The sequence below is a fragment of the Mesorhizobium sp. WSM4806 genome (genome assembly GCF_055811635.1).
The window spans coordinates 1-54,039 of the sequence record NZ_JBVVQZ010000017.1 but is presented as its reverse complement, the minus strand read 5'-3'; the positions used below and the strand labels follow the sequence as shown (position 1 = coordinate 54,039).

The 54,039-nt window shown below is 61.7% G+C and carries 60 protein-coding genes, 4 tRNA genes and 1 pseudogene (1 of these 65 only partly in view); 17 read left to right on the top strand and 48 right to left on the bottom strand.

Annotation, left to right across the window (positions count from 1 at the left end; translation table 11 throughout):
- The 18 genes from rplE to rpsL all read right to left on the bottom strand — a co-directional run.
- Positions 1 to 438 carry the 5' portion of a 50S ribosomal protein L5 gene (gene rplE / locus AC0L2M_RS24130; protein ID WP_023799287.1) on the bottom strand. Its footprint begins 141 nt before the window's first position, so 438 of the gene's 579 nt are visible here — the first part of the coding sequence; it begins with the start codon at positions 436 to 438; its stop codon lies beyond the left edge, outside the window.
- Complete coding sequence (gene rplX / locus AC0L2M_RS24125; RefSeq protein ID WP_013531428.1) at positions 431 to 745, bottom strand: 50S ribosomal protein L24; 315 nt, start codon at positions 743 to 745, stop codon at positions 431 to 433. Before rplX ends, rplE begins: the two co-directional genes overlap by 8 nt.
- Positions 746 to 757: 12 nt before the next feature.
- Positions 758 to 1,126, bottom strand: coding sequence for a 50S ribosomal protein L14 (rplN, locus tag AC0L2M_RS24120; protein ID WP_006205457.1), 369 nt, complete (start codon positions 1,124 to 1,126; stop codon positions 758 to 760).
- A 71-nt stretch (positions 1,127 to 1,197) separates the two neighbouring features.
- Positions 1,198 to 1,437: a 30S ribosomal protein S17 gene (gene rpsQ, locus AC0L2M_RS24115; RefSeq protein WP_023799288.1), complete on the bottom strand. Its 240-nt coding sequence runs from the start codon at positions 1,435 to 1,437 to the stop codon at positions 1,198 to 1,200.
- Between the two features lie 11 nt (positions 1,438 to 1,448).
- A complete protein-coding gene (rpmC, locus tag AC0L2M_RS24110; RefSeq protein WP_023799289.1) occupies positions 1,449 to 1,649 on the bottom strand; it encodes a 50S ribosomal protein L29 in 201 nt (66 codons plus the stop codon).
- Between the two features lie 13 nt (positions 1,650 to 1,662).
- On the bottom strand, positions 1,663 to 2,076 hold the full coding sequence (rplP, locus tag AC0L2M_RS24105) for a 50S ribosomal protein L16 (RefSeq protein ID WP_023799290.1): 414 nt from the start codon (positions 2,074 to 2,076) through the stop codon (positions 1,663 to 1,665).
- Positions 2,077 to 2,103: 27 nt separating this feature from the next.
- Entirely contained in the window at positions 2,104 to 2,829 is a 726-nt protein-coding gene (gene rpsC / locus AC0L2M_RS24100) for a 30S ribosomal protein S3 (RefSeq protein ID WP_023799291.1), read from the bottom strand.
- A complete protein-coding gene (gene rplV / locus AC0L2M_RS24095; protein WP_023799292.1) occupies positions 2,829 to 3,218 on the bottom strand; it encodes a 50S ribosomal protein L22 in 390 nt (129 codons plus the stop codon). The genes rpsC and rplV overlap by 1 nt, the downstream gene beginning before the upstream one ends.
- A gap of 2 nt (positions 3,219 to 3,220) precedes the next feature.
- Complete coding sequence (rpsS, locus tag AC0L2M_RS24090) at positions 3,221 to 3,499, bottom strand: 30S ribosomal protein S19 (protein WP_006205463.1); 279 nt, start codon at positions 3,497 to 3,499, stop codon at positions 3,221 to 3,223.
- 16 nt (positions 3,500 to 3,515) lie between these two features.
- A complete protein-coding gene (rplB, locus tag AC0L2M_RS24085) occupies positions 3,516 to 4,349 on the bottom strand; it encodes a 50S ribosomal protein L2 (RefSeq protein ID WP_027154041.1) in 834 nt (277 codons plus the stop codon).
- 23 nt (positions 4,350 to 4,372) lie between these two features.
- Positions 4,373 to 4,666 carry a 50S ribosomal protein L23 gene (locus tag AC0L2M_RS24080; protein WP_010909275.1) on the bottom strand — a complete coding sequence of 98 codons (294 nt, stop codon included), beginning with the start codon at positions 4,664 to 4,666 and terminating at the stop codon, positions 4,373 to 4,375.
- Entirely contained in the window at positions 4,663 to 5,283 is a 621-nt protein-coding gene (rplD, locus tag AC0L2M_RS24075) for a 50S ribosomal protein L4 (RefSeq protein WP_027154042.1), read from the bottom strand. Before rplD ends, AC0L2M_RS24080 begins: the two co-directional genes overlap by 4 nt.
- A complete protein-coding gene (gene rplC, locus AC0L2M_RS24070; RefSeq protein WP_473536091.1) occupies positions 5,283 to 6,029 on the bottom strand; it encodes a 50S ribosomal protein L3 in 747 nt (248 codons plus the stop codon). The genes rplD and rplC overlap by 1 nt, the downstream gene beginning before the upstream one ends.
- A gap of 140 nt (positions 6,030 to 6,169) precedes the next feature.
- A complete protein-coding gene (rpsJ, locus tag AC0L2M_RS24065) occupies positions 6,170 to 6,478 on the bottom strand; it encodes a 30S ribosomal protein S10 (RefSeq protein ID WP_006205468.1) in 309 nt (102 codons plus the stop codon).
- 63 nt (positions 6,479 to 6,541) lie between these two features.
- Entirely contained in the window at positions 6,542 to 7,717 is a 1,176-nt protein-coding gene (gene tuf, locus AC0L2M_RS24060; protein WP_091591201.1) for an elongation factor Tu, read from the bottom strand.
- A 66-nt stretch (positions 7,718 to 7,783) separates the two neighbouring features.
- Positions 7,784 to 9,874 (bottom strand): elongation factor G, encoded by a 2,091-nt coding sequence (gene fusA, locus AC0L2M_RS24055; RefSeq protein WP_023798114.1) that lies wholly within the window; start codon positions 9,872 to 9,874, stop codon positions 7,784 to 7,786.
- Between the two features lie 30 nt (positions 9,875 to 9,904).
- Complete coding sequence (gene rpsG, locus AC0L2M_RS24050; RefSeq protein ID WP_008875664.1) at positions 9,905 to 10,375, bottom strand: 30S ribosomal protein S7; 471 nt, start codon at positions 10,373 to 10,375, stop codon at positions 9,905 to 9,907.
- 85 nt (positions 10,376 to 10,460) lie between these two features.
- Complete coding sequence (gene rpsL / locus AC0L2M_RS24045) at positions 10,461 to 10,832, bottom strand: 30S ribosomal protein S12 (RefSeq protein WP_006333356.1); 372 nt, start codon at positions 10,830 to 10,832, stop codon at positions 10,461 to 10,463.
- Between the two features lie 462 nt (positions 10,833 to 11,294).
- Here rpsL and AC0L2M_RS24040 point away from each other — a divergent pair, with 462 nt between their 5' ends.
- From AC0L2M_RS24040 to AC0L2M_RS24030, 3 genes are all read left to right on the top strand, one after another.
- Complete coding sequence (locus AC0L2M_RS24040; protein ID WP_023798115.1) at positions 11,295 to 11,576, top strand: hypothetical protein; 282 nt, start codon at positions 11,295 to 11,297, stop codon at positions 11,574 to 11,576.
- Between the two features lie 142 nt (positions 11,577 to 11,718).
- A complete protein-coding gene (locus AC0L2M_RS24035) occupies positions 11,719 to 12,654 on the top strand; it encodes a Gfo/Idh/MocA family protein (protein WP_473536090.1) in 936 nt (311 codons plus the stop codon).
- Complete coding sequence (locus AC0L2M_RS24030) at positions 12,629 to 12,871, top strand: hypothetical protein (protein WP_473536164.1); 243 nt, start codon at positions 12,629 to 12,631, stop codon at positions 12,869 to 12,871. The genes AC0L2M_RS24035 and AC0L2M_RS24030 overlap by 26 nt, the downstream gene beginning before the upstream one ends.
- Positions 12,872 to 13,005: 134 nt before the next feature.
- On the opposite strand, the gene rpoC is transcribed toward AC0L2M_RS24030, so the two are convergent.
- The 13 genes from rpoC to tuf (AC0L2M_RS23965) form a co-directional block, all read right to left on the bottom strand.
- Entirely contained in the window at positions 13,006 to 17,202 is a 4,197-nt protein-coding gene (rpoC, locus tag AC0L2M_RS24025) for a DNA-directed RNA polymerase subunit beta' (protein ID WP_091591775.1), read from the bottom strand.
- 135 nt (positions 17,203 to 17,337) lie between these two features.
- On the bottom strand, positions 17,338 to 21,474 hold the full coding sequence (gene rpoB / locus AC0L2M_RS24020) for a DNA-directed RNA polymerase subunit beta (RefSeq protein ID WP_023798118.1): 4,137 nt from the start codon (positions 21,472 to 21,474) through the stop codon (positions 17,338 to 17,340).
- Between the two features lie 253 nt (positions 21,475 to 21,727).
- Positions 21,728 to 22,105 carry a 50S ribosomal protein L7/L12 gene (gene rplL / locus AC0L2M_RS24015; RefSeq protein WP_023680442.1) on the bottom strand — a complete coding sequence of 126 codons (378 nt, stop codon included), beginning with the start codon at positions 22,103 to 22,105 and terminating at the stop codon, positions 21,728 to 21,730.
- A 54-nt stretch (positions 22,106 to 22,159) separates the two neighbouring features.
- On the bottom strand, positions 22,160 to 22,678 hold the full coding sequence (gene rplJ / locus AC0L2M_RS24010; protein ID WP_023798119.1) for a 50S ribosomal protein L10: 519 nt from the start codon (positions 22,676 to 22,678) through the stop codon (positions 22,160 to 22,162).
- A 413-nt stretch (positions 22,679 to 23,091) separates the two neighbouring features.
- Positions 23,092 to 23,790 (bottom strand): 50S ribosomal protein L1, encoded by a 699-nt coding sequence (rplA, locus tag AC0L2M_RS24005; RefSeq protein ID WP_027155818.1) that lies wholly within the window; start codon positions 23,788 to 23,790, stop codon positions 23,092 to 23,094.
- A gap of 4 nt (positions 23,791 to 23,794) precedes the next feature.
- Positions 23,795 to 24,223 (bottom strand): 50S ribosomal protein L11, encoded by a 429-nt coding sequence (gene rplK / locus AC0L2M_RS24000; RefSeq protein ID WP_023798121.1) that lies wholly within the window; start codon positions 24,221 to 24,223, stop codon positions 23,795 to 23,797.
- Positions 24,224 to 24,393: 170 nt separating this feature from the next.
- Positions 24,394 to 24,921 (bottom strand): transcription termination/antitermination protein NusG, encoded by a 528-nt coding sequence (gene nusG / locus AC0L2M_RS23995; protein WP_006333333.1) that lies wholly within the window; start codon positions 24,919 to 24,921, stop codon positions 24,394 to 24,396.
- Between the two features lie 27 nt (positions 24,922 to 24,948).
- Positions 24,949 to 25,152, bottom strand: coding sequence for a preprotein translocase subunit SecE (secE, locus tag AC0L2M_RS23990; RefSeq protein ID WP_013531408.1), 204 nt, complete (start codon positions 25,150 to 25,152; stop codon positions 24,949 to 24,951).
- A 373-nt stretch (positions 25,153 to 25,525) separates the two neighbouring features.
- Positions 25,526 to 25,601: transfer RNA gene (locus tag AC0L2M_RS23985), tRNA-Trp, on the bottom strand.
- A gap of 35 nt (positions 25,602 to 25,636) precedes the next feature.
- The gene (locus tag AC0L2M_RS23980) at positions 25,637 to 26,146 is read right to left on the bottom strand and encodes a metal-dependent hydrolase (RefSeq protein WP_473536158.1); all 510 of its coding nucleotides are present in this window, start codon (positions 26,144 to 26,146) and stop codon (positions 25,637 to 25,639) included.
- A 112-nt stretch (positions 26,147 to 26,258) separates the two neighbouring features.
- Complete coding sequence (locus AC0L2M_RS23975; protein ID WP_473536089.1) at positions 26,259 to 27,920, bottom strand: COG3904 family protein; 1,662 nt, start codon at positions 27,918 to 27,920, stop codon at positions 26,259 to 26,261.
- A 177-nt stretch (positions 27,921 to 28,097) separates the two neighbouring features.
- Positions 28,098 to 29,747: a COG3904 family protein gene (locus AC0L2M_RS23970; RefSeq protein ID WP_473536088.1), complete on the bottom strand. Its 1,650-nt coding sequence runs from the start codon at positions 29,745 to 29,747 to the stop codon at positions 28,098 to 28,100.
- A 239-nt stretch (positions 29,748 to 29,986) separates the two neighbouring features.
- Positions 29,987 to 31,162, bottom strand: a complete 1,176-nt coding sequence (gene tuf, locus AC0L2M_RS23965) for an elongation factor Tu (protein WP_091591201.1) — start codon at positions 31,160 to 31,162, stop codon at positions 29,987 to 29,989.
- 306 nt (positions 31,163 to 31,468) lie between these two features.
- On the opposite strand from tuf (AC0L2M_RS23965), the gene AC0L2M_RS23960 reads away from it, so the two are divergent.
- Both AC0L2M_RS23960 and AC0L2M_RS23955 read left to right on the top strand, forming a co-directional pair.
- Entirely contained in the window at positions 31,469 to 32,356 is an 888-nt protein-coding gene (locus tag AC0L2M_RS23960; RefSeq protein ID WP_287242518.1) for a DMT family transporter, read from the top strand.
- Positions 32,357 to 32,460: 104 nt separating this feature from the next.
- Positions 32,461 to 32,865, top strand: a complete 405-nt coding sequence (locus tag AC0L2M_RS23955; protein WP_473536157.1) for a GFA family protein — start codon at positions 32,461 to 32,463, stop codon at positions 32,863 to 32,865.
- Between the two features lie 100 nt (positions 32,866 to 32,965).
- Here AC0L2M_RS23955 and AC0L2M_RS23950 read toward each other — a convergent pair.
- A tRNA-Gly gene (locus tag AC0L2M_RS23950) sits at positions 32,966 to 33,039 on the bottom strand.
- Positions 33,040 to 33,109: 70 nt separating this feature from the next.
- Positions 33,110 to 33,194 (bottom strand) — tRNA-Tyr (locus AC0L2M_RS23945).
- A 200-nt stretch (positions 33,195 to 33,394) separates the two neighbouring features.
- Between AC0L2M_RS23945 and AC0L2M_RS23940 the strand changes: the two genes are divergently transcribed.
- Entirely contained in the window at positions 33,395 to 34,246 is an 852-nt protein-coding gene (locus AC0L2M_RS23940; protein ID WP_473525191.1) for a TrmH family RNA methyltransferase, read from the top strand.
- A gap of 132 nt (positions 34,247 to 34,378) precedes the next feature.
- On the opposite strand, the gene AC0L2M_RS23935 is transcribed toward AC0L2M_RS23940, so the two are convergent.
- The 3 genes from AC0L2M_RS23935 to gcl all read right to left on the bottom strand — a co-directional run bounded on the left by AC0L2M_RS23935 (position 34,379) and on the right by gcl (position 38,242).
- Positions 34,379 to 35,266 (bottom strand): 2-hydroxy-3-oxopropionate reductase, encoded by an 888-nt coding sequence (locus AC0L2M_RS23935; protein ID WP_473536087.1) that lies wholly within the window; start codon positions 35,264 to 35,266, stop codon positions 34,379 to 34,381.
- Between the two features lie 232 nt (positions 35,267 to 35,498).
- Positions 35,499 to 36,290: a 2-oxo-tetronate isomerase gene (gene otnI, locus AC0L2M_RS23930; RefSeq protein WP_473536086.1), complete on the bottom strand. Its 792-nt coding sequence runs from the start codon at positions 36,288 to 36,290 to the stop codon at positions 35,499 to 35,501.
- A gap of 170 nt (positions 36,291 to 36,460) precedes the next feature.
- Positions 36,461 to 38,242 (bottom strand): glyoxylate carboligase, encoded by a 1,782-nt coding sequence (gcl, locus tag AC0L2M_RS23925; RefSeq protein WP_287242512.1) that lies wholly within the window; start codon positions 38,240 to 38,242, stop codon positions 36,461 to 36,463.
- Positions 38,243 to 38,444: 202 nt separating this feature from the next.
- Between gcl and bhcR the strand changes: the two genes are divergently transcribed.
- A complete protein-coding gene (bhcR, locus tag AC0L2M_RS23920) occupies positions 38,445 to 39,329 on the top strand; it encodes an HTH-type transcriptional regulator BhcR (protein ID WP_128245082.1) in 885 nt (294 codons plus the stop codon).
- Between the two features lie 61 nt (positions 39,330 to 39,390).
- Positions 39,391 to 39,885: a YbaK/EbsC family protein gene (locus AC0L2M_RS23915; protein ID WP_128245081.1), complete on the top strand. Its 495-nt coding sequence runs from the start codon at positions 39,391 to 39,393 to the stop codon at positions 39,883 to 39,885.
- Here the strand turns inward: AC0L2M_RS23915 and AC0L2M_RS23910 are convergent.
- The 3 genes from AC0L2M_RS23910 to AC0L2M_RS23900 all read right to left on the bottom strand — a co-directional run bounded on the left by AC0L2M_RS23910 (position 39,853) and on the right by AC0L2M_RS23900 (position 41,052).
- The gene (locus AC0L2M_RS23910) at positions 39,853 to 40,209 is read right to left on the bottom strand and encodes a hypothetical protein (protein ID WP_095489666.1); all 357 of its coding nucleotides are present in this window, start codon (positions 40,207 to 40,209) and stop codon (positions 39,853 to 39,855) included. The genes AC0L2M_RS23915 and AC0L2M_RS23910 overlap by 33 nt on opposite strands.
- Before the next feature lie 168 nt (positions 40,210 to 40,377).
- On the bottom strand, positions 40,378 to 40,686 hold the full coding sequence (locus AC0L2M_RS23905; RefSeq protein WP_287242507.1) for a BA14K family protein: 309 nt from the start codon (positions 40,684 to 40,686) through the stop codon (positions 40,378 to 40,380).
- 198 nt (positions 40,687 to 40,884) lie between these two features.
- Positions 40,885 to 41,052, bottom strand: coding sequence for a hypothetical protein (locus AC0L2M_RS23900; protein ID WP_128245079.1), 168 nt, complete (start codon positions 41,050 to 41,052; stop codon positions 40,885 to 40,887).
- 147 nt (positions 41,053 to 41,199) lie between these two features.
- On the opposite strand from AC0L2M_RS23900, the gene AC0L2M_RS23895 reads away from it, so the two are divergent.
- The 3 genes from AC0L2M_RS23895 to AC0L2M_RS23885 all read left to right on the top strand — a co-directional run bounded on the left by AC0L2M_RS23895 (position 41,200) and on the right by AC0L2M_RS23885 (position 43,435).
- Positions 41,200 to 41,275, top strand: a tRNA-Thr gene (locus AC0L2M_RS23895).
- 870 nt (positions 41,276 to 42,145) lie between these two features.
- Positions 42,146 to 42,439, top strand: a complete 294-nt coding sequence (locus tag AC0L2M_RS23890; RefSeq protein ID WP_128245078.1) for a hypothetical protein — start codon at positions 42,146 to 42,148, stop codon at positions 42,437 to 42,439.
- A 513-nt stretch (positions 42,440 to 42,952) separates the two neighbouring features.
- The gene (locus AC0L2M_RS23885; RefSeq protein ID WP_128248468.1) at positions 42,953 to 43,435 is read left to right on the top strand and encodes a DUF992 domain-containing protein; all 483 of its coding nucleotides are present in this window, start codon (positions 42,953 to 42,955) and stop codon (positions 43,433 to 43,435) included.
- 155 nt (positions 43,436 to 43,590) lie between these two features.
- Here AC0L2M_RS23885 and AC0L2M_RS23880 read toward each other — a convergent pair whose 3' ends face one another.
- Positions 43,591 to 43,869, bottom strand: a complete 279-nt coding sequence (locus AC0L2M_RS23880; protein WP_128248469.1) for a hypothetical protein — start codon at positions 43,867 to 43,869, stop codon at positions 43,591 to 43,593.
- Between the two features lie 179 nt (positions 43,870 to 44,048).
- Between AC0L2M_RS23880 and AC0L2M_RS23875 the strand changes: the two genes are divergently transcribed.
- The gene (locus AC0L2M_RS23875) at positions 44,049 to 44,606 is read left to right on the top strand and encodes a hypothetical protein (protein WP_473536085.1); all 558 of its coding nucleotides are present in this window, start codon (positions 44,049 to 44,051) and stop codon (positions 44,604 to 44,606) included.
- On the opposite strand, the gene AC0L2M_RS23870 is transcribed toward AC0L2M_RS23875, so the two are convergent.
- The 6 genes from AC0L2M_RS23870 to AC0L2M_RS23845 form a co-directional block, all read right to left on the bottom strand.
- Complete coding sequence (locus tag AC0L2M_RS23870) at positions 44,521 to 45,081, bottom strand: DUF1003 domain-containing protein (RefSeq protein WP_128248471.1); 561 nt, start codon at positions 45,079 to 45,081, stop codon at positions 44,521 to 44,523. The genes AC0L2M_RS23875 and AC0L2M_RS23870 overlap by 86 nt on opposite strands.
- A gap of 532 nt (positions 45,082 to 45,613) precedes the next feature.
- Entirely contained in the window at positions 45,614 to 46,321 is a 708-nt protein-coding gene (locus AC0L2M_RS23865; RefSeq protein ID WP_287240902.1) for an SGNH/GDSL hydrolase family protein, read from the bottom strand.
- Positions 46,322 to 46,420: 99 nt separating this feature from the next.
- Positions 46,421 to 47,164, bottom strand: a complete 744-nt coding sequence (locus AC0L2M_RS23860) for a hypothetical protein (RefSeq protein WP_128248472.1) — start codon at positions 47,162 to 47,164, stop codon at positions 46,421 to 46,423.
- Positions 47,164 to 48,078, bottom strand: a complete 915-nt coding sequence (locus AC0L2M_RS23855) for a hypothetical protein (RefSeq protein WP_473536084.1) — start codon at positions 48,076 to 48,078, stop codon at positions 47,164 to 47,166. The genes AC0L2M_RS23860 and AC0L2M_RS23855 overlap by 1 nt, the downstream gene beginning before the upstream one ends.
- Positions 48,075 to 48,470: a phage holin family protein gene (locus AC0L2M_RS23850; protein ID WP_023803797.1), complete on the bottom strand. Its 396-nt coding sequence runs from the start codon at positions 48,468 to 48,470 to the stop codon at positions 48,075 to 48,077. The genes AC0L2M_RS23855 and AC0L2M_RS23850 overlap by 4 nt, the downstream gene beginning before the upstream one ends.
- Positions 48,460 to 49,002: a hypothetical protein gene (locus tag AC0L2M_RS23845; protein ID WP_287240907.1), complete on the bottom strand. Its 543-nt coding sequence runs from the start codon at positions 49,000 to 49,002 to the stop codon at positions 48,460 to 48,462. Before AC0L2M_RS23845 ends, AC0L2M_RS23850 begins: the two co-directional genes overlap by 11 nt.
- A 319-nt stretch (positions 49,003 to 49,321) precedes the next feature.
- Here AC0L2M_RS23845 and AC0L2M_RS23840 point away from each other — a divergent pair, with 319 nt between their 5' ends.
- Positions 49,322 to 49,549: a hypothetical protein gene (locus tag AC0L2M_RS23840; protein ID WP_128248475.1), complete on the top strand. Its 228-nt coding sequence runs from the start codon at positions 49,322 to 49,324 to the stop codon at positions 49,547 to 49,549.
- A gap of 398 nt (positions 49,550 to 49,947) precedes the next feature.
- On the opposite strand, the gene AC0L2M_RS23835 is transcribed toward AC0L2M_RS23840, so the two are convergent.
- Together AC0L2M_RS23835 and AC0L2M_RS23830 are read right to left on the bottom strand one after the other, a co-directional pair.
- Positions 49,948 to 50,433, bottom strand: a complete 486-nt coding sequence (locus AC0L2M_RS23835; RefSeq protein WP_128248476.1) for a hypothetical protein — start codon at positions 50,431 to 50,433, stop codon at positions 49,948 to 49,950.
- A 299-nt stretch (positions 50,434 to 50,732) separates the two neighbouring features.
- On the bottom strand, positions 50,733 to 51,098 hold the full coding sequence (locus AC0L2M_RS23830) for a hypothetical protein (protein WP_473536083.1): 366 nt from the start codon (positions 51,096 to 51,098) through the stop codon (positions 50,733 to 50,735).
- A 592-nt stretch (positions 51,099 to 51,690) separates the two neighbouring features.
- Here AC0L2M_RS23830 and AC0L2M_RS23825 point away from each other — a divergent pair.
- From AC0L2M_RS23825 to AC0L2M_RS23810, 4 genes and pseudogenes are all read left to right on the top strand, one after another.
- Entirely contained in the window at positions 51,691 to 51,798 is a 108-nt protein-coding gene (locus AC0L2M_RS23825) for a recombinase family protein (protein ID WP_473536156.1), read from the top strand.
- A 464-nt stretch (positions 51,799 to 52,262) separates the two neighbouring features.
- Positions 52,263 to 52,649 (top strand): recombinase family protein, encoded by a 387-nt coding sequence (locus AC0L2M_RS23820; RefSeq protein WP_473536082.1) that lies wholly within the window; start codon positions 52,263 to 52,265, stop codon positions 52,647 to 52,649.
- Between the two features lie 39 nt (positions 52,650 to 52,688).
- Positions 52,689 to 52,946, top strand: coding sequence for a recombinase family protein (locus AC0L2M_RS23815; RefSeq protein WP_353817448.1), 258 nt, complete (start codon positions 52,689 to 52,691; stop codon positions 52,944 to 52,946).
- 731 nt (positions 52,947 to 53,677) lie between these two features.
- Positions 53,678 to 54,039, top strand: a pseudogene (locus tag AC0L2M_RS23810) (hypothetical protein); the annotation flags it as partial.

The window sequence follows — 54,039 nt, the reverse complement described above, 5'->3', positions numbered from 1 at the left end:
CTTGATGCCCATGGCATAGTTGCCACGGCCATCGAAGCTCTTCGGATTGAGTCCGCGGAAGTCGCGGACGCGCGGCAGCGCGATGTTCACGAGGCGGTCGAGGAACTCGTACATGCGTTCCTTGCGCAGCGTGACCTTGGCGCCGATCGGCATCTTTTCGCGGACCTTGAAGCCGGCGATCGAGTTGCGCGCGTGCGTGACGACGGCCTTCTGGCCGGCGATCAGCGCAAGATCTTCCGCCGCGATCGAAGGCTTCTTCGAATCGCCGGTCGCTTCGCCGACGCCCATGTTCAGCACGATCTTGTCGATGCGCGGAACCTGCATCTCGTTCTCGTAGCCGAACTGCTCCTGCAGCGCCTTGCGGATGGTCTCGTTGTAGACCTGCTTGAGGCGCGGCGTGTTCTGGGCAGTCGCCTGCTTGGTTTGAGCCTTAGCCATTGATGACTTCTCCCGAGCGCTTGGCGACGCGCACCTTCTTGCCGTCCTTCTGGAAGATGAAGCCGACACGGGTCGGCTTGCCATCCTTGGGGTCGGCCAGCGCGATGTTCGACAGCTGGATCGGCGCTTCCTTGGTGATGATCCCGCCCTCTTGGGACTGGGACTGCTTCTGGTGACGACGGATCATGTTGACGCCGCGCACCAGCGCGGTGTCTTCCTTCGGCTGTACCGAGAGGACTTCGCCCGAACGGCCCTTGTCCTTGCCGGCCAGCACGACGACCTTGTCGCCTTTTCTAATCTTCTGCATTGGTCCGGCTCCTTACAGCACTTCAGGCGCGAGCGAGATGATCTTCATGTGGTTCTTGGCGCGGAGTTCGCGCGGAACCGGTCCAAAGATACGCGTGCCGATCGGCTCTTTCTTGTTGTCGACGAGAACGGCCGCGTTCTTGTCGAAACGGATCACGCTGCCGTCCGGGCGGCGGATGTCCTTGGCCGTGCGAACCACGACCGCCTTCATCACATCGCCCTTCTTGACGCGGCCGCGCGGGATGGCTTCCTTGATCGACACCACGATGATGTCGCCGACGGAAGCGTATTTCCGCTTCGAGCCGCCCAGCACCTTGATGCACATGACACGACGGGCGCCGGAATTATCCGCGACGTCGAGGTTTGTTTGCATCTGAATCATGACTGGCCGCCTTCTTCTCTTCTAACGGGACGGGCGCAAAGCCCCTCCCCGGTCTGTCCAAAATTCGTTGTTTACGCCTGGTCCGAAGACACGACGGTCCAGCGCTTGTCCTTGGAAATCGGCTTCGATTCCTGGATGAACACCTGATCGCCGACCTTGTGGGCGTTGTTCTCGTCGTGCGCCTTGTACTTCTTGGTCATGCGCACGGTCTTCTTCATCACGGGATGCGTGAAGCGCCGTTCGACCTTGACGACAACCGTCTTCTCGTTTTTGTCGCTGACGACGGTGCCCTGCAGAATGCGCTTTGGCATGGTTTTCGTCCTTAAGCCTTCTTAGCCGCGGATTTTTCCGCAGCGATGGTCTTGATACGCGCAATGTCCTTGCGGACCTGCCTCACGCGCGCGGTCTTCTCGAGCTGGCCGGTGGCCTTCTGGAAGCGCAGGTTGAACTGCTCCTTCTTCAGGCTGGCCAACTCGTCGGTCAGCTGGTCCTGGGTCTTGGTCCGGATGTCTTCGGCTTTCATGATCAACCCGTCCTTATTCTGCGATGCGCTGTACGAAGCGCGTCCTGACCGAGAGCTTGGCCGCGCCGAGACGCAGCGCCTCACGGGCGGTTTCCTCATTGACGCCGTCGATCTCGAACATGATCCGGCCAGGCTTGACGCGCGCCGCCCAGTAATCGACCGCGCCCTTGCCCTTGCCCATGCGGACTTCGGTCGGCTTCGACGTCACCGGCACGTCCGGGAAGATACGGATCCAGACGCGGCCGGCGCGCTTCATCTCGCGGGTGATCGCGCGGCGGGCCGCCTCGATCTCACGCGCAGTGACGCGGTTCGGCTCAAGCGCCTTCAGCCCGAAACCACCGAAATCCAGATTGGTGCCACCCTTGGCGGCACCGTGGATACGACCCTTGAACTGCTTGCGGAACTTTGTGCGCTTTGGCTGCAGCATCGTTCTAACTCCAAATTCTCAACTGTCTCAGGCGTTTTCGCGACGGCGACCGCGTTCGCGCTCACCACCACCGCCATGCGCATGATCGCCCTCGGTGGCGCGGCGCTCCGAAGCCATCGGGTCGTGCTCGAGGATTTCGCCCTTGAACACCCAGACCTTGACACCGCAGATGCCGTAGGCGGTGTGTGCTTCGGCCGTGCCGTAGTCGACGTCGGCGCGCAGCGTATGCAGCGGCACGCGACCTTCGCGATACCATTCCATGCGCGCGATCTCGGCGCCGCCGAGACGGCCGGCGCAGTTGATGCGGATGCCTTCGGCACCGAGGCGCATCGCCGACTGCACGGCGCGCTTCATGGCGCGGCGGAACGCGATACGGCGCTCGAGCTGCTGGGCGATCGACTGGGCGACCAGCGTCGCGTCGATCTCCGGCTTACGCACTTCGACGATGTTCAAATGCGTCTCGGACTTCGTCATCTCCATCAGCTTCCTACGAAGCTTCTCGATGTCGGCGCCCTTCTTGCCGATGATCAGGCCCGGACGCGCCGCATGGATGGTGACGCGGCACTTCTTGTGCGGACGCTCGATCACGACCTTAGAAATCGCAGCCTGCTTGAGTTCCTTCTCAAGATACTTGCGGATCTTGATGTCCTCGTGCAGCAGCTTGCCGTATTCGCCGGTGTTGGCGAACCAGCGCGAATCCCAGGTGCGGTTGATGCCGAGACGCAGACCGATCGGATTGATTTTCTGGCCCATTATGCGGCCTCCACTTTTTCTTCGACTTCACGAACGACGATCGTGAGGTGCGAGAACGGCTTCTCGATACGGCTGGCGCGGCCACGGCCACGGGCATGGAACCGCTTCATGACGATCGATTTGCCGACATAGGCTTCCGCCACGATCAGCGCATCGACGTCGAGGTCGTGGTTGTTTTCCGCGTTGGCGATCGCCGATTCCAGCGTCTTCTTGACCGTGCCGGAAATCCGCTTGGCCGAGAATTCGAGATCGGAAAGCGCTGTCGCGACCTTCTTGCCGCGGATCAGCGCGGCAACCAGGTTCAGCTTCTGCGGGCTGATACGGATCGTGCGCAACACGGCGCGCGCTTCGTTGTCAGCAAGCCTGCGCGGAGCTTTGGCCTTGCCCATGATTATTTCCTCTTCGCCTTCTTATCCGCGCCGTGACCGTAATAGGTCCGGGTCGGAGCGAATTCACCGAACTTGTGGCCGACCATGTCCTCGTTCACCGAAACGGGAACGTGCTTCTGGCCGTTGTAAACACCGAAGGTGAAGCCGACGAACTGCGGCAGGATGGTGGAGCGACGGCTCCACATCTTGATCACCTCATTGCGACCACCTTCACGAACCTTGTCTACCTTCTTGAGAAGGTAGCCGTCGATGAAGGGGCCTTTCCAAATCGAACGAGTCACTTGGCGTTCCCTCTTCTTAGCTCTTGCGCTGATGGCGCGAGCGCAGGATGAACTTGTCGGTCGCCTTATTGGACCGCGTCTTCTTGCCCTTGGTCGGCTTGCCCCAAGGCGAAACCGGATGGCGGCCACCCGAGGTGCGGCCTTCGCCGCCGCCGTGCGGATGGTCGACCGGGTTCATGGTCACGCCGCGGTTGTGCGGACGTTTTCCCCGCCACACCGTGCGGCCTGCCTTGCCGTCATTGATGTTGCCGTGGTCCGGGTTGGACACGGCGCCGACAGTGGCCATGCACGAGCCGTGGACGACACGCTGCTCGCCTGAGTTGAGGCGCAGGATCGCCATGCCCTGGTCACGGCCGACGAGCTGGGCATAACCGCCAGCCGAACGGGCAACCTGGGCACCTTTGCCCGGCTTCAGCTCGATGTTGTGGACGATCGTGCCGACCGGCATCGAGGCCAGCGGCATCGCATTGCCCGGCTTCACGTCGACCGCTTCGCCGGCCACGATCTTGTCGCCGGCAGCAAGGCGCTGCGGAGCGATGATGTAGGACAGCTCGCCATCGTCATACTTGATCAGCGCGATGAAGGCGCTGCGGTTCGGATCGTATTCGATACGCTCGACCGTGCCGACAATGTCGAACTTGCGGCGCTTGAAGTCTATGATGCGGTACGTACGCTTGTGACCGCCGCCGATGAAGCGGGCCGTGATGCGGCCGTAATTGTTGCGGCCGCCCGATTTGGTCAGGCCCTGGGTCAGGCCCTTGACGGGCTTGCCTTTGTAGAGGCCCGAGCGGTCGACGATGACCAGCTGACGGGTGCTCGGCGTTATCGGGTTGAATTTTTTCAGTGCCATGTCTGTTGTCCTCGCGGTCTTGCTCAGAGACCCGTCGCGACGTCGATCGACTGGCCGTCGGCCAGCGTCACAATCGCCTTCTTGACGTCGCTCTGGCGGCCGATCGTGCCGCGGAAGCGCTTGATCTTGCCCTTGCGGACAAGCGTGTTCACGGCCATCACCTTGACGCCGAACAGCGCTTCGACGGCAGCCTTGATTTCCGGCTTCGACGCCTTCTTGGCGACGTTGAAGACGACCTGGTTCTGCTCGGAAGCCATGGTCGACTTTTCGGTGATCGCCGGCGAGACGATCACGTCGTAGTGACGAAGGTCGGTCATTTGAAGCGCTCCTCGAGAGCCTCGACGGCGGCCTTCGAAAGGACCAGCGTGCCGCGGCGCAGAATGTCGTAGACGTTGATGCCCTGGATGGGCAGCACGTCGATGTTCGGGATGTTCGTCGCCGCCAGCTTGAAATTCTTGTCGAGCTCGGCGCCGCCGATCAGCAGGGCGTTGGACAGGCCCAGCGTCGCGAAATTCGCGATCAGCGCCTTGGTCTTGGCCTCGGTCAGCATCAGCTCATCGATGATGATGAGCGAGGCGCTCTTGGCCTTGGCCGAGAGAGCATGCTTGAGGCCCAGCGCACGCACCTTCTTCGGCAAATCGTGCTCATGGCTGCGGACGACCGGGCCGTGGGCCTTGCCGCCGCCGCGGAACTGCGGAGCGCGTGCCGAATGGTGACGGGCGCGGCCCGTACCCTTCTGCTTGTACATCTTGGCGCCGGTGCGGGCGATCTCGGCGCGACCCTTGGTCTTGTGCGTGCCCTGCTGCTTCTTGGCAAGCTGCCAGCGCACGACGCGCTGCAGGATGTCCTCGCGCGGATCAAGGCCGAAAATCTCCTCGGAGAGTTTCACCTTGCCGGCGTCCTTGCCGCCAAGCGTTGTGATCTTGAGGTCCATTATTCCGCTCCCTCTGTGGCCGGGGCATCTACTGTGGCCGGGGCATCGTTCTTGGCGCCACCATTGGTTGCAATGGCGCGGATTGCGGCGGGCTTCGGCGCATTGGCCGGCAGCGCAACCTTGGCTGCGTCACGGACCAGGATCCAGGCGCCCTTCGAACCGGGAACCGCGCCGCGGATCAGGATCAGACCGCGATCGGCATCGGTCGAGACGACCTCGACATTCTGCGTGGTGACGCGGGTGTCACCCATGTGGCCGGCCATATGCTTGCCCTTGAACACCTTGCCCGGGTCCTGGCGCTGGCCGGTCGAGCCGTGCGTACGGTGCGAGACCGAGTTGCCGTGGGTCGCGCGGCCGCCGCCCATGTGGTGCCGCTTGATGACGCCCTGGAAACCCTTGCCGATCGTGGTTCCCGTCACATCGACCTTCTGGCCGACGACGAAATGATCGACGGTGATCTCGGAGCCGACATCGATCATGTTGTCGGCGGAGACGCGGAACTCGGCAACCTTGGCCTTCGGCTCGACGGAAGCGGTCGCGAAATGGCCGCGCATCGCCTTCGACGTGTTCTTCACCTTGGCAAGGCCAACGCCGAGCTGGACGGCGGTATAGCCGTTCTTCTCCTGCGTGCGCTGCGCCACGACCTGGCAGTTCTCCATCTGGAGAACGGTGACGGGAACATGTTCCCCGGCATCGTTGTAGATGCGGGTCATTCCCACCTTCTTTGCAATCACACCTGAACGCATCGGTTCATTCCTTTAGAGTTCCCTGTCGGGGCTGTCGCCCCTCCACGCCTCTTGTTCCTTCAGAGTTCCCTGTCGGGGCTGTCGCCCCTCCACGCCTCTTGTTCCTTCAGAGTTCCGGGTCGCCCCGCCGCTCTGGTTCCTTAGAGCTTGATCTCGACGTCGACACCGGCAGCAAGATCGAGCTTCATCAAAGCGTCGACCGTCTGCGGGGTCGGATCGACGATGTCGAGCAGACGCTTGTGCGTGCGCATCTCGAACTGCTCGCGGCTCTTCTTGTCGACGTGAGGCGACCGGTTGACCGTGAACTTTTCGATCCGCGTCGGCAGCGGAATGGGGCCGCGGACGTTGGCGCCGGTGCGCTTGGCCGTCGACACGATTTCCCGCGTCGAGGCGTCAAGCACCCGGTGATCAAACGCCTTCAGGCGGATGCGGATATTCTGTCCGTTCATGCGTCACTTCCTTGTTCTGGCGCGGCGCGGGCAGCGCCCGCGACAGATCGGTTTAAGTCCAAATTACTCTTTGATGGTGACGACGATGCCGGCACCGACGGTGCGGCCGCCTTCACGGATGGCGAAGCGCAGCTTCTCTTCCATGGCGATCGGCACGATCAGCTCGACATCGACGGTGATGTTGTCGCCCGGCATCACCATCTCGGTGCCTTCCGGCAGCGACACGATGCCGGTCACGTCGGTCGTGCGGAAGTAGAACTGCGGCCGGTAGTTGGTGAAGAACGGCGTGTGACGGCCGCCCTCGTCCTTGGTCAGGATGTAGGCTTCGGCGACGAACTTCTTGTGCGGCTTGACCGTGCCCGGCTTGGCCAGAACCTGGCCGCGCTCGACACCTTCACGGTCGACACCGCGCAGCAGCGCGCCGATGTTGTCGCCGGCCTGGCCCTGGTCGAGCAGCTTGCGGAACATCTCGACGCCGGTGCAGGTCGTCTTGGTGGTCGGACGGATGCCGACGATCTCAAGCTCCTCGCCGACCTTGACCACGCCGCGCTCGACGCGGCCGGTCACAACCGTGCCGCGGCCGGAGATCGAGAACACGTCCTCGATCGGCATCAGGAACGGCTTGTCGAGCGGGCGAACCGGCGTCGGGATGTAGTCGTCGACCGCAGCCATCAGCTCGCGGATCGAATCCTCGCCGATCTTCTTGTCGGAATCTTCCAAAGCCGCAAGTGCCGAACCCTTGACGATCGGAATGTCGTCACCGGGGAACTCGTTCTTGGTCAGCAGCTCGCGCACCTCGAGCTCGACCAGCTCGAGCAGCTCGGCGTCGTCGACCTGGTCGACCTTGTTCAAGAACACCACGATCGACGGCACGCCGACCTGACGGGCCAGCAGGATGTGCTCGCGGGTCTGCGGCATCGGGCCGTCGGCGGCCGACACAACCAGGATCGCGCCGTCCATCTGCGCAGCACCGGTGATCATGTTCTTGACGTAGTCGGCGTGGCCGGGGCAGTCGACATGGGCGTAGTGGCGGTTGGCCGTCTCGTATTCGACATGCGCCGTCGAGATGGTGATGCCGCGCGCCTTCTCCTCGGGCGCCGCATCGATCTGGTCGTAGCGCTTGTATTCGCCAAAATACTTGGTGATCGCCGCCGTCAGCGACGTCTTGCCATGATCGACATGGCCAATCGTGCCGATGTTCACATGAGGCTTTGTACGCTCGAATTTACCTTTTGCCATGTGATCTCTCCATTCCTGCTCGCCCGTGCGGGCTTTGAATTAAGTTAGCGCTGCAACCCGTTGGGGTTACGCGTATTTCTTCTGGACTTCCTGAGCGACCGCGGTGGGGACCGGCTCGTAGTGATCGAACTGCATCGTATAGGCCGCGCGGCCCTGGCTCATCGAGCGCAAATTGTCGACGTATTTGAACATGTTGGCGAGCGGCACCATGGCGTTCACAACCACCGCCACGCCGCGCGATTCCTGGCCCTGAATCTGGCCGCGACGGCCGTTCAGATCACCGATGACGCTGCCGACATAATCTTCCGGCGTCACCACTTCGACCTTCATGATCGGCTCGAGCAGCTGCACGCCAAGCTTGGGCGCCGCTTCACGGAAGCAGGCACGGCCGGCGATTTCGAAGGCGAGCACCGAGGAGTCGACATCATGGTAGGCGCCGTCGATCAGCGTCGCCTTGACGCCGATCATCGGGAAGCCGGCGAACGGGCCAGAGGTCATGACGCTGTTGATGCCCTTTTCGACACCGGGGATGTATTCCTTCGGCACTGCGCCGCCGACGATCTTGGATTCGAACAGGAATTCACTGCTTTCCGGATTCGGTTCGAACAGGATCTTGACACGGGCGAACTGGCCGGTGCCGCCGGTCTGCTTCTTGTGGGTGTAGTCCTGCTCGTGCCTGCGGGTGATCGTCTCGCGATAGGCCACCTGCGGCGCGCCAACATTGGCCTCGACCTTGAACTCGCGACGCATGCGGTCGACGATGATGTCGAGGTGGAGTTCGCCCATGCCGGAGATGATCGTCTGGCCGCTTTCCTCGTCGGTCTTGACGCGGAAGGACGGGTCCTCGGCGGCCAGGCGATGCAGCGCAAGGCCCATCTTTTCCTGGTCGTTCTTGGTCTTCGGCTCGATCGCGATCTGGATGACCGGATCGGGGAATTCCATGCGCTCGAGGATGACCGGATGCAGCGGATCGCAGAGCGTGTCGCCAGTCGTCGTGTCCTTGAGGCCGGCCAAAGCGACGATGTCGCCGGCGAAAGCCTCTTCGACGTCAGCGCGCGAATTCGCATGCATCTGCAGCATGCGGCCGATGCGCTCCTTCTTGCCCTTCACCGTATTGTCGACCGAGATGCCCTTGGTGAGCTTGCCCGAATAGATGCGGGCAAAGGTGAGCGATCCGACGAACGGGTCGTTCATGATCTTGAAGGCGAGCATCGACAGCGGCTCGCTGTCGTCGGCGTGACGCTCGATCTCGGCGTCGGTCTTTGCGTCGACGCCCTTGATGGCCGGAACGTCGGCCGGCGACGGCAGATATTCGACGACTGCGTCGAGCAGCGGCTGCACGCCCTTGTTCTTGAAGGCCGAGCCGCAGAACATCGGGTAGAACTTCACCGCGATGGTGCCCTTGCGGATCAGGGCGCGGATCTCGTCATTGCTGGGCATCTTGCCTTCGAGGTAATTCTCGAGCGCCGTCTCGTCCATTTCGACGGCGGCCTCGATCATCTTCTCGCGATATTCTTCGGCACGTGCCTTGAGGTCGTCCGGGATCTCGACGACGTCCCAGGCGGCGCCGAGCGTCTCGTCGCGCCAGACCAGCGCGTTCATCTCGACGAGATCGACGACACCCTTGAACTCGGTCTCGGCGCCGATCGGCAGCTGCATGACGACAGCCTGCGCACCGAGGCGCGAGCCGATCATTTCGACCGAGCGATAGAAATCCGCGCCGATCTTGTCCATCTTGTTGCAGAAGATCATGCGCGGCACGCGGTACTTGTCGGCCTGGCGCCAGACGGTCTCCGTCTGCGGCTCGACACCGGCGTTGGCGTCGAGCAGCGCAATGGCGCCGTCGAGCACGCGCAGCGAACGCTCGACCTCGATGGTGAAGTCGACGTGGCCGGGAGTGTCGATGATGTTGAAGCGGTGCATCTTGCCGTCACGAGCCTTCCAGAAGGTCGTGGTCGCGGCGGACGTGATGGTGATGCCGCGTTCCTGCTCCTGCTCCATCCAGTCCATGGTCGCAGCGCCGTCATGGACTTCGCCGATCTTGTGCGACTTGCCCGTGTAGTAGAGGACGCGCTCGGTGGTCGTCGTCTTGCCGGCGTCGATATGCGCCATGATACCGAAATTGCGGTAGTCTTCGATTTTATATTCACGGGCCATGGGAGGTGCCTCTTCAGTCTCGTTCGCGCTTTACCAGCGGTAGTGCGCGAAGGCGCGGTTGGCTTCTGCCATCTTGTGGGTATCTTCACGCTTCTTGACGGCGGTGCCGCGGTTGTTGGCCGCGTCCATCAGCTCGCCGGAGAGGCGGTCGACCATCGTGGTCTCGTTGCGGTTGCGGGCGGCGGCGATCAGCCAGCGGATGGCCAGCGCCTGACGACGCTCGGGGCGCACGTCGACCGGAACCTGGTAGGTGGCGCCGCCGACGCGGCGCGAACGCACTTCCACATGCGGCGCGACATTGTCGAGCGCCTGATGGAAGACGGTGACCGGCTCCTGCTTGGTCTTGGACTGGACCTGGTCGAGCGCGCCGTAGACGATGGTCTCGGCAACCGACTTCTTGCCGTCATACATGACGGCGTTCATGAATTTGGTGACGATCAGATCGCCGAACTTCGGGTCCGGATTGATCTCACGCTTTTCTGCACTGTGACGACGGGACATTTTTTCTCTGCCTCAATTCTGCGTGGTGGCCTGGATCCCGGATCGTCGCCTGGCGCCGTCCGGGATGACCTTGGCTACGCTTCGGTCACTTCGGACGCTTGGCGCCGTATTTCGAACGGCGCTGCTTGCGGTTCTTCACACCCTGCGTGTCGAGCACGCCGCGGATGATATGGTAGCGGACGCCCGGAAGATCCTTGACGCGGCCGCCGCGGATCATCACCACCGAGTGCTCCTGAAGGTTGTGGCCTTCGCCGGGGATGTAGCCGATCACTTCAAAACCATTGGTCAGGCGGATCTTGGCCACCTTGCGCAGCGCCGAGTTCGGCTTCTTCGGCGTCGTTGTGTAGACGCGCGTGCAGACGCCCCGCTTCTGCGGGTTCTGCTGCATGGCCGGGACCTTGTTGCGCTTCACCGGCGCAATGCGCGGCTTGCGGATCAGCTGGTTGACGGTAGGCATTAAACCCTCTTGTCTCTCAATTCCGTGTCTTGCCCGGTCAGGGCCGCTCAAAGCGTCATTTCCATACGCAAAGTCGGGCCACAAACCGCGCCTCGCGGTCTTGCCCGAACAAATGGCAGAGGAAGCGGAAACCGCTTCATGCACGCCGGAAATGTCTTTTCGCTCGTAAAACGAACCCTGTTTGAGGCAAACTCCAAAGCGTGTCGCTTCGGAAGGGAGAGCCTCACATCGGTTCTGACTGGGCGGCTTCTACTCGCAAGCCTGTTGCCCGTCAACCCCGGAGCACCAAATATTACGCTGAAACCGAGGCTTGGCAGCCATGCGAAAAGCGCATGTAATTTTCTTTCGCCATTTTGCAAGAGCAAGGAAGAAAGTGACCGGCCCTCGGCTGTTGCATAGCCACGCTTCATGCGAAAAAGCGACATGAACAGCGCAAATCCCCTCGCCCGGAGGAATCGGCCCGTGAACGACAATGATGAGCGCCCGGTCACCATCATCACCGGCCGGGCGTGGAAAAGAAAGGGCGGCAAGCCGGAAGGCGTCCACCTCATGCTGGTCGCGCCCGACGACGATTCGGCGGTGCGCCGGGCGCTCGAATCACTCGCGGCCGAAGGCTACGCCGAGGCGGAGCTCGACCAGATCGGCGACTTGGACGGCGTGCCCGACGAAGAGCCGCATTTGTCGGCCTATCAGGGCGCGCTCGAAGGCGAAGTGTCGATCGTCACCTTCGACGTGCCGCTGTGACCAGCCATGCCCCTGGCCGTCGCGGTTTGGGGCCGTCGCGGTCTGGGGCCGTCGCGGTCTGGGGCCGTCGCGGTCTGGCACTGCTTGCCCGGCATCGGTTCTCTGTTAAGAACCAAGCGCAATATCAACCTGCGGAGTTCCCATGTCCCTGAATAGCGGTCCCATCAAGCTCGGCATCGTCGGCGTGGGAAAGATTGTTCGCGACCAGCACCTGCCGGCCCTGGCCAAGGACCGTGACTACCTGCTCACCGCCGCCGCCAGCCGGCACGGCAAGGTGGACGGCATCGCGAATTTTCCTGATATCGAGGCGATGCTCGACGCCGTGCCGGAGCTCGAGGCCGTATCGCTCTGCATGCCGCCGCAGTTCCGCTACGACGCCGCGCGGACGGCGCTGGAAGCAAAAAAGCATGTTTTTCTGGAAAAGCCACCCGGCGCCACGGTCAGCGAGGTCGAAGACCTGAAAGCACTGGCCGCGGCAAACGGCGTCTCGCTGTTCGCCAGCTGGCATTCGCGCTATGCGCCGGCGGTGGAAGCGGCGCGCGCATTTTTAGGCTCGACCCAGATCAGGTCGGCCGCCATCAACTGGAAGGAGGACGTGCGCCGCTGGCACCCGAACCAGGACTGGATCTGGGCGCCGGGCGGCTTCGGCGTCTTCGATCCCGGCATCAACGCGCTGTCGATCGCGACCCACATATTGCCGGCGATGTTCATCAGCTCGGCAATCCTCGATTTTCCCGAAAACCGTGCAGCCCCGATCGCCGCGCACATCGCCTTCCGCACCTCGAACGGCTTGCCGGTGGCGATGGAACTCGACTGGCGCCAGACCGGCCCGCAAAGCTGGGACATCCTGGCCGAGACGGACAAGGGCGCGATGGTGCTTTCGGGCGGCGGCGCAAAACTCGCGGTCGACGGCCGCATCGTTCACGACGAGCCGGAAGCCGAATATCCGATGCTCTACAAGCGCTTCGCCGAGATCGTGCGCGCCGGCGTTTCCGACGTCGATCTCGCTCCGTTGCAACATGTCGCCGACGCTTTTATGCTCGGCAAGCGCAATGTGGTGGAAGCGTTTTTCGATTGACGCCGCGGCGCTGCAAGGAGTGGCCTTCTCCGGTCCTGACATTCTGCAATCGCCGCGCCGCCCCTCATCTGGCTGCCGCCATCTTCTCCCCGTGAACGGGGAGAAGGACGCCGTCATCAAAGATTTCGCCAATCTCCACCGTCGCAGAAAGAGCGCCAAGGTTGCGGCCAGCTTCTTTCTCCCCGTTTACGGGGAGAAATGCCCGGCAGGGCAATGAGGGGCGGCGCCGGACGATCGAAACAAGTCGCAACACTCGACGACGCCTCCTCCAGTTCGTCGCCAACTCAACATGCAAAAAAGCCGCCGGGTTGCCCCGACGGCTTCGTTGCCTGAGATCTGTACCCGCCGCGCTTACTGCGCGGCGGAAGCCATGTCGGTCAGCATCGGGTCGGCGACCTCGACGCCCGACGCCTTGCGGCGCTCGTCGATGATCAGCTCGTCACGCGAGGTGGCGATGCGCCGGATCTGGCTCATCGTGCCGCCGGTGCCGGCCGGGATCAGACGGCCGACGATGACGTTTTCCTTCAGCCCCTGCAGCATGTCCGTCTTGCCGGCAACCGCCGCTTCGGTCAGCACCCTGGTCGTCTCCTGGAAGGAGGCGGCCGAGATGAAGGACGGCGTCTGCAGCGAGGCCTTGGTGATGCCCAACAGCACCGGCTGGCCTTCGGCCGGCTTCTTGCCGTCCTCGACCAGGCGCTCGTTGACCTCTTCCAGCTCGATCACGTCGACGTGGTCGCCCGGAATGTAGGTCGAGTCGCCCTGCGCAGTGATCTCGACCTTCTGCAGCATCTGGCGAACGATCACCTCGATGTGCTTGTCGTTGATCGACACGCCCTGCAGACGGTAGACCTCCTGGATCTCGTTGACGAGGTAGGAGGCAAGCGCCTCAACGCCCTTGATCGCCAGGATGTCGTGCGGCGCCGGATTGCCGTCGAGGATGTAGTCGCCCTTCTCGATGACGTCGCCGTCCTGGAGATGGAACGGCTTGCCTTTCGGGATCAGGTATTCGACCGGCTCAAGCGTCGAGTCATGTGGCTCGATGATGATGCGACGCTTGTTCTTGTAGTCGCGGCCGAAGCGGATCGTGCCATCGATCTCGGCGATGATGGCGTGATCCTTCGGACGGCGTGCCTCGAACAGTTCGGCAACACGCGGCAGACCGCCGGTGATGTCTTTGGTCTTGGCGCTTTCCATCGGGATACGCGCCAGCACGTCGCCGGGGCGAACCTGTGCACCCGGCTCGACCGACAGAATGGCCTCGACCGAGAGCAGGAAGCGAGCGTCGCCGCCCTTCGACAGTTTGCCGACCTTGCCCTTGGCGTCCTGGACTACGATCGCCGGCTTGAGGTCGTTGCCGCGCGGCGTCGAACGCCAGTCGATGACCTCGCGCTTGGTGATGCCGGTCGATTCGTCGGCCGTTTCCTGGACGGAAATGCCGTCGACCAGATCCTCGAACGCCACCTTGCCCTCGATTTCGGTGAGGACCGGGCGGGTATAGGGATCCCACTCGGCGATGCGCTGGCCGCGCTTCACCTTGTCGCCATCGTCCACGAAGATGCGCGAACCATAGGTGAGGCGGTGCGTGGCGCGCTCCTTGCCGGCCTCGTCGAGGATCAGCACGGCCATATTGCGGCCCATGACCATCTGCTGGCCGTCGGAGTTGCGCACCACGTTGCGGTTGCGGATCTCGACCTTGCCCTCATACGAGGCTTCAAGGAACGACGAGTCCACCACCTGCGCCGTGCCGCCCATGTGGAAGGTACGCATGGTGAGCTGGGTGCCCGGCTCGCCGATCGACTGCGCCGCGATGACGCCGACAGCCTCGCCCTGGTTGACCGGGGTGCCGCGGGCCAGATCGCGTCCGTAGCAGACCGCGCAGACACCGACCCTGACGTCGCAGGTCAGCGCCGAGCGGATGCGGACCGACTGGACGCCGGCCTTTTCGATCTGCTCGACGTCGCGTTCGTCCATCAGGGTTCCGGCCTTGACCAGAACCTCACCGGTGACCGGATGCGTGATGTCGTCGAGCGCCGTGCGGCCGAGAACCCGCTGGCCGACGGAAGCGACGACCTGGCCGGCATCGACGATCGGCTGCATGGTGAGGCCCTTGTCGGTGCCGCAGTCGACGGAGTTGACGATGCAGTCCTGCGCCACGTCGACCAGACGACGGGTGAGGTAACCCGAGTTCGCCGTCTTCAAGGCGGTGTCGGCCAGACCCTTGCGGGCGCCGTGGGTCGAGTTGAAGTACTCGAGCACGGTCAGGCCTTCCTTGAAGTTCGAGATGATCGGCGTTTCGATGATCTCGCCGCTCGGCTTGGCCATCAGGCCGCGCATACCAGCAAGCTGGCGCATCTGGGTGGGCGAGCCGCGCGCACCGGAGTGCGACATCATGTAGATCGAGTTCATCGGCTTTTGACGGCCATTGTCCTCGAACTCGACCGCCTTGATGCGAGCCATCATCTCGTCGGCGACCTTTTCCGAGCACTTGGCCCAAGCGTCGACGACCTTGTTGTACTTCTCGCCCTGGGTGATCAGGCCGTCATTGTACTGCTGCTCGTATTCCTTGGCCAAGGCCTCGGTGTCGGAAACCAGCTTGATCTTGGCATCCGGGATCAGCATGTCGTCCTTGCCGAACGAAATGCCGGCGCGGCAGGCGTGGCTGAAGCCGAGGGCCATGATGCGATCGCAGAAAATGACCGTCTCCTTCTGACCGCAATGGCGGTAGACGGTGTCGATCATCTTGGAGATGTTCTTCTTGGTCATCTCCTGGTTGGCGGTCTCGTACGGCACATTGACGTTCTTCGGCAGAAGCTCGCCGATGATCATGCGGCCGGGCGTGGTGTCGTAGATCTTCGACACGACCTTGCCGTCCGCATCGACCGAGCGGAAGCGGCCCTTGATCTTGGAGTGCAGCGTCACCGCCTTGGTCTCGAGCGCGTGCTGGAGTTCGCCCATGTCGGCAAACACCATGCCCTCGCCCGGCTCGTTCTGGTTGACGATCGAGAGATAGTAGAGACCCAGGACCATGTCCTGCGACGGCACGATGATCGGCGCGCCGGAAGCCGGGTGCAGGATGTTGTTGGTCGACATCATCAGCACGCGGGCTTCAAGCTGTGCTTCCAGCGACAGCGGCACGTGAACCGCCATCTGGTCGCCGTCGAAGTCGGCGTTGAAGGCCGTGCAGACCAGCGGGTGAAGCTGGATCGCCTTGCCTTCGATCAGAATCGGCTCGAACGCCTGGATGCCGAGGCGGTGCAGCGTCGGCGCACGGTTCAGAAGCACCGGATGCTCGCGAATAACCTCGTCGAGGATATCCCAGACCTCCGGACGCTCCTTCTCGACCAGCTTCTTCGCCTGCTTGACGGTCGAGGAATAACCCTTGGCGTCGAGACGGGCATAGATGAAGGGCTTGAACAGTTCGAGCGCCATCTTCTTCGGCAGGCCGCACTGGTGCAGCTTGAGCTCCGGACCGGTCACGATGACCGAGCGGCCGGAATAGTCGACGCGCTTGCCGAGCAGGTTCTGGCGGAACCGGCCCTGCTTGCCCTTCAGCATGTCGGACAGCGACTTCAGCGGACGCTTGTTGGCGCCGGTGATGACGCGGCCGCGACGGCCGTTGTCGAACAGCGCGTCGACGGCTTCCTGCAGCATGCGCTTTTCATTGCGCACGATGATGCCGGGCGCGCGCAGCTCGATCAGCCGCTTCAGACGGTTGTTGCGGTTGATGACGCGGCGATAGAGATCGTTGAGATCGGACGTGGCGAAGCGGCCGCCGTCCAGGGGAACCAGCGGGCGCAGGTCCGGCGGGATCACCGGCACCACCTTCATGATCATCCATTCCGGACGGTTGCCGGACTCCATGAAGTTCTCGACGACCTTGAGCCGCTTCAGATACTTCTTCTGCTTGAGCTCGGATGTAGTCGAAGCCAGCTCCGAACGCAGGTCGCCGGCGATCTTCTCCAGGTCCATGCCGGCCAGAAGGTCGTGGATGGCCTCGGCGCCGATCATGGCGGTGAACGAATCCTCGCCATATTCGTCGACGGCCATCATGTACTCTTCCTCGCTAAGGAGCTGGTGCTCCTTCAGCGCGGTCAGGCCGGGCTCGGTGACGATGTAGTTCTCGAAGTAGAGAACGCGCTCGATGTCCTTCAGCGTCATGTCGAGCAGCGTGCCGATACGCGACGGCAGCGACTTCAGGAACCAGATATGGGCGACGGGCGCGGCCAGCTCGATATGGCCCATGCGCTCGCGACGGACGCGCGACAGCGTGACTTCGACGCCGCACTTCTCGCAGATGACGCCCTTGTACTTCATGCGCTTGTACTTGCCGCACAGGCATTCGTAGTCCTTGATCGGACCGAAAATACGCGCGCAGAACAGGCCGTCGCGCTCCGGCTTGAAGGTGCGGTAGTTGATGGTCTCCGGCTTCTTGATCTCGCCGAACGACCAGGACAGAATCTTCTCAGGGCTGGCGAGCGAGATCCGGATGGAATCGAACACCTGCGCAGGCGCCTGGGGATTGAAGAGATTCATGACCTCTTGGTTCATGCCGTTCTCCTTTTCGGGGTCATCGAAACCCCTTGCATCTAGCGCGGGCCAAACGCCCGCCGACTTGGTCGACCATCGGTCGAAAATTTGGTGCGCTCGGTCGCGGGAGCCCTCTCCCGCGACCAAGCGTCTTGCTTATTCGGCCGCGTCGGGCAGCCGGATCGGGTTGTCGTCGAGCTTGGTGTTCTCCAGCTCGACATTGAGGCCCAGAGACCGCATTTCCTTGACGAGAACGTTGAAGCTCTCGGGGATGCCGGCCTCGAAGGTGTCGTCGCCTCTGACGATAGCCTCATAGACCTTGGTGCGGCCGGCGACGTCGTCCGACTTCACCGTCAGCATCTCCTGCAGCGTGTAGGCGGCGCCGTACGCTTCGAGAGCCCAGACCTCCATCTCGCCGAAGCGCTGGCCACCGAACTGCGCCTTGCCGCCCAGCGGCTGCTGGGTAACGAGCGAGTACGGCCCAATCGAACGCGCGTGGATCTTGTCGTCCACAAGATGGTGAAGCTTGAGCATATATATGTAGCCCATCGTCACTTTGCGATCGAACGGCTCGCCGGTGCGTCCGTCATAGAGCTGCGACTGACCGCTGGTGTGCAGGCCCGCCTGCTCCAGCATGATGTTGATGTCGGCCTCGTGCGCGCCGTCGAACACCGGTGTCGCGATGGAGACGCCGCGGCGCATCTGCTCGCTGAGGCGAACGACGCTCTCGTCGTCATAGTCGCGGACCGGCTCGTTGCGGTCGTTGGCCGGCATGAAGCTCTCGAGGGTCTTGCGCAGCGGCTTGATGTCGCCGCCTGTCTTGTACGCGTCGATCAGCTCGCCGATCTTCCTGCCCATTCCGGCGCAAGCCCAGCCCAGATGCGTCTCCAGAATCTGGCCGACATTCATGCGGCTCGGCACACCCAGCGGGTTGAGCACGATATCGGCATGCGTGCCGTCCTCGAGGAACGGCATGTCCTCGACCGGAACGATCCGCGACACGACACCCTTGTTGCCGTGCCGGCCGGCCATCTTGTCGCCGGGCTGCATCTTGCGCTTCACGGCCACGAAGACCTTGACCATCTTCATGACGCCGGGAGGCATCTCGTCGCCGCGCTGCACCTTCTCGACCTTGTCCATGAAGCGCTGTTCGAGCGCCTTCTTGGAATCGTCGTACTGGCCGCGCAGGGCTTCCAGTTCGCTCTGGAGCTTTTCGTTCTCCACCGCAAACTGCCACCACTGCGAACGCGGATACTCGTCGAGCGTGTCCTTCGACAGCTTCGAGCCCTTCTTGAAACCCTTCGGCCCGGCAATCGCATCCTTGCCGACGAGAACGTCGGACAGGCGCGAATAGACGTTGCGGTCGAGGATCGCCTGCTCGTCGTCGCGGTCCTTGGCGAGGCGTTCGATCTCCTCGCGTTCGATCGCCATGGCGCGCTCGTCCTTCTCCACGCCGTGGCGGTTGAAGACGCGCACTTCGACGACGGTGCCGAAGGTTCCGGGCGGCATGCGCATGGAGGTGTCACGCACGTCCGATGCCTTTTCGCCAAAAATGGCGCGCAGAAGCTTTTCTTCCGGCGTCATCGGGCTTTCACCCTTCGGCGTGATCTTGCCGACCAGGATGTCGCCCGGCTGCACTTCGGCACCGATATAGACGATGCCGGCCTCGTCGAGGTTCTTCAGCGCTTCTTCCGAGACGTTGGGGATGTCGCGGGTGATTTCCTCCGGCCCGAGCTTGGTATCGCGCGCCATGACCTCGAACTCCTCGATGTGGATCGAGGTGAAGACGTCATCGGCGACGATGCGCTCGGACAAGAGGATCGAGTCCTCGTAGTTGTAACCGTTCCACGGCATGAACGCGACCAGCACGTTGCGGCCGAGCGCCAGATCGCCGAGCTCGGTCGACGGACCGTCGGCGATGATGTCGCCCTTGTTGACCAGGTCGCCCATGCGCACCAGCGGACGCTGGTTGATGCAGGTGTTCTGGTTCGAACGCTGGAACTTCATCAGCCGGTAGATGTCGACGCCCGACTTGCCGGGATCGAGATCTTCGGTGGCGCGGATGACGATACGCGTCGCGTCGACCTGGTCGACGATGCCGCCGCGGCGGGCGCCGATGGCGGCGCCGGAGTCACGGGCGACGATCGGCTCCATGCCGGTGCCGACGAACGGCGCTTCGGCGCGCACCAGCGGCACGGCCTGACGCTGCATGTTCGAGCCCATCAGCGCGCGGTTGGCGTCGTCGTTCTCGAGGAACGGGATCAGGGCCGCGGCCACCGACACCATCTGCTTCGGCGACACGTCCATCAGATCGACGTTTTCGCGCGGCGCCATCATCACTTCGCCGGCATTGCGGCAAATGACGAATTCGTCGACGAAACCACCATTCTTGTCGAGCTCGGCATTGGCCTGCGCGACGTGGTGCTTGGCCTCTTCCATCGCGGAGAGATAGACGACCTCATTGGTCAACTTGCCGTTGACGATCTTGCGGTACGGGCTCTCGATGAAGCCATACTTGTTGACGCGCGCAAAGGTGGCCAGCGAGTTGATCAGACCGATGTTCGGGCCTTCCGGCGTCTCGATCGGGCAGATGCGGCCGTAATGCGTCGGGTGCACGTCGCGCACCTCGAAGCCGGCGCGCTCGCGGGTCAGGCCACCGGGTCCAAGCGCCGAGAGACGGCGCTTGTGGGTGATCTCCGACAGCGGGTTGGTCTGGTCCATGAACTGCGACAACTGCGAGGAACCGAAGAACTCGCGCACGGCGGCAGCCGCCGGCTTGGCGTTGATCAGGTCCTGCGGCATCACCGTATCGATCTCGATCGAGGACATGCGTTCCTTGATCGCGCGCTCCATGCGCAAGAGGCCGACGCGGTACTGGTTCTCCATCAGTTCGCCGACCGAGCGCACGCGGCGATTGCCGAGATTGTCGATGTCGTCGATCTCGCCCTTGCCATCGCGCAGTTCGACCAGCGTCTTGACCACGGCCAGGATGTCGTCCTTGCGCAGCACGCGCACGGTGTCCTCGGCCTTGAGCTCGAGGCGCATGTTCATCTTGACGCGGCCGACGGCCGACAGGTCATAACGCTCGCTGTCGAAGAACAGCGAGTTGAACATGGCTTCGGCGGTTTCCAGCGTCGGCGGCTCGCCGGGGCGCATGACACGGTAGATGTCGAACAGCGCGTCCTGGCGGCTCTCGTTCTTGTCGACGTTGAGCGTGTTGCGGATATAGGCGCCGACATTGACGTGGTCGATGTCGAGAACCTTGATCTCGTCGTCGCCGGCGGCGAGAAGCACTTTTAGCGTCTTTTCGTCGATCTCGTCGCCGGCCTCGAGGAAAATCTCGCCGGTCGCATAGTTGACGATGTCCTCGGCAAGGTAGTTGCCGAGCAGATCCTCGTCGGTCGCCTTGATCGCCTTGAGACCCTTTTCGCCGAGCTGACGGGCCTGGCGTGCGGTGATCTTCTTGCCGGCCTCGACGACGACCTCGTTGGTGTCTGCATCGATCAGGTCGCCGACAGCCTTGAGGCCGCGGAAACGCTCGACGTTGAACGGGATGCGCCAGTGGTCGCCGGCGCGCTTGTAGGTGATCTTGTTGTAGAAGGTCGACAAGATCTCCTCGGCATCCATGCCGAGCGCCATCAGCAGCGATGTCACCGGAATCTTGCGGCGGCGGTCGATGCGGGCGTGCACGACGTCCTTCGAGTCGAACTCGATGTCGAGCCACGATCCGCGATAGGGGATGACGCGCGCGGCAAACAGCAGCTTGCCCGACGAGTGCGACTTGCCCTTGTCATGGTCGAAGAAGACGCCCGGCGAACGGTGCATCTGCGAGACGATGACGCGCTCGGTGCCATTGACGATGAAGGTGCCGTTCAAGGTCATGAGCGGCATGTCGCCCATATAGACGTCCTGCTCCTTGATGTCCTTGATCGACTTGGCGCCGGTATCCTCGTCGATATCGAACACGATGAGGCGCAGCGTCACCTTGAGTGGCGCGGCATAGGTCAGGTCGCGCTGACGGCATTCGTCAACGTCGAATTTCGGTGCTTCGAACTCGTACTTCACGAATTCCAGCATCGAGGAGCCGGAAAAGTCGGAGATCGGGAACACCGATTTGAAAACCGCCTGCAGCCCCTCGTCAGGACGCCCGCCCTTGGGCTCCTCGACCATCAGGAACTGGTCATAGGATGCCTTCTGAACCTCGATCAGGTTCGGCATCTCCGCAACTTCCGGAATCTTTCCGAAGAATTTGCGTACGCGTCTGCGGCCATTGAAAGTTTGTGTCTGGGCCATCGTCGCTCCTTAGCTCGATTCTCGGGGCGAGCCTCGCCGCGGCTCGCCTTGCATTCTCGGCCACCTTCGGCGGCGGCCTTTATTTGTTCACCCGCCACCTGTCGGTGGCCGGCCAAAACGGGAGAAAACCCGTTTCCTGAAGGCCGGCTTACGGCCCTCAGGAAAGAGGTTTTCGTACTCTTCGCGTTACGCAGCCTCCCTTCGCGCCAAGGGAGCGGCGGACGGCGCGAAGCCGCCCGCCGATATCAAACGCTTACTTCAGTTCGACCTTGGCGCCGGCTGCTTCCAGCTGGGCCTTGAACTTGTCCGCGTCGGCCTTGGAAACAGCTTCCTTGACCGGCTTCGGAGCCGCCTCGACCAGGTCCTTGGCTTCCTTGAGGCCAAGACCGGTGATGGCGCGAACTTCCTTGATGACGTTGATCTTCTGAGCGCCCGCCTCGGTGAGGACGACGTCGAATTCCGTCTTTTCCTCGACCGGAGCAGCAGCAGCCGCAGCACCGCCGGCGGCAGCAACCGCCACCGGAGCAGCAGCGGAAACGCCCCACTTTTCTTCCAGAAGCTTCGACAGCTCGGCCGCCTCGAGGACGGTCAGCTTCGAAAGGTCGTCTACGATCTTTGCCAGATCAGCCATTGCAATATTCCTTCATAAGGTTCGAACGTGTGTTTGTGATAGCGAGGAACGGCCTCATGCCGCCTCGTCCTTCCGGGCGTAAGCGCCGATGACGCGCGCGACCGAAGCCGCAGGCGCATTGACGATCTGGGCGATCCGGGTTGCCGGCGTGGCGATCATGCCAACCAGCCTGGCGCGCAGCTCATCGAGCGACGGAAGTGTGGCAAGTGCCTTCACACCGTCGGCGTTGAGCGAGGTGGTGCCCATTGCGCCGCCGAGAATGACGAGCTTGTCATTTCCCTTGGCGAAATCGGACGCGACCTTCGGCGCCGCAATCGGATCCTCCGAATACGCGATCAGCGTCTGTCCCTTGAACAGGTCGATGATCGATGCGGAGTCCGTGCCCTGAAGAGCGATTTTGGCGAGACGGTTCTTCGCGACTTTGACGGTGCCACCGGCGACACGCATTTTCGACCGAAGGTCGTTCATTTGCGCGACGGTAATACCGGCGTAGTGGGCCACGACGACTGAACCAGCGCCCGAAAACGCTTCATTCAGGCCCGTGACGAGTTCGCGTTTTTCCGCTCTGTCCACTGCCTATCTCCAGTTGACCCCAATCCTGTTAACGGGAACATTCCCATTACGAGGACAGGTGTCGGGTTGCCTTTTGCCGGCCGGGCCATCCAGTAACGGATCTCCCGAACGACGCTCGAGGATCCTGCCCCCTTTCGCCACACCAGCCGGCAAGCCGAATGGTGCGCAGACAAAAGGCAAACACGGTTCGAACCTTTCATTGGAGCAGTCGCTCCGTTGTCCGGTCTTCACCCGTCTCATGCAGGCCCACATGAATTAAGGCCCCCCTTGAACCAAGGCCTGGGGCCGCCCGCAATCTCGGACAGGATGTCCGGAAGCCTTCCGACTTCCGGTACCGGGCCGCCAAGATAAATCGGAGGCCCGGAATTCTGTTTGCGGATCAGCCCTTTAGCGGCAGATCCAAATGGTTCGTATCAGGACGCTGCCAGCGTCGAGACGTCGAGCTTGAGGCCAGGGCCCATCGTCGAGGTGACCGACACCTTCTTGACGTAGTTGCCCTTGGCGCCAGCCGGCTTCGCCTTGGTGACCGCGTCAGCGAAGGCGCGAACATTCTCTTCCAGCGCCTTGACGTCGAACGAGATCTTGCCGACGCCGCCATGAACGATGCCGGCCTTCTCGACGCGGAACTCGACCGCGCCACCCTTCGACGCCTTGACGGCGGCGGTAACGTCGGTGGTGACAGTGCCGACCTTCGGGTTCGGCATCATGCCACGCGGGCCGAGCACCTTGCCCAGACGGCCGACCAGCGGCATCATGTCCGGCGTGGCGATGCAGCGATCGAAGTCGATCGTGCCCTTCTGGACGATGTCGACCAGATCCTCGGCGCCAACGATATCGGCGCCGGCCGCCTTGGCTTCCTCGGCCTTGTCGCCACGCGCGAAAACCGCGACGCGGACGGTACGGCCGGTGCCGTTCGGCAGGTTGACCACGCCACGGACCATCTGGTCGGCATGGCGCGGGTCGACACCCAGGTTCATCGCGATTTCAACGGTCTCGTCGAATTTCACCGAGGACCGGTCCTTGAGCAGCTTCAGCGCATCACCCAAGGCATAGGCCTTGTTGGGATCGATGCCTTCGCGGGTCTTCGATACACGCTTTGCAATCTTTGCCATGATCTCAGCCCACCACTTCCAGACCCATCGAGCGGGCGGAGCCCTCGACCATGCGCATGGCCCCCTCGATATCGGTCGCGTTCAGATCCTTCATCTTCTGCTCGGCGATGGCGCGCACCTTGTCGCGGCCGATCGTGCCGGCCTTGACCTTGCCCGGCTCCTTCGAGCCCGACTTCAGGTTTGCGGCCTTCTTCAGGAAGTAGCTCACCGGCGGCGTCTTCATGACGAAGGTGAACGACTTGTCCTGGTAGTAGGTGATCACGACCGGAACCGGCGATCCCTTTTCCATTTCCTGGGTCTGCGCGTTGAACGCCTTGCAGAACTCCATGATGTTGATGCCGCGCTGACCAAGCGCCGGTCCGATCGGGGGCGACGGCGTCGCCGAGCCCGCGGAAACCTGGAGCTTGAGCTGGCCTGCAATTTTCTTAGCCATCTCTTCCTGCCTTCATCTCATGCCGGCCCCAAATCTGGGCAACACCGGCGGTTGCAGTCTGGTGGTGCGGTTCCTGCAGCGGGCTAAAGCCGCATTCGCCTCCCACCCCGTTTTGGCGGCGATTTCCACGCCGCCTCCCTCACCGCCGAATTGGCGACAAGGATTTCGGATCAGCCCTTTTCGACCTGTCCGAATTCGAGATCGACCGGCACGGCGCGCCCGAAGATCGAAACTTCCACCTTGAGCCGCGCCCGCTCCTCGTCCACTTCCTGGACGAAACCGTTGAACGAGGCGAACGGACCGTCCGAGACGCGGATCGCCTCGCCGATCTCGAAAGTGACCGACGGCTTCGGCCGCTCGACGCCTTCCTGCACCTGGTTCAGGATGCGCTGGGCCTCGGCCTCGGTGATCGGCACCGGCTTCGAATCACCCAGGAAGCCGGTGACCTTCGGCGTGTTCTTCACGAGCGAGAACACTGCGTCGGTCAGGTTGGCCTTCAGCAGCACGTAGCCCGGGAAGAACTTGCGCTCGGCATCGACCTTGCGGCCGCGGCGTATCTCGACGACCTTCTCGGTAGGCACCACGATCTGCTCGATGTCAGCGGACAGGCCTTTCTGCTTGGCCTTGTTCTCGATGTCCTCAGCGACCTTTTTTTCAAAGTTCGAATAGGCGTGGACGATGTACCACCGCGCAGTCATTTCAAGGCTTCTCCGTAATCGCCGGACTCAGCGTCCAATGCCCAGAATCTGCTCGACCGCGAGGCCCATGAGCTGATCGGCAGTAAAGAAAAAGATCATCGCGATCACAGCGAACGCCAGAACCATCACCGTCGAGATCATCGTTTCGCGACGCGACGGCCAAGTCACCTTGGCGGTCTCCGCGCGAACCTGCTGGAGAAAGACGAATGGATTTGTGGTTTTCGAAGCCATGTGCCGCTCTGTCTGCAAGACCCGTTGACCGGATCTCCTGGATGATCCCGCTGGCCGGGATGTGCCGCCTGAGCCTGTGTTTGCGCCGAATCAGCGCAATCATTTCGCCCATGCAAATCGGACGCGTAAAGCCGGCTTCCCAGCTCCACGCGTCGCGTGTCTGTTTCGTCTACATAAAACCGATTCTTGATCCACGCAAGTGGCAAGTGTCCGCTTTATGCCAAACGCCGCCTCGGAACCATCCAGTCGTCCCGTTCCGGCTATGGCGCTCTTATGCCTCAAGACAGCCTATATGGCATGCCACCGCGCGATTTTCAAAAGGTCGATGCGCGGAAGACCAGAAATTTTTTCATGAATTGGCCATTTCGAAAAATGGCACGGGCAGCAGGGCTCGAACCTACGACCTGCGGTTTTGGAGACCGCCGCTCTACCAACTGAGCTATGCCCGTATCGCGCGCTGCTATTTCATAAAGCGGACAAGAACTCAAGTCGAGTTTTCATGCGTGGCCGCGCCGGGCTGCAATCGTCGAAATCCAAGGGCCAGCGCCCAGGCGCATATCAGAAGTTCCACGGCAAAAGTCCAATGCAACATGAAGCTCATGACCCAGTTGCGATACATCGCCGGAACCGTGACGAGTTCGAGCGCGCGCCGGTCGAACGGCATTAGCCACATGATAGGCGACGCCACGCTGTCCAGGATCATGTGTATCATTGCGGCGGCAAAGAAGGCGCCGACCGGGGCCAGATATCGCGGATCCCGCCATTTCGCGACCGACAGTGCCACAAGGCCAACCGCTGCCCAGAAGAGCGGCCAGTGCGTGACGTAGGCGTGGTGATGGGTTCGTCCGCCATCGACAAAATGGAAATAGACCATGTCGAGGTCCGGGACGACGCTGCCGAGCATTGCCGCCGCCATGATCCCCGATCTGCCGGGCCAACGGTTTCGTGCGAAAGTACCGAGTATGTAGCCAGCCGGAAGATGAGCGATCAGCATCGTCAAACCTTGTTCATTGCCGAATCGGTCGAACGTCGCGGCGGATTGTGGCGCATTCAGGAAGGACTACCCCGCCTCGCCCTATCGCGCTTGGCTGGGGCGTGACTGCGTCTTACAGCTTGACGGCCGCCTCGGCCTGAACCTCGGACGTCGACACGACGCGGCAATTCTCCGGCATTGGCTGTGACTTGCAGATGGTCGGGCCGGTAAATTCATCGGCCGAACCAAGCCCGGTCGTCAGCCCGACTTTCAGCATCATCCCGGGTTCGAGCTGCCGATGGCGCGAGGCCGGCACCGAGCGCATCGCCACCAGCAGACCGGATCCGACCGCCATATCCCTGAGATAGGTTTTGACCCGCTGCTCCAACCCCATCGAGTGCACGGTCAACTGCGCGCGAGGACCGACAAGGCGCCTGACACCGCCGGCAAGCATGATCGGGCAGGCCGCGCCACACGCGCCGCTCGCATCGATCGTCAGCCCGACATGGACGCCATCCCTGGCGGCGCAATCCGCCTTGTCCGGCTCGCATCCAATGAAGTCCGTCCGCGCAACCGCCACGTCGAGCTTGCGTTCTCGGATCAACCTTCCGGCGGCCAGAGCGCCGAGCACGTCGCCTCCCGGCGAGTTGATCACCACGGGCAGTCGCCGGTCACCGATCGTGTCCAGCAGTTGGCGCAGCCGTTCCGGCGTTCGAGCGCTGATCGTGCCTTCCGCCGAGATCCATTCGGGACAGTTGGGATCGCAGAGAAAACTTCTGCCGCGAACCAGGACGAAGCGCATATCGCCAACATCGGCCCGCTGCCCGGTTTCAGGTTCGACCGGCGCGGCAGGAGTGGGCTTGGCGTACGCCACCACGTCGCCGGCCGGCGCCGGTATTTCCCTGCAGTTCGCGGCCACCGGATCGGTGTTGCACAGGGTTGGCGCGGTCAGCAGGTCGACGGCATCCAGGCTGGTCACCAGCTTCGCCTGCAGCATGTCGTAGGGAGCCAGCTGCTGGATGCTGCTGGCCGGCGTGTTCTTCATCGTCTCGAGCACGGCCTGGCCGACGCCCATTTCGTTCAGATAGGCAGCCAGTCTTTTCTCCACCGACCTGCTCATCTCGTAGGTCTTGTAGCTGCCGGCGTTCTTGCGGCCGACGATCTTCTTGCTGAGGATCTTCTTCTTGCCTCCGACCACGCGATAGGTGGTCCGGTACTGCAATTTTGTGCGGATGAAGGTCGTGGTGATCTGATGCACGCCGAGAAAGGCCCATTGCCCGACGACGCGCCTGATGCCGCCGGCAAACATCAGTGGACAGGCGGAATTGCAGATGGCGCCGCTGGCATAGGCATTGCCGAAATAGCGAGCGCCCTTGCCGTCGTTCTCCTTGCAGTCCTTGGCATCGGGCTGGCAACCGGTGAACCGGGTTTTGCCAACCGCGATATCGAGCTTGTTCTTGCGCAGCAGCCGGCCAAGCGCCAGCGCCGCTTCGACGTTGCCGCCGGGAGAATCCACGACAACGGGCAGTTTTCGGCCACCAAGCCCCTTGAGCGTGCGCTTGAACAGGGTCGGCGTGCCGGCCTCTATCGAGCCTTCAGCCGATATCCATTCCGGGCAGGTCGGTTCGCAACCAGGCGCGCTGCTGCGGACGACGACAAACCGCATCGTCGGACCAAGATCCGGCCCGGATTTTTTGGTGTTCGCCGCCAAGGCAGCGTGTTCCATGACCAGGAACGACGCCAGGCAGATCACCATCCACCATGCCTGGCCATTCAGACGGTGCCACGAAACCATTCGGGAAGCCCCCCGCAATGCGACCTATAGTAGTTCAGCTTTGCCGGCTTGCAACAGCGTTTTGCGACGATGGCGCAAGCGCCGGCCGTACCCAGAAAAGTATGCCGGCCGTATCCAAAAGCGAGACGGGCGGCCCGAAGACCGCCCTTCGAGGTAGGGCTTTGGGTATTTCAACGGCTACGGCTTTAGTGGGAATTGTGCGTCAACCTTGAGCGCCGATGCCGCCGGACAATTTTGCGGCCTCGGTTCGGTTTTACAGACAGTCGGCCCCACCAAATGGTTCGCCGATTCAGGTCCCGTCGTCAGTCCCATCGTCAACATTGTGCCGGGTTCGAGCGGGAGCCGGTTACGCTTATAATCAAAGCGGTCGAGCGGCATCGGCGGAAACAGATGCTGCCTGACCGACATTTCCGCTAGATAAGAGCGTATCCGCTCCGCGAATGCCAGTGATTGAACGCTGACTGGCACCTTGGGGCCCACGAAACGTCTGACGCCCCCAGCAAGCATGATCGGACAGGCGGCATCGCACCCCGCACCTAAATCGGTCGCGACACCAGGATAGAACCCATCCGGTGGCGCGCACCCTTTGTCCTGCGGCTTGCACCCGGTAAAATCGGTGCGCGCAATCGCGACGTCAAGTTTGCGGTCGCGGATCAACCTTCCCATTGCCAAGGCGCTGAGCAAATCGCCTCCCGGCGAACTCACGATCAACGGCAGACGCCGGCCGCCGACCGTATCGAGCAATTGGCGAAATATCTTCTGCGAATCGGGCGTGATCGTGCCTTGCGCTGCAATCCATTCGGGGCAATCGAGACCGCATTTCGGATCGCTGCTCCGGACCAAGACGAAACGCATCGAATTGTCGACCGGCGCTGGACGGGCCGAAGGAGTGGCTGGAACAACGGCCCCTCGGACGGCCACCACTGCCGTCTTGGCCGGCTTGGCATTCGCAGGGACCTCCCTGCAGTTCGGCGGCGCCGGGCTCCGCCGGCATATGCCCGCCAGCGTAAGTATGTCGAGGGAGTCCCTGCTGGTGACCAGCTTCATCGTCAGCATGTCGTCGAGAGCGATCTGGCGGATGTCGCTGGCAGGCGTGGCCTTCATTGTGTCGAGCACTCCCCGCCCGACCCCCATCTCCCTGAGATAGGCCGAGATCTTTCTCGAAAACGCCTTGCTCATTTTATAGGTCTTGTAGCTCTCGCCTTGAGTGACGGTCTCCGTGGTGACCCGATATTTTTTGCCACGGATGGTTTGATGGGTGGTTCGAAAATGCCGTGTTGAGGGGAAATAAGTGGTGGTGATCTGATGAACACCCAGATAGGCCCAGCTGCCCGCCACGCGGCGGACGCCTCCGGCAAACATCAGCGGACAGGCGGAATTGCACATGGCCCCACCGTCGGACGCGACGCCGAAATAGGCTACGCCTTTGCCGTAGCTGGCCCCGCAACCCTCCATCCCCGGCCAGCAATCGGAAAACTCGGTCTTACCGATGGCGATGTCGAGCCTGTTCTTGCGTATTATGCGACCGAGCTGGAGCGCAGCGTCGACATCACCGCCAGGGGAATTGACGATAATCGGCAGTTTGCGAGTGCCGAGCTTTTTCAGTACCCGCTTTAGTAGAGCCGGCGTGCCGGCTGCGATGGCGCCTTCTGCTGAAATCCATTCCGGACAGTTGGGCTTACAGCCGACTGCACTGCTGCGGGCAATGATGAACCGCATCTCCGAAAAACCATCGGACGAACTGCCCGGAAGGTACCATGACTTCGGATCCCATGTCCTAGGATCGGACACATCCTCGGCGTTCGCGGCGAAGGCCGCTATCGCCATCGCAACCACCTGCGCCAGGCGAACCAACCCGCGCCACCACCCGGCCCTACTGTTCAGACGGCGTCCCCGAACCACGCTTGGCAAAAGCCCCCTTGATGCAACCTATAATAGTGGCGGCGGTGGTGCTTGCAATAGCTTTGAAACGACCGCGCAAGATTGTTCTGCGTGGAGCCAGTAAACGAAGAAAGGGCGGCCCGAAGACCGCCCTTCCCTGTCGATCCGGCGGATGCCGGTATCGATTACTCTTTGATGGTGACGACGATGCCGGCACCCACGGTGCGGCCGCCTTCACGGATGGCGAAGCGCAGCTTCTCTTCCATGGCGATCGGCACGATCAGCTCGACATCGACGGTGATGTTGTCGCCCGGCATCACCATCTCGGTGCCTTCCGGCAGCGACACGATGCCGGTCACGTCGGTCGTGCGGAAGTAGAACTGCGGCCGGTAGTTGGTGAAGAACGGCGTGTGACGGCCGCCCTCGTCCTTGGTCAGGATGTAGGCTTCGGCGACGAACTTCTTGTGCGGCTTGACCGTGCCCGGCTTGGCCAGAACCTGGCCGCGCTCGACACCTTCACGGTCGACACCGCGCAGCAGCGCGCCGATGTTGTCGCCGGCCTGGCCCTGGTCGAGCAGCTTGCGGAACATCTCGACGCCGGTGCAGGTCGTCTTGGTGGTCGGACGGATGCCGACGATCTCAAGCTCCTCGCCGACCTTGACCACGCCGCGCTCGACGCGGCCGGTCACAACCGTGCCGCGGCCGGAGATCGAGAACACGTCCTCGATCGGCATCAGGAACGGCTTGTCGAGCGGGCGAACCGGCGTCGGGATGTAGTCGTCGACCGCAGCCATCAGCTCGCGGATCGAATCCTCGCCGATCTTCTTGTCGGAATCTTCCAAAGCCGCAAGTGCCGAACCCTTGACGATCGGAATGTCGTCACCGGGGAACTCGTTCTTGGTCAGCAGCTCGCGCACCTCGAGCTCGACCAGCTCGAGCAGCTCGGCGTCGTCGACCTGGTCGACCTTGTTCAAGAACACCACGATCGACGGCACGCCGACCTGACGGGCCAGCAGGATGTGCTCGCGGGTCTGCGGCATCGGGCCGTCGGCGGCCGACACAACCAGGATCGCGCCGTCCATCTGCGCAGCACCGGTGATCATGTTCTTGACGTAGTCGGCGTGGCCGGGGCAGTCGACATGGGCGTAGTGGCGGTTGGCCGTCTCGTATTCGACATGCGCCGTCGAGATGGTGATGCCGCGCGCCTTCTCCTCGGGCGCCGCATCGATCTGGTCGTAGCGCTTGTATTCGCCAAAATACTTGGTGATCGCCGCCGTCAGCGACGTCTTGCCATGATCGACATGGCCAATCGTGCCGATGTTCACATGAGGCTTTGTACGCTCGAATTTACCTTTTGCCATAGTCTCTTTCCTTGGACGGCCGGGACCTTCAGTTCAGTCGAATGCGGGGCGATTAGCGACTGCGGCCGAAAAACACAAGTGTCTTGTGGCCGGGGCTTTCTCACCCGGTCTGAACCCATGATCCGGTTTTCGGGGATGTGGCGCGGATATAGGAACGAACAAGAAGAAATGGAATGGCCTGACATAGGTTCCGCGGCTGCCGGCATTCAGCCGACGGATATTGCCGCTTCCGCCTGTCCGCCTTGCCGGATTTACTGCCGGATCTGGCCCATTGCCGGTGTGACGCCGGTCTGATTTCCTGATCCGATGCATTTCATTCCGATCGCCATCCGCGGCCCGCTGTTCATGATCCTGTCGACCGGGTCCTATGTCGCCAACGACACCATGTTGAAGCTCGCGACGGTTGGGCTGCCGCCCTATGAAGTGCTGTTTCTGCGCGGGACGGCGGCAACGCTGTGGGGAATCCCGTTGCTGTTTGCGCTGGGCTACGCCAGGCAGATCCCGCTGATCCTCGACAGGAGAGTGTTGCAAAGAAACCTGCTCGAGCTGGCGGCAATCCTTTGCTACGTGGTGGCGCTCGCCAACATGCAGATCGCCGATTCGACCGCCCTGGGACAGATCACGCCGCTGCTCATGCTGATTGGCTCCTCTGTCCTGTTCGGCGAACGGATCGGCGGCTTGCGCATGGCGCTGATCGGGCTCGGCTTCATCGGAGCGGTGATGGTGGCGCAGCCGACGATGCAGGGAATCTCGGTCTACGCCTTGCTGGCGCTTGGCAATGCGGCGTTCGCCGCCGCGCGCGATCTCGCCGGGCGGCGGGTCGCCGCCGACGTGCCCGGAATGATCGTCGCAATTTCCGCGGTGGTGGTGGTGCTGGTCGGATCAGGCGTCGCGCATCTGATGTCGGAGCGTTGGGTGGCGCCCGAGACGCATCATTTACTTCTGATGGCCGGGGCCGGATTGTTCCTGATTTTTGGCCATTTCTTCATCTTCATGGCCTATCGCGCCGGGCCAACCGGCGTCGTGGCGCCGTTTTACTACTGCTTCACCGTCTGGGCGGTCATTTCCGGCCTGGTGGTGTTCCAGCAATTGCCGAACGCACTGGCGATCGGCGGTATCCTGCTGGTGGTGGCCAGCGGGCTGACCATCGTGTCGCTCGACGAGCGGCGGCGCCGACTGGCCGTCGTCGCATAATTTGGGCAGTGGTGACCAAAACAACGGACCACAGATTTCAACTTGGCCGCTGCCCGCAAAAAATGGAGAAACCTGTGACAAGCCAGGAGAACGTCGGCAACCGCATGCTTGCCGGAAAATGCCTGTGCGGCGCCGTACAATACGCGGTGGCCGACGAGTTCATCTACACCGCCAACTGCCACTGCTCGGACTGCCGGCGCACCACCGGTTCGGCCTTCCAGCCGTTTGCCGGCATCGAGCGTGAGAGACTGAGCCTGACCAAGGGCGAGGACAACCTCCTGATCTTTGGCGAGGAGACCGGCCACAACGTGCACTGCAAGACCTGCGGCTCATTGCTCTACTCGGTCGTCCGCGACGGCGCCTTCGTCCACGTCACCATGGGAACCCTCGTCGACGAGCCGGCCATCCGTCCAACGCAGCACATCTTTGTCGGCTCCAAGGCGAAGTGGTTCACGATCGCCGACGACCTGCCTCAATATGAAGAGCATGCTGCCGGGGGCGCCGACTGAAGACCTGGCGATGTGGCTGACGGCATTGCCGCTCAGCACACGCAGTGACACGGCGCATTTTCAAGGAAGTTATTTTCGATAATGACTTCAACAGCGTGCTTGGAGCGGGTAGCGGGAATCGAACCCGCATATTCAGCTTGGAAGGCTGCTGCTCTACCACTGAGCTATACCCGCGCATTTCACCCGAAAACCGCTATGCACTTTTCGGTCCGAGGCTTGCGTTTCAGGGCTTCCGGGCCGGCAGTGGTGGAGAGGGTTGGATTTGAACCAACGTAGGCATAGCCAACGGATTTACAGTCCGTCCCCTTTAACCACTCGGGCACCTCTCCAGTCTGCCGCCGGAGCCATGCAACGAGGCATCGACGCGTCGCGGCCGCAGGAGCAGCCCGTCGCGAAGCGCCTTATGGCGGCAGCGCCCAAAACTGTCAACCGCAACATCCCGGCAAAACGCGCTGAATTTGTTGACGACCCGACGAGCAGGGTTTTGCGGCTGTATCCATAGGCGAACGACACGGCTATAGAACCGGCCATGAGCAACGACAACAAGCCCAAGACCCCGAAAGACACCCACTACGCCAAGCTGCGCCGCGCGCATCGCGACGAGAAGAGCGGCGGCGCGCCGGCGTTCAGGCCGCGCCAGCCGGTACCACCAGGAGAGACCGTCGCGGATGGGCTGGTGCGGCTGTACGGCCTGCACACGGTGCGAGCAGCACTCGACAATCCGCGCCGGCGGATCAAGAAGATGCTGGTGACGCGCAACGCCGCCGAGCGGCTGGCTATCGCCGACCTCACCGCCCTGCCCTTTGAGACAGAGATGGTCGAGCCGAAAGACATCGACAAGGTCACCGGCTCTGACGCCGTGCATCAGGGCGTGCTGATCGAAGCGGAGCCGCTAAAACCCAAGCGCCTCGATGCGCTCGGCGATACCACGCTGGTGCTGGTCCTCGACCAGGTCACCGATCCGCACAATGTCGGCGCGATCCTGCGCTCGGCGGTCGCCTTCGGCGCCGGCGCGCTGATCACCACGGCGCGCCACAGTCCGCATGAATCCGGCGTGCTGGCAAAGTCGGCCTCCGGCGCGCTGGAGCATATCGACCAGATCGAGGTAAAGAACCTCGCCGACGCGCTCGGCCAGTTGCACGAGGCCGGCTTCCAGACCATCGGCCTCGATTCCGACGGGCCGGCGGAACTCGAGAAAAGTTTTGCCGGGGAAAGGATCGCGCTGGTGCTGGGCGCCGAGGGCAAGGGCTTGCGTCAGAAGACGCGTGAAACGGTGACGACGCTCGCCCGGCTCGACATGCCCGGCGCCATCCGCTCGCTCAACGTGTCGAATGCGGCGGCGGTGAGCCTTTATGCGGCGAGGAAGTTTTTAAACGGGTGAATGGTAAAACGGAGAATAGTGAATGGTGAATGGTGAATGGTGAATGGTGAGACTGCACGCAAGTCGTGACCAGTTCACTGCCACTGACCGCCGCATCTCTACTACCATTCACCATTCACCATTCACCATTCACTATTCACCAATCTCATATCCCGCCATTCGCTCCAGCGCCCTGACCAGCGCCGAATGGTCCTCCTTGGCGCCGCCATTGGCCGCGCAGGAGTTGAACAATTGCTGCGTCGTCGAGGTGTTGGGCAGCGCGACGCCGAGCGCTTTTGCCCCTTCCAGCGCGAGATTAAGATCCTTCTGGTGCAGTTCGATGCGAAAGCCCGGGGCGAAGCTGCGCTTGATCATGCGCTCGCCGTGCACTTCGAGGATGCGCGAGGCGGCCAGCCCGCCCATCAGCGCCTGCCGCACCTTGGCCGGATCGGCGCCGGCTTTCGATGCAAAAACAAGCGCTTCCGCGACTGCTTCAATGGTCAGCGCAACGACGATCTGGTTGGCGACTTTGGTGGTCTGGCCGACGCCGTTCGGACCGACCAGCGTGATGTTCTTGCCCATTTTTTCGAACACCGGCCTGGCGCGCTCGAAGGCCTTTTCCTCGCCGCCGACCATGATGGTCAGCGACGCGGCCCTGGCGCCGACCTCGCCGCCCGACACCGGCGCATCGAGATAGTCGCAGCCCAGCGCATTGATTTTCGTGGCGAATTCCTTGGTCTCGATCGGCGAGATCGAGCTCATGTCGATGACCAGCTTGCCCGCGGTCAAACCCGAGGCGACGCCGCTGTCGCCGAACAGCACGTCGGCCACCTCAGGCGTGTCGGGAACCATGGTGATGATGATGTCGGCGGCACGTGCCACGGCGTGATGGCCGGAGACGGTTTTTAGACCCTCGGCGACGAGATCGGCCGGCGGTTTCGAGCGATGGTCGCTGGCGACGACAGTGTAGCCGGCGTCGAGCAGATGCCCCGCCATCGGCGCGCCCATGATGCCGAGGCCGATGAAGCCGATGGTGTCCATTGATGTTTCTCCCTGGTATTTTCCTAGGCCGCGTTCCGTCGCGCCCCCCTCTGGCCTGCCGGCCATCTCCCCCACAGGTGGGGAGATCGGCAGTTCCGACGCCGGCTTTTACTTTTCCAACCTCGAAAATTGGCGAAAGCGGCGGTGACGTCCAATCTCCCCACCCGTGGGGGAGATGGCCGGCAGGCCAGAGGGGGGCGCGAAGGAACTCGACGTCAATTGTAAACGTCCCCTACGCCGCCGCCTGCCCGGCAAACTCCCGGAACCAGCCCAGCCCGGCTTCCGTCCCGCCCTTCGGCTTGTATTCCGCCCCGACCCAGCCGGAATAGCCGATGCGGTCGATGTGACTGTACAGAAAAGGAAAATTGATCTCGCCCGTCCCCGGCTCATGCCGGCCGGGATTGTCCGCCAGCTGGATATGCGCAATGCGGTCGAGGTTTGCCTCGATGGTGCGGGCGAGATCGCCCTCCATGATCTGCATGTGATAGATGTCGTATTGCAGGAATAGGTTTTTTGAGTCGACGCGGTCGATGACCGCCAGGGCCTGGTCCGAATAGCTGAGGAAGAAGCCGGGAATGTCGCGGGAGTTGATCGGCTCGATCAGCAGCCTGATTCCGGCCTGCTCCAGCTTCTCGGCCGCGAAAGCCAGGTTTTCGGCGAAGACATCTTCCAGCACCGAACGCTCGACGCCTTGCGGTGCGATGCCGGCGAGGCAGTTGACCTGTTCGCAACCCAGCGCATGCGCATAGGTGATCGCCTTGGCGATGCCTTGTCGGAACTCGGGTACACGATCCGGCAGCACCGCAATGCCGCGCTCGCCCTTGCCCCAGTCGCCGGCCGGCAGGTTGAACAGCACCTGCGTCAAACCGTTTTTCTTCAGCCTCGCCGCAACGACATCGGGCGCATGGTCATAAGGGCCGATATATTCGACACCCCTAAAGCCGGCGCGGGCGGCGGCTTCGAAGCGGTCGAGGAAATCGTGCTCGCCAAAGAGCATCGAAAGATTGGCTGAAAACCGTGGCATTCTTTTTCTCCTTGTTTTCGCCCGGCCCAAGCTGTGGTGAGATTCAGGTCAGGCCGAGCCGAAAATGGTGGGTTCCGAGAACCGGAGCGGAGCGTACTTTTGGTACGTGAGCACCGGAAGCGCAGGAAACCGCCGTTTGCAGGCCGGCATCACCTGAATATCAGCACAGCTTAATCCAGCATGACGATCGCCGTCGGCGCGTCTTCGTGATGTTCGGCAAGCTCCTCGAATTCGGTGATCTTGTCGATCTCGGTGCCCATCGAAACATTGGTGACGCGCTCAAGGATGAATTCGAGCACCACCGGAACCTGGTGCTCCTTCATCAGTTGTTGCGCCTGTTTGAAGGCGCCGGCGAATTCCTCCGGCCGGCGCACCCGTACCGCCTTGCAGCCCATGGCCTCGGCAACCGCGACGTGGTCGACGCCATAGCCAGCCTCGGGATCATCCTTCCGGTTGACGTTCTCGAAGGCAAGGCTGACCTCGAAATCCATCGAAAAGCCGCGCTGCGCCTGGCGGATCAGGCCGAGATAGGCATTGTTCACGACGACGTGAATGTAGGGCAATCTGTGCTGCGCGCCGACCGCCAGTTCCTCAATCATGAACTGGAAATCATAGTCGCCGGACAGCGCCACGATGTTGCGCTGCGGATCGGCGGCGCGAACGCCAAGTGCGGCCGGCAGCGTCCAGCCGAGCGGGCCGGCCTGGCCGCAATTGATCCAGTTGCGCGGCTTGTAGACATGCAGGAACTGAGCGCCGGCGATCTGCGAAAGCCCGATCGTGGTGACATAGGTGGTGTCGCGGCCGAATGCCTTGTTCATCTCCTCGTAGACGCGCTGCGGCTTCAGCGGCACCTGGTCGAAATGCGTCTTGCGCTTCAGCGTCTTCTTGCGGCCCTGGCATTCCCTGGCCCAACCCGACCAGTCGCGCAGTTTTCCCGCCGTTCTCCACTCGGTGGCGACGTCGAGCAGCATTTTGAGCGCTGCACCGGCGTCCGAGACGACACCGAGGTCCGGCGCGAAGACACGGCCGATCTGCGTCGGCTCGATGTCGACATGGATGAATTTTTTGCCCTTGGTGTAGACATCGACGGAGCCGGTGTGGCGGTTGGCCCAGCGGTTGCCGATGCCGAAGACGAAATCAGCTTCGAGCATCGTTGCGTTGCCGTAGCGATGCGATGTCTGCAGCCCGCACATGCCGGCCATCAGCCGGTGGTCGTCGGGAATCGCGCCCCAGCCCATCAGCGTCGGGATCACCGGCACGCCGGTGACTTCGGCGAACTCGATCAGCAGATCCGAGGCATCGGCGTTGATGATGCCGCCGCCGGCGACGATCAACGGTCTTTCGGCCGCGTTGAGCATCGCCAAGGCCTTTTCGGCCTGGCCGCGCGACATTGCCGGTTTGAACGGCACCAGCGGCTCATAGGCATCGATGTCGAACTCGATCTCGGCCAGTTGCACGTCGACCGGCAGATCGATGAGGACCGGCCCCGGCCGCGACGAGCGCATCAGGTGAAACGCCTTCTGCAGCGCCATCGGCACCAGGTAGGGTTCCATCACGGTGACCGCCCATTTGGCGACGGGTGCTGCGATGGCGGCGATGTCGACGGCCTGGAAATCCTCCTTGTTGAGACGCGCCCGCGGCGCCTGGCCGGTGATGCAGAGGATCGGGATGGAATCGGCCGCGGCCGAATAGAGGCCGGTGATCATGTCGGTGCCGGCCGGACCCGAAGTGCCGATGCACAGGCCGATATTGCCTGATCTGGCGCGGGTATAACCTTCGGCCATGTGCGAGGCCGCCTCGACATGGCGCGCCAGGATATGGCGGATCGTACCCCTCGCCTTCAGCGCCGAATAGAACGGGTTGATGGCAGCACCCGGCACGCCAAAGGCGCAGGAGGTGCCTTCTTTTTCCAAAACGAGAACCGCTGCGTCGACTGCGCGCATCCTGGCCATGTCAGCCTCCACGGAATTGTTGATGGCCGAGAATGCCAGCGCGCCTGTTATTTTTCAATTTTTTCAGAATATTTTTTCATTTATAAGAAACGACTGCTATGTACTGATTTCATTGGATTTTCTGTTTTCCACGAAGTTCCCATGGCAAAAGAGTGAAAAACTTTTTCATTGCGCATTTGGCGAAATCGGCAAGAATGCCACTATGGAGACCGCCGAAAAACGCCAGCGCGGACGGCCGCGCGCCTTCCACGGTCCGGCCGAGGCGGCTTCGGTGCAGTCGCTCGACCGGGCGCTGCGCATCCTGGCCATCGTCGCCGAAGGCAGCGGCCTGTCGCTGAGCGAGATCGCCGCGCAGAGCGGCCTCCCCGCCTCCACCGCCTACCGCATGCTGACGACGCTGGAAAACCACGGTATGGTCGAGTTCGACAGCAGCGACCAGCTGTGGTCGATCGGCGTCGAAACCTATCGCATGGGCGCGGCGTTCCTGCGCCGCCGCAAGCTGGTCGACCGCGCCCGCATCGTCATGCAGGAATTGATGGAGAAGACCGGCGAGACCGCCAATCTCGGCGTCGCCGAGGACGACTGCGTCGTCTTCGTCAGCCAGGTCGAGACGCATCAGGCGATCCGCGCCTTCTTCCGGCCGGGCACGTGCAGCTCCTTCCATGCGTCGGGCATCGGCAAGGCGGTGCTGGCGCATCTCGAGCCGCAGCGCGTCGGCGCCGTCCTGCGCCGGACCGGGCTGGAGCGCTTCACCGAAAAGACGCTTTCCGACATCTCGGCGCTGGCCCATGATCTGGTGACGATCAAGCTGCGCGGCTGGTCGGTCGACGACGAGGAACGGCACCCCGGCATGCGCTGCGTTGCCGCCGCCATCTTCAACGAGTTCGGCGAGCCGATCGGCGGCGTGTCGGTTTCGGGACCGACAGTGCGGGTCACGCCGCAGCGGCTGGCCGAGATCGGCCCGCTGGTGCGCGATGCGGCAGCGGAAATAACCAGGATGATTGGTGGTCTGCCGCCCCCTTCTTCACCAAGCCGCGCCGCCGAACCGGGTCCACTCTTCGAGATTGGCGCTGCGCGCTCACCTTGACAGCCGCCCGGCTACGGCCAAGTTTGCGTCCACCTTCCGCCAGCCGACGCCCGAAAGACGCATGAGCCTCCAATCCGTCAAAGCCTTCTTCGCCGAGTATGCCCGCGACATCGAGGTGATCGAAACGCCGACAAGCTCGGCGACTGTCGCGCTCGCGGCCGAGGCGCACGGCGTCGAGCCGGGGCAGATCGCCAAGACCATCTGCCTGCGCGTCGGTGACCGGGCCATGCTGGTCGTCGCCCGCGGCGACGCGCGCATCGACAATCGCAAATCGCGCGATGCATTCGGCGGCAAGCCGCGCATGCTCGATGCCGAGCAGGTGGCCGAAATCACTGGCCATCCGATTGGCGGCGTCTGCCCCTTCGGCCTCGCCTCGCCGTTGCCGGTCTATTGCGACGTATCGCTGCGCGCCTACGATCAGGTCGTGCCAGCGGCCGGCGCAACCAATGCAGCGGTGAAAATAGGCGTCGAGCGCATGGCAGCGCTGACCGGCGCCGAATGGTGCGACATCTGTCAGGATGAGCTAGGCCCCGGGCACCGCGCTCTTGGTCGATAGGTCGTAGAAATCAAGCAGCATCGCCAGCCCAACTCCGCAGGCGGTGAAGATCAGGCCGGCGATGAAGATGCGGGTGGCGCGTTCATAGACGCGTCGCTGTAGAGACGTTGTGTCGAGCAGCAACCGCAGCGCTCGTATCTGCAAGGCAATGCCTATCAAAATCGGCACGACGGCTGCCAGGTGATAGATTTCCCAAGGGAGCGGGTTGGCGGCCCAATGCGTGATGAAGCCCAGCGAGAAAGCCAGTAGAATGCCGACGGTGGTGATCGTGCCGTTGCGGAAATCCGTCTCAATCTGCTCTTCCTTGGGTTCGTGCTCGTCCAAGCGTCCCTCTCCCTCTGGTGCCTTCACCGCCAGACTAAGCTGTCGAAAAATCCCTGTACATCCCTCGCTGGAACCGGTCGCGGTGCCGGGTTCAATTTTGCAACCCAGACAGCTGAAAAAGGGCAGTGGGTGCCCCTTTTTCCCTTGCCTGAAACGGTTCACCTCCCCTCAAAGCCGGCAGCGGTGACGATAGCCGTCGTAGCCGACATAGGTGTCGGAGTACGGATCGTAGCTCTGATAGCGGTTAAGGCAGCGCCGGACGTGCCATGAGCCGCCATTTTCCTGGATGTAGACGGTGCGCGGCTGGGCGAGCGCGGTGCCGAGCAGGAAGCCACCGACGCCGGCGGCGATACCGATGCCAAGGTGCTTGTTGTGATGGTGCTTGTGATGGGCGGCCGAAGGCTGAACGGTGCCGGCCAGCATGGCGGCGGCGACAGTGGTGGCGATGAGGCCGGAAACGATGGCGCGCTTCAACATGACGATCTCCTTGCTGCGTTGTCTGAGAGGCGATCCATCCCGCCTCTTGACCATCAGTCGTTGCAGCAAGGAAAAAGGTTCGACGGTTTTTTTGGATTTTTTCAAAAGCGCAAAAGCGGCCGAACTGAACAGGTTTGCGCCAGGCGCGCAAATTACGACCGGCGAGAGCGCCGATCGACAGTCCGGCGGCGGGAGGCCTCAGCCCATGCCGGTGATATGACGCAGCCAGAAGGCGAGCGCGATGAAGCCGATGATGGTGGTGACGCCGGTCCAGTCGACATTGGCTCTCTTCAAAACCTTGATGAGCTTCACCAGGAGAAACCAGGCCACGACGACGATCAGGGCAATGACGACAAGTCTGATCATGCGACACCCTCGCCCATGCGATTGCACCTTAGAACGATATAGGAAGCCAATTGGCCGTTTTCAGGATGCCCGCGCCGGCTGCCCCAGCGCACTCAAAACGGAGTTTTGTCTTTACTGGCGCACCAAATATGCTAACCGGAGCGCCGTGCCCTTGTAGCTCAGCTGGTAGAGCAGCGGTTTTGTAAACCGAAGGTCGGCGGTTCGATTCCGTCCGGGGGCACCAACAACATCAATAAGTTAACGTCAATTAATTCTTCGAATCCTTAGCGACAGAAAACCACTGGGTAACAATTAGGGTAACAAAAAGCCAGCCACCGTGAGGCAGCGGGCATGCTGGGTGTGCGGGCTACTGCTTGTTGATACCGAAGCTTGCGCCATCGCCGAGGTTGCGGCGATGGCCTCAGCCTCGTCGCCGGCATCTGCGGCGGAACTTTCCCTTTGATGTATGAGGCGCAAAAGATATTGGGATCGAGCGAGAATGCGCCGGCTCTCTAGAACGTGATTCCGCAGGGCTGCAGCAACAAAACGGCGTTTCCGGCGTTGCCACCAGAACCGCTTGGCGCAACTCATCGCCAAGGACCGCGGCTGATACTTGGGCGCCAGGTGCAGCGTGCCTACTACGACTTCTTGGTCTTCCAATTCCGCTTCGGTTTCGGTGCCGATGCAGCAGGGAGAGCAGTCTCGGCTTTAAGTCGTTGCTCCCGCAGCCGAGCCGTCTTTGCATCTCGTGCGACGCGCTCAATGTCTATTAATGCCCGCGCAGCATCCGACGTGCGCTCCTGTCGGTCGTGTCTTTCTTTATCGGTTGAGCCTTGCCTTTCCCGCATTCCCTGTCCTCGATCTGACGGTACGGCGCTTTGTTGCCGCACCGAACCATTGTCGCCAGATCGTGTTCCCCCCAGACAACAAAAAAGCCCGCCGTACATCGGTAAGGCGGGCTGCATAGACTCCCAAAAGCACACGCTGCTCCTCTGGAACGCTTCAACCACTTTGCCGTTGCAGTAACAGCCCCTTGCTTGAGATGCGGCTTCGAGTGAAGGTGCGGAACCACGGGCGACGGTGCGCGTTAGAACGACCCTTGTGAGGATGTGCCATGCCAGCTCGCCCAATCGTATCCACAGCCGCGGCGATCCTGTTCGCCGCCACAAGCATGGCTTACGCCCGGCCGGATGCGCGCACCATGACTTGCGAACAGACGCAGCAGCTGATCCAGAGCCGGCGCGCGGTGGTGCTGACCACCGGCCGCAACACCTATGATCGCTATGTCCGCCGGTTCGGCAATGAGTGCAACCGGCCCGCCGTGCCCGTCGCCTCCTATGTCCAGACGCTTGAGGGTCAATGTCGGGTCCATCGATGCGTGGAATGGCAGCATTTCGATTTCCCGTGAGCCGGCTTCTGATCCAATGTCTGTTCGCGCGACGTCTCTGCCCCGCTCTTCACGGCAGACCAGAACGAGCAAGTAGCGCGACTTGCGGACTTTCCCGGATGGCGTCGCCAAGGTCTTGAGCCGGTCCCATTCCGGACCTTCGCTGCCAGAGTTGCTCGCACACTCACGCGCGCCCGCTAGCCAGCCTCGATATAGGCTCGAGATTGGGGGAGGCCCTCGGCGAGGCCAAGGCAGAAACGCTCGTGCCTTATGTTCAGTTTGGCGTTGGACATGGTGGTATCATGATACCGTAGTCACCTTCCTGACGCCACATAAAGTAAACTCAATCAGCTGGCCGGCGCCATTGGCCGAGATCCATGCGGTGATGCCCTCGGGCGAGACGCCACCTGCCCCAATTGCCAGAGGCCAACAGGTTCCGGAACAAAGTGCCGGGTAATCTTCTTTTGTGTAGTATGCTGAAGGTAGCGCACACGCCTCCGTGAAGTCTCGACCACCTCACAAGGAGCAACCACAATGCGTAAATGTCTCGCAGCCATCACTCTTGTCGCGATCGCCGCGTCCATTGTGCCCAACGCGGCTCAAGAGGCCAACACGACGTTCGGTGTGCTCGACTGCGTTGTCGCAGCTGGCACTCGCTACATCATCGGCTCGAAAAAAGCTCTGAGTTGCACCTTCACGTCGGCCAACCCGAAGGTCGCACCCGAAACATACATAGGGGTCATTAGGAAGTTGGGGCTGGACGTCGGTCCGACGCCGAGGGCAGTGCTGCGGTGGCGGGTGCTTGCGCCAACCGGTAACGTCTATGCGCCCGGCGTGCTGGCCGGCAACTACAACGGCGTCGGCGCAGAAGCGACGGTCGTCGTGGGTGCCGGTGCCAATCTTCTGGTTGGAGGATCCAACAGGACCTATACGTTGCAGCCACTCAGTGTCCAGGTGCAGACTGGCCTGAACGTTGCAGCCGGCGTGACCAGTTTCCAACTTCGCGCCGCCAAATAGAATGTTAGCCCTCGGCGCGCCCAGACCGCCAGCCATCACCTACGTAGTCTAGCGGTTCGGCGACAATCGGCGCGGGCACGGCATGTTGACGACCAAGGACGAAGCGCCGGCCTCGCCGACATGTCCCTGTCCGCGATAACCCGCCGGGCGAAGCGCTAGCCAAAGCCATCATTGAGACCGCTTGGATCGGCCCAATGCACGTCCTCGAACAGCATCAGCACGGGCGATCGGCGGGCCCGTTCATCGAGGATGTCAAGCATTGCCCCGAAGGTCTGCTCCTTCTTGCGCTCCGGGCTGAGAGCCAGTGGCGGGTACCGCTCGCCACCCGGCACGCCGAGCATCTCGGCAATGAGCGCCAGCTCATGCGAGGCGGCGAGTGGGTGTAGCAGGGTTTCCAGCTTGACGAGCCGAGCCTCCGCAGGCTCGCCGTCCACGAAGCCTACCTCGTACTTCCAGCGTGCGATGATCGGTTGGAGGGCGCTCTCACGGTGATGGGGCGAGCAGAAGTACTTGAGTTTGATCAGGCGAGGCTAACGCGATCTATCATCTTGATCAGCGGATATCGCTAGGGCAGCTGGTCTACGCGCCTCGGATTGGACGGTCTTCGAGCCAAATGAGCCCCGATATCGAAGCTCCTCTGGAAAACCGGCCACTGAGCTCCAGGGTGGAGGCGCTTGCCGGCTTCGGGCTTAGCGCGGCCGATATCGCCTGCGTGCTCGCCACAGACGAGCAGGACCTCAAGGCGACCTACGCCCATGAGCTCGAGAGCGGCGCCATCAAGGCCAACGCACGGGTCGCCGAAAGCCTCTACCGCAAGGCGACCGGCGAAGGACGTGAGGCCGTCACTCCAGCAATCTTCTGGCTGAAGACCAGGGCGCGCTGGAAGGAAACCTCCATCCATGAGCTAGAGGGAAAACTGGACACATCAGTGACCTTCGTGACCACCTACGAAGATAATGAAGCTCCTGTAGTGCGGCATTGCCGACGGTTTGATTTCGACTGCCGTTTTGACTTCGAATTTCGACCGATGCCCGAAATCAAAACAACCGAACTTAGAAATTACGGCACTAGGGCGTTGTGTCGATTCAGCGCTGGTCCAGCTTCTCCGCAGTCTCCCGCTGCTTCGATTCGATCTCGTCCAGCACTGCTTCTGGCGCAAGGTCCTTCTTAATCTCGCCGACTTCTACATCGTTTAAGGCTGGTTTTACATTCAACCGATCCGTTATCGAATCGACAAGTTCAGTAAGCTTTGTGAGTTCGTGCTCCGTCAGCAGGCTCACCTGAAGATCCAGATCCGCCCGTTTGTCTGCGGCAGCTGACATCCGGTTTTGGCTGATCAGTACAAAGGTCGAGAGGAATATGGCCTCGACGGAAGCTACCATAGCCAATATCACGAATGTCGGATCAAATGGCGGAGTGATCGGTATCCAGCCCAAGTTCGAGACGATCCAGCCGCCATACACGGCCAAGTGAAGGTACACGAAACGCATACTGCCCGTAAAAGAAGTAATCGCCTCAGCGATTTTCTCTTCCAAAGTTGCCTCGCTTGCTTCCTTCGCCCGGCGCTCTTCAATCGCATGGATATTGCGTTTCAGTGCTTGGCTGAGTTCAGTCGGAGGTGGCGGAGGCAACGTTGGAGAATCCATGGAACACCAGTTGGATAGCTATCGGTCCTGCCACTCTGGGCAACATACAAAATCATGGGTATTCGACTTTGTTCCCGACTGGAGCCGTCTAATCATTGGCTCTCCTCATTTATCCAGGCGATTTCGGGGTCTTAGACGCTTGGCGGCGCCAGAGCCTTCCCGCTGAGGAAGGGCGGGGCGATCCGGCCGCTGAGGAAGGGCCGGGCGATCCGGCCGCTGAGCGTCTTTCGTACGGTCGAGGATTGAAGGTGGTGAGTGCTCGGCGCCTGGCTTCGTATCCTGGTGAGGCACCATGCGAATTTCGTTCTCCGAACACGAAGGCGCGTCACCAGGGCAAGAGAACTGGATCAAAAACTGTTTTGTTCGCGCCGGTCACTTGGCTAGGACCGCTTCTCATTGACCAAATCTGATGCGATGATGGGGGAGAACAAGTCCGCGCTTGGGAGGGCCACAAACGCCCGCTCAGCGGCTGCTCGTCCTCCACAACGCTGAGGAAGGCCCGATCGACCATGAATGGCAACTGCCAGCGCTGCTACCGAACAATCAGTTCGGCACGCCCGCTTCGGAATTCGTGCTTGGCAAGGAACGACACGATCGCCGCGGCAATCTTTTTGCCGCCCTGTTCTGAAGGCTCGATGGCGTTGACAAAGTCGGCGTCCTCGCCGCAGACAATGCGAAGGTCGATCAGCGGAATGCCGCGCACGGCGGCTGCTCGTGTGATGCAATCGTTGAGGATCGACAGGGCCGTTACCGCAATGCGTCTCTGGTCGGGGTCGGCATACCGGACATCATAGATCGAGCAAATCGCGGTCGGCAGCCCTACAGCCAGGACGGCATCCAGCGTCGACATATACTCCAAGCAAAACTGCTCTCTAATTTCGGCGAGCCTCAGCAGAGTGTCGGCAACGGACCGCGACGGAGCGTTCAAAACGGAGGAGACGCCGAGCGCGTCGTTCCCTCCCACGCTTACCACCAGATGAGTGGCGTCAGCTGGCAGGCGGTTCAGTTGCCGGCCCACATCCGTCATGACGCTGCCGTCAACGGCAAGCAGCTTGGCCGACCAGCCGATCGGGAGCTGACGCAAAACGTGGGCCACTAGATCTGCTCCATCGGCGACATAGGCGCTGTTGTCGAACACCGAATCGCCTAGGAGCACAACCTTGTTCATCGTCCCCACGTCCTCGGCGGAAACAGTTTGCACCGTGGAAAATGCTTGTCCCGCGGCGGCGGCCAGCAACACGCTCCTGCGCGATATCTTTACCAGACCGGCGTCTCCCACGACTGTCGCTCGTGCGCGAGCCTTCAGTGGCTGCTGTTCGAGTTCGCTCCGCTTTCCGTATTAATCGTTCGCCGTCCTCTCCTCTTCCCGCCGCTGATACGCAAGAGCCATAGCGGCCGCTATGGCTACTCCTGCGGCGCCCAGCAGGAGTTTGTCTCGAGTCTCCTGATCGCTCATGACGCCCTGAACAGCCGATGATGCCCGGCCGGCTGTGGCGGCTACTCGCTGGGCCGCCTCGCCGGAGGTCTGCCGCATATCGTCAATCATGTTCGGCGTCCCGGCGCTCCAATCCCGCACTCTCTCTTTGACGGCGCCGGCCAGCTCAGTTGTTTGCTCCTTCACTGCTTCCGCCGTCTCGGCGCCCAGTTCGCCGACCTTCTCCGCCAGCTCGCCGGCTTGCTCCTTCAAGCGCTCTGTGGCGTAGGAGAAATGATCAACTTGCTCGCCCATGTCTGGTATTGAAGGTGTCCGCAACAGGCTAAATAGTCCCGCTCCGATCAAAGCAGTTGCAATCGGCGGACGGTGCAGGAGACGCCAAGCGAGACCAGCCCCAATCACCAATGCGGCGCTCGGGTTGGCTGCCGCCTTTGCCTTGAGATCATCGACGATCCCCTGCGCCGTCGACTGCGCGGTCGATCTTGCTTTTTCGACCAGCGCGTCCTTTGCCTCGAGCGCCTCTTGCTTCAGCTCGTCGGTAAACTCGGACAATGTATTTGGCGATCGCAGCGTCGACAGATGTTCGGCGAGCCTAGCCCGGGCTGCCTCCACATCATGTTCGAGCTGGCGGAGACTTGCCTCACCCATTATGAGCCTCGCTTGCCGCTAGACCGTCCGGATTTGCTCGGCCGAGAGGCATCCGATTGTGGCGATTGGTCCGATTTGGCCGATTTATCTTGCGAGCGGCCCATGCCGCCCGATTGGGGCATGCCGCGCTGAGCCGATTGAGCGCGCGATCCACCCGAACTCGCGGATGGCGCCTGCGCGGACTCGGTTGGCTGCTCGCCCGACAAGGCGCTGCCGAACGCACCAGCCACGTCGCTCGCAACCTCCTTGAGGCCATCGGCATTAAGGCCGCGCTCCTCGGCTGCCCTCCTGAGACGTTTGCCCGCCTCCTCTGTCGATTCCTTTAGCCGTTCGCCAGCCCTTTCTGCGGTGTCCGTCAGCTGCTCTGCGGCTGGGCCAAGGGTCCGGTTCTCAATTTCGGTGGTCCGGAAGGCAGCTGCAACAGCCGCCCCGGCGGCAAAACCGAGCAGCGCCAGCGTCAGTGGCTGCTCTTGCGTCACACGGTTCATCGTATCCTGGAGCGTGGATTGGGCCCGCCGGGCGAATTGTTCCGATGTCTGGGAGACGTTGCGCCGCGCCTCGTCCGCATACGTCGATGCCGAGGATGCGTAGGAACTTGCGGTTGCCGCCACCTTCTCGCCGATCTCGGAAACATATTCACGTGCTGCCTCTACCGCCGCTGGGCCGCCTTCTCTGGTTTCCGCCTCGTGTCCATCGGGGCGCGTGCTCGAAGACCTTGACTGAGCCTTTCGGTGGCCATTGTTTCCGCGGGATTCCTCAGCATGCCCGAAGCTACTGATGGCCGATGACCCGCCGCGGCGCATCAACAATGCGCAGCCGGCCGCAACGAGGAGAAGACCTTCCGGGTTGTTTTTGGCGGCGCCGATGAACCATTCCGCCGTTCCGAGATTGGCCGTACGTGATTCGCGGCTCATGACAGATGCTCCTTGGTTGTCGAGATGTCCTGCTTGATCTGATGGATGGAACGGGTCGGCGTTATCTCTTTGTGTGCGTCCATGCGGCCCTTGTAATAGGCGAGCGCTCCAGCCCCGGCCGTGATGGCGGCAACAATCAGGCAGGACCAGTGCACTGCGATCCCAAGGCTGGCTATCCCGAAGACAAGCGCCTGCACTGCCAAAAATGCCGCGATCAGCCCCAGCACGCCAGCCGTGGACATCCAAATACCCGCCCGAAATTTGGCAAAGAGATTTTCAGACAACTCCGCGCGCGCCAGTCGCAGCTCCTTCTGAACAAGATCGGCAAGGTCGGCAACGACGTCGGACAGTGCGCGAGGAAGCGTGGAATTCTTGAGCTGCTCATGTGCCATGGAATTCGTTCGCTCCTTGCCGGTTACGTTCGTGCATAGGCTCGTTCGAAAGCGGCGACGCCGGAGGTGCGCTCTTCAGCGTTCGAAATGTCAAAAAACCCGCAAGGGCGGCAAGTCCGAACACCAATGCCGGCTGACGCCTTGTCAAATCGGAGGCGGCGCGGACCAGCTGATCGACCGACTGGTCCCGCAGATCGTCTGCGTACCCGTCGATTCGGTTCGCGAACGTACGGACGACACCGGCGACTAGCGGTGCGCTTTCGTCGAGGTCCTCGGCAGCCCGTTTTGTCGAACTTGCGAGCTGACCCATCACCTCGGCACCGCTGCCGACCTGACGATCCAGCATTTCCTTTACTTGGCTGGCAACCGTTGACGCACCATCCGCGGCCGACTGCTTGACCGTATCGGCTGCCTCTTGAGCCAAATCGGATGCCTTGGAGAACGCGCCGCTCACCGTTGTCCCAACGTCCTTCTTTGCACTGTCATCTGGTGTCTTGGGCGCGGAATCCCGTTCCATGTTTTGGTTGTTCATAATTTCCTCCATTGACTGACAAAACTGCGGGAAAACCCGTTGGTTCCTTGGAACTGCTCAAACAAAGTAGATAGCGGTCTCGGCGCCTGGCAGCCCCCCTGTAAGGCGGCCAACTTTTTGCCGGCGCGAATCTCTCTCCACCCTCGATCGTCGACAGATGGTCGTGCAGCAGCGCGCTTCAAATTAAGCGGTGCCTGGACGTGCTGAAGGGGAGTAAAGCCGTCGCCTCGGGCCGGAGGCGTTCATCTCCCGAAGGAGATGCGCATGAGCCCTAAACTGGCTACAGGAGAACGTCGGCAATCTTCCTGCCGAAAGCGGCGTGAGCATTGCCGTCTTGGCTCAGCAGTTCGAGCAAGATGCCGAAGCGGCAGGCTACGGCCACGCGGTACGAGAAGACGAGATCGGCAACGTCGAGAACGCCATAGAGAAGGCGCTGAAACGGGCTAGGACTGGAGAAGAGGCGCAAGTTGCCGTCCTGGCCGGAGGAAGTGATCTTGCGCTGGTCATCGCGGCCCTAGCAGTCAATGACGCGAAAAGCGGGCCGTAGGGCTCTGGACTCCGCTTCGCGCCCCTGCAACCGCCTCTTTTTGGACTATAATGAGATCACAGACGGCCTCAGCTTCGCATAGCCGCGGCACTGGGCCGGCCACGTATAGACCGGCTCCGCCCGTCACGCCCGGGAGGGACGTTTCCCTTCGCCGAGTCGTCGCTGCAAGGCGAAAGCCGTCGCAACGAGGATCTGCCACCAGCGCGGCGAGCCCCGGTTTGTGAATCAGCGTCACAGCCTTCGACGGCTTTACCCCAGACACGGTTACGCTCGCGCTGCTCGGGCCATATGGGCAGCTGGCGTCACCGTCACAGTTGTCGCAGTGCAACTTCGGTCCGCATTGGCGCGCGCCTCGAACAGTTCTTGCGAGCAGTTCAATGGCCACGAAATGCCCGGCGCTATGGCCGTACCTCGCCTTTTCGCATCTCCTGCGCGACTAGTCCGCCGGCAGCCAAACCCAGAGCGAGCGCTACATACGCAGCTGCGATGGAGCGCTTAGAAAGCACTGTCTCCCAGCCCGGGGTCAGCCGCTTCGGCACAACGAGATAGTCCACAGCCGCAGCGATCGCGGCTACCGCGGAGGCATCGCGCAGCATCAGTAGCGGCGACCGCGGAGGATTTCTGGCGAGCCAAGCCTCGAAAGGAGCGGCCCAGAATATGGCCGAAGCATGATGGGTGCCGAAGCCGACCGCCGTGTGCGCGAGGTCGGCCTTCCTAACCGCACCAGCCTTGTCGCCGTGGAGCCAGTGGCTGGTGGCGTTGGTCGGCTGCAGCGCCGACTTTCCTTCGGCTTTGGCCAGAAGGACGAGGAACGCCGCCGTCACAACACTTGCGACCGTGCCGGTCGCGCCTGTCGAAAGTCCAGTCTTCAGCAGGCCGTTCACCTTAACCTCCGTAACTCTCCCTCTTTTAACCGCCGAACCGAAGCTCAGTTCCCGACACCTCCGTTAACGGCAAAGAGCTGTATCCCGACTGAAGTGTCAATCCGCCGACGGCGCGTTCTTTTCGCGTCTGTCAGGTGATTGCGACCGCCAGGGTATACGGTGGTAGAAAATTTTCTGCGCCGCCGCCCCGGAAGAGGTTTTCATTGAAATTCCGCCAAGTTTTACACTGCCATCGCACATTAAATCGATGGACTGCCGCAGTTGCAGCCTTGCTGCGGGTGTTTTCGCCTCTTGCGGCTTCACCGTTTGCGGCGCCTGGAAAGGCGGCGGTGATTTAGGCGAACCTGCCGCCCCGCAGGCTCCAGAGCAGCAAGGGCCATTGATCGCCCGATATCGGCCAGCGGCGATGACGCGTCGGCGATGGCGAGCGGCAATGTCAATGCGCCCCGCGTCCAAGCCACCTGTGCCGCAAGAATCCCCTGCGCAAGGGCCGAAACTTTTTCGCTCACCGCCTTGACGGTTTCCGGCCGACCTGAAACCAGCGAACGGGTTGCCTCGGCAGCAAGGATCGGCAACCGCAACCCCACAACCCAGGGCGCGAGCATCAGGTTCTGGGCAAGAGCAATCTCAGCGCGGACGCGCCTTCCTCGTTGACTGGCCAACACTCGTTATTCCTTCTGTTTGGATTTTGCGGGTCCAGATAGGGGGCCGGCAATGACCATCAACAACATGCGCCTGTTCAGGGTTCCATAGCCCCAGTCCTTCCGCCGCCGATTAACCGCAGTCGAAAGCAGATGGTCGTCCCCGCTCGTCTCAAAGTAGCCGAACTTGGCACAAATGCTGACCCGTTTAGGCTCCACGTTCGCCGAGAAAGAGCGGCGGCTGATCTCTGGAACGGACCAAGGCCGCCCTCGCCTCTCGCAAGGACACTTTCGGCCGATCACCCGGCCCACAATCCCTCCGGACCGGCATCGGAATCGTCGATTCCTTTCCCGGTGGAGCCGCGCAGGTATATTCGGCCTCCATGTATTCCAGATTGAGGGAGCAACCCGGAAAATGTCTTCGTCTTTAAGGTCCTCCTGCGCATAGGCGCGGGAAAGGCCGATCTCTCAGCACGGGGACCAGTGCTGCGCGATCCAAACGTGTTGGCTTGGCCAGAGTTCCCGGACGGAGGACAAAACCCGCCGCACCTTTCGGCACGGCGGGCTTTCAGTCGTTCACCAGGCACGGGGTGTGGGCGGCACCAGCCTACGTTGACTGGCAATCGCTCTAAACAACCGCGGCGTTCGCACAGCTCGCAATGGCCAATGGCAGGTGTCGAACGTGCGCAACGTTCTCGCGCGGCAATCCACTACTCTTTTATAAGCGGGGCTTCAGGGGAACCCGCGTTCATCCAACAATTCTACTGAACGCCGCAGGCAGTCCCTCGGTGTGGATGCCCATGTGAGCCCGATTGTTCGTGTACCCCCGGCAAGTCGTTTGCAATGTGAGGACCGTCGTTGAACGCAGCCTCAACGAATCGGTGGGTGGCGAAGCGGCGCATGGCCTAGCCTTAGCCTAAGTCCATTTCCGCAGTTTCGAGACACTCGAGCTTGCCTCCCGGAATGGCCGACTTGGGTCAATTTGCGTCGTAGAACGCTTGTGATGGCTTCTCATCCCGGTCGCCTAGTCGGGAGTGCGTCTGATGGAGAAAACCGGCTGGTGCGCCATGCTACGCTCGCCGGTGATAGGAAGAATTGCATAATCAACCACTTAGAAGTTGCTTCTCATTCGCCTGTGAGCACACTGCAAACGGTGGTTTGCAGTTTGCACACCCGGGGAATAGCAACATGCCGACCGCAGTCGCCTATTATCGGGTTTCCACACAGCGGCAAGGACGTTCAGGCTTGGGCATCGAGGCCCAGCGTGCCGCGGTCGCACGCTTTGCCGAGGCCGAGCGGATGATCATCCTCCAGGAGCCCACCGAGGTCGAAACCGGAAAGAGAGCAGATGCTCTTGATCGACGTCCGCATCTGACTGCTGCCCTCGCCCTTGCCCGGCAGCTCAAATGCCCAGTCGTTGTGGCGAAGCTAGACCGACTCTCGCGTGACGTCGCCTTTACTGCTGGCCTGATGGTTCATTCCCTTCATAGTTGCGGAATTTGGCGCCGATGCCGATCCGTTCATGTTGCACCTCTACGCCGCGCTCGCCGAGAAAGAGCGGCGGCTGATCTCTGAACGGACCAAAGCCGCCTCGCCTCCCGCAAGACCACTGGAATGAAGCTCGGCAATCCGACCAACACCGCCGAAGCTGCGGCGAAGGGTCGGAAGATGTCGATCGAAGAAGCCGACCGGTTTGCCCAGACCGTGCTGCCGATCATCGCTTCCATTCAGCGGTCGGGCATCACCAGCCTGCGTGGCCTGGCAATCGCCCTGAACAACCGCGGCGTTCGAACAGCGCGCAACGGCCAATGGCAGGTCTCTAACGTGCGTAACATTTTGGGGCGGCAAGCTTCTGCGAACTTGCTTTTATAGGCGGGAATTTGCTGACCAGCATGTCCCCATCGAAGCAGCAGGCCTGCGGCCGCGTAGGATGTGGCTGCACGGTTCTCGTTCCAGGGCTACGGCAACTCCGAAGTACTGCTTCGGAATTTCAAGTGGCCGGGCGACTTCTGCTCAAGCCAAGAAAAGAAATTGGAAAATCTTGGGTCCTCTGGTTGATGAGGAAGCCCGCGCTCTTCAGCTCCATTTTGTGCAAAAGTAGCGAACACCCTGTTCTGCTTCTTCCCTGGTCATGACAGGTGATCACCCAAAGGCAAGTCTTCTTTTCCGACACAAAAGCGAGGCGCCGACAATGTTGGTGCGTCCAAATGGTAGTGTGTTACAGCCATCCGCGTCGCCACTCCCCGCCGACTAATTTGAGACGACAACTGAGAGCGACTACCCGCGGAGCTTTACAGCCAAAAGGAAAGTCGGCGGCTCATCTTTCAATGAGCATTGCCTGAACCCGCCGACCTGCGGATTGCCAGTGGCCCCGCGATTCGCAGTTTTGTCGGAACGAAGGCGTACCGTCTAGCAATGTAGGCGTGTACATTTCCAGGTGCGGGAGTTTTCGAGACTTTTGCCTTAACTCCGTCGAAGGAAGGTAAATGAATGCTTGCCCGCTGCCGGGCGACAGCTCGGCCACTCGCGTTGTGACTCGCGAGTGAACCATTAGGCCCGGCGGGGCGTTTCTCTGCGAATCCAATACTATTGACGGCACGACCGTGGAGGAATCCAAGATTCAGCCTGCGCTGCAGAAACAAGACACGCCCGGTGCCTTGGCGAATTTTCCTTATGACCGAATGACTGTCGAACGATTTCGGGAGGCATTTCCTCGAGCGAGGTGGAGCGACGAGCGCAGGAGCTGGTTTGTACCAGGCAAGACGGCAGCCCGACGGATCGATCGTTGGCTGGCGCGTGAGGCCGAGTTGCTGGCGATTCACGCCGATAGCAAGGGACGTGACGCCTATGCGTTCGACCCGATCTCCAGCCCCTATCTCGAGGTTGCTGACGATCTGCGCATTCGGACGCCCTATTCGAAGACCGCCCTTCGGGAACTACATGGCATTCCCTGGGCAAGTTGGGA

Excerpts from the sequence above, each read along its gene's own strand:
- rplX (WP_013531428.1), bottom strand. The coding sequence starts at position 745 with ATGCAGAAGATTAGAAAAGGCGACAAGGTCGTCGTGCTGGCCGGCAAG.
- rplN (WP_006205457.1), bottom strand. The coding sequence starts at position 1,126 with ATGATTCAGATGCAAACAAACCTCGACGTCGCGGATAATTCCGGCGCC.
- rpsQ (WP_023799288.1), bottom strand. The coding sequence starts at position 1,437 with ATGCCAAAGCGCATTCTGCAGGGCACCGTCGTCAGCGACAAAAACGAG.
- rpmC (WP_023799289.1), bottom strand. The coding sequence starts at position 1,649 with ATGAAAGCCGAAGACATCCGGACCAAGACCCAGGACCAGCTGACCGAC.
- rplP (WP_023799290.1), bottom strand. The coding sequence starts at position 2,076 with ATGCTGCAGCCAAAGCGCACAAAGTTCCGCAAGCAGTTCAAGGGTCGT.
- rpsC (WP_023799291.1), bottom strand. The coding sequence starts at position 2,829 with ATGGGCCAGAAAATCAATCCGATCGGTCTGCGTCTCGGCATCAACCGC.
- rplV (WP_023799292.1), bottom strand. The coding sequence starts at position 3,218 with ATGGGCAAGGCCAAAGCTCCGCGCAGGCTTGCTGACAACGAAGCGCGC.
- rplB (WP_027154041.1), bottom strand. The coding sequence starts at position 4,349 with ATGGCACTGAAAAAATTCAACCCGATAACGCCGAGCACCCGTCAGCTG.
- AC0L2M_RS24080 (WP_010909275.1), bottom strand. The coding sequence starts at position 4,666 with ATGACCGACCTTCGTCACTACGACGTGATCGTCTCGCCGGCGATCACC.
- rplD (WP_027154042.1), bottom strand. The coding sequence starts at position 5,283 with ATGGACCTCAAGATCACAACGCTTGGCGGCAAGGACGCCGGCAAGGTG.
- rplC (WP_473536091.1), bottom strand. The coding sequence starts at position 6,029 with ATGCGTTCAGGTGTGATTGCAAAGAAGGTGGGAATGACCCGCATCTAC.
- rpsJ (WP_006205468.1), bottom strand. The coding sequence starts at position 6,478 with ATGAACGGACAGAATATCCGCATCCGCCTGAAGGCGTTTGATCACCGG.
- tuf (WP_091591201.1), bottom strand. The coding sequence starts at position 7,717 with ATGGCAAAAGGTAAATTCGAGCGTACAAAGCCTCATGTGAACATCGGC.
- fusA (WP_023798114.1), bottom strand. The coding sequence starts at position 9,874 with ATGGCCCGTGAATATAAAATCGAAGACTACCGCAATTTCGGTATCATG.
- rpsG (WP_008875664.1), bottom strand. The coding sequence starts at position 10,375 with ATGTCCCGTCGTCACAGTGCAGAAAAGCGTGAGATCAATCCGGACCCG.
- rpsL (WP_006333356.1), bottom strand. The coding sequence starts at position 10,832 with ATGCCTACCGTCAACCAGCTGATCCGCAAGCCGCGCATTGCGCCGGTG.
- AC0L2M_RS24035 (WP_473536090.1), top strand. The coding sequence starts at position 11,719 with ATGTCCCTGAATAGCGGTCCCATCAAGCTCGGCATCGTCGGCGTGGGA.
- AC0L2M_RS24030 (WP_473536164.1), top strand. The coding sequence starts at position 12,629 with ATGTGGTGGAAGCGTTTTTCGATTGACGCCGCGGCGCTGCAAGGAGTG.
- rpoC (WP_091591775.1), bottom strand. The coding sequence starts at position 17,202 with ATGAACCAAGAGGTCATGAATCTCTTCAATCCCCAGGCGCCTGCGCAG.
- rpoB (WP_023798118.1), bottom strand. The coding sequence starts at position 21,474 with ATGGCCCAGACACAAACTTTCAATGGCCGCAGACGCGTACGCAAATTC.
- rplL (WP_023680442.1), bottom strand. The coding sequence starts at position 22,105 with ATGGCTGATCTGGCAAAGATCGTAGACGACCTTTCGAAGCTGACCGTC.
- rplA (WP_027155818.1), bottom strand. The coding sequence starts at position 23,790 with ATGGCAAAGATTGCAAAGCGTGTATCGAAGACCCGCGAAGGCATCGAT.
- rplK (WP_023798121.1), bottom strand. The coding sequence starts at position 24,223 with ATGGCTAAGAAAATTGCAGGCCAGCTCAAGCTCCAGGTTTCCGCGGGC.
- nusG (WP_006333333.1), bottom strand. The coding sequence starts at position 24,921 with ATGACTGCGCGGTGGTACATCGTCCACGCCTATTCGAACTTTGAAAAA.
- secE (WP_013531408.1), bottom strand. The coding sequence starts at position 25,152 with ATGGCTTCGAAAACCACAAATCCATTCGTCTTTCTCCAGCAGGTTCGC.
- AC0L2M_RS23980 (WP_473536158.1), bottom strand. The coding sequence starts at position 26,146 with ATGCTGATCGCTCATCTTCCGGCTGGCTACATACTCGGTACTTTCGCA.
- AC0L2M_RS23975 (WP_473536089.1), bottom strand. The coding sequence starts at position 27,920 with ATGGTTTCGTGGCACCGTCTGAATGGCCAGGCATGGTGGATGGTGATC.
- AC0L2M_RS23970 (WP_473536088.1), bottom strand. The coding sequence starts at position 29,747 with ATGGCGATAGCGGCCTTCGCCGCGAACGCCGAGGATGTGTCCGATCCT.
- tuf (WP_091591201.1), bottom strand. The coding sequence starts at position 31,162 with ATGGCAAAAGGTAAATTCGAGCGTACAAAGCCTCATGTGAACATCGGC.
- AC0L2M_RS23960 (WP_287242518.1), top strand. The coding sequence starts at position 31,469 with ATGCATTTCATTCCGATCGCCATCCGCGGCCCGCTGTTCATGATCCTG.
- AC0L2M_RS23955 (WP_473536157.1), top strand. The coding sequence starts at position 32,461 with ATGCTTGCCGGAAAATGCCTGTGCGGCGCCGTACAATACGCGGTGGCC.
- AC0L2M_RS23940 (WP_473525191.1), top strand. The coding sequence starts at position 33,395 with ATGAGCAACGACAACAAGCCCAAGACCCCGAAAGACACCCACTACGCC.
- AC0L2M_RS23935 (WP_473536087.1), bottom strand. The coding sequence starts at position 35,266 with ATGGACACCATCGGCTTCATCGGCCTCGGCATCATGGGCGCGCCGATG.
- otnI (WP_473536086.1), bottom strand. The coding sequence starts at position 36,290 with ATGCCACGGTTTTCAGCCAATCTTTCGATGCTCTTTGGCGAGCACGAT.
- gcl (WP_287242512.1), bottom strand. The coding sequence starts at position 38,242 with ATGGCCAGGATGCGCGCAGTCGACGCAGCGGTTCTCGTTTTGGAAAAA.
- bhcR (WP_128245082.1), top strand. The coding sequence starts at position 38,445 with ATGGAGACCGCCGAAAAACGCCAGCGCGGACGGCCGCGCGCCTTCCAC.
- AC0L2M_RS23915 (WP_128245081.1), top strand. The coding sequence starts at position 39,391 with ATGAGCCTCCAATCCGTCAAAGCCTTCTTCGCCGAGTATGCCCGCGAC.
- AC0L2M_RS23905 (WP_287242507.1), bottom strand. The coding sequence starts at position 40,686 with ATGTTGAAGCGCGCCATCGTTTCCGGCCTCATCGCCACCACTGTCGCC.
- AC0L2M_RS23900 (WP_128245079.1), bottom strand. The coding sequence starts at position 41,052 with ATGATCAGACTTGTCGTCATTGCCCTGATCGTCGTCGTGGCCTGGTTT.
- AC0L2M_RS23890 (WP_128245078.1), top strand. The coding sequence starts at position 42,146 with ATGCCAGCTCGCCCAATCGTATCCACAGCCGCGGCGATCCTGTTCGCC.
- AC0L2M_RS23885 (WP_128248468.1), top strand. The coding sequence starts at position 42,953 with ATGCGTAAATGTCTCGCAGCCATCACTCTTGTCGCGATCGCCGCGTCC.
- AC0L2M_RS23875 (WP_473536085.1), top strand. The coding sequence starts at position 44,049 with ATGAGCCCCGATATCGAAGCTCCTCTGGAAAACCGGCCACTGAGCTCC.
- AC0L2M_RS23870 (WP_128248471.1), bottom strand. The coding sequence starts at position 45,081 with ATGGATTCTCCAACGTTGCCTCCGCCACCTCCGACTGAACTCAGCCAA.
- AC0L2M_RS23860 (WP_128248472.1), bottom strand. The coding sequence starts at position 47,164 with ATGGGTGAGGCAAGTCTCCGCCAGCTCGAACATGATGTGGAGGCAGCC.
- AC0L2M_RS23855 (WP_473536084.1), bottom strand. The coding sequence starts at position 48,078 with ATGAGCCGCGAATCACGTACGGCCAATCTCGGAACGGCGGAATGGTTC.
- AC0L2M_RS23850 (WP_023803797.1), bottom strand. The coding sequence starts at position 48,470 with ATGGCACATGAGCAGCTCAAGAATTCCACGCTTCCTCGCGCACTGTCC.
- AC0L2M_RS23845 (WP_287240907.1), bottom strand. The coding sequence starts at position 49,002 with ATGAACAACCAAAACATGGAACGGGATTCCGCGCCCAAGACACCAGAT.
- AC0L2M_RS23820 (WP_473536082.1), top strand. The coding sequence starts at position 52,263 with ATGCCGACCGCAGTCGCCTATTATCGGGTTTCCACACAGCGGCAAGGA.
- AC0L2M_RS23815 (WP_353817448.1), top strand. The coding sequence starts at position 52,689 with ATGAAGCTCGGCAATCCGACCAACACCGCCGAAGCTGCGGCGAAGGGT.